Consider the following 44,951-nt stretch of genomic DNA (forward strand, 5'->3'; position numbering starts at 1 on the left):
GGCACACGGTGGACACCGGCCCCTGACAGGCGGTGGCCGTCCGCGTCGTACGGCCGCGCCTCACCCCGACCGGTGAGGCGCGGCCGGGCCACGGGCGCGCGGCAGTCAGCGGAGGCGGGCTCGTGCGAGCTGCCGGGACTGTGCGACCAGCCGGTCGGCGCTGTCCCACACCTCCGCGTCCTCCTCCAGGAAGCCCCCGGCGAGGTTGCGGGTGGTGATCGAGACCCGCAGCGGGCCGGGCGCGGGGCGGGACCGCACGTGCACGGTCAGCTCGACGGTCGGCACCCAGCCGGACAGCCCGATCTCGAAGGCCGTCGGCGGCAGCGCGTCGACCGCGAGGAGCAGCGACAGCGGGTCCGCGTCGCGGCCGTCGGCGAGTCCGAACCACGAGCGCATCTCGCCCTTCCCGGACGGCGCGCCGAGCGCCCAGCCCAGGGTCGCGGGGTCGAGCTTGAGGAACAGCCGGTCGGTGATCGCCGAGCTGCCGGGGATCGGGGCGGGCGCGTCCTGCGGACCGAAGCACTGGTCCATCGGCGGGATCGCGGGCGGCAGCGCGGTCGTCCGGACGTCGTCGGGCAGGGTGTCGAGATCGCCGTACGAGGCGAGCACGCGGATCCGCTCGATCTCGCGGCCCTCGTCGTCGTACTGGAAGAGGGACGCCTGTCCGGTCGACAGCGTCCGGCCCGTGCGTACGACGTCCGTGCGGATGACCGCGGGGCCCGGCTGGGACGCGGTCAGATAGTGCGCGGAGATCGTGAACGGATCGGAGTGCGGGAGGGCGTCGGCGAGCGCGCGGCCGAGGACGGCCAGCAGATAGCCGCCGTTGACGGCGCTGATGATCGTCCACCCGGCGGAGAGGTCGACGTCGTAGACGCCCGCCTCGCGCAGGGTGACGGCGGTGTCCCGGTCGAACTCGCTGTCGCCGATCGTGGCCCGTACGGCCTGTACCGAAGCTGCTTCTGGCATGCGTGAACGGTACAACAGGAAATTACTAAGCGGTAGCTTTTACTTGTTTCCGGCGCATGAACCCCCGCCGCCCCGCCCAACCGGGTGAGTATTCGGCCATTTCTCGTCAAGTGTCCGCAATCACCCGTGACCAATCGGTCCGACTTCTCCTCTGAAAGGACATGAGCCTCACCGGGACTCCGTTCCTCCTGACCGCGGTCGCGCTGTGTGCCGTCGCCCTCGTGCTGCCCCTGATCCTGTGGTCCCGGATCCCCGGGCCGGCGCCCGTACGCGGCGCGGCCCGGCTCCTGATGCTGCTGTTCGTCCAGGGCACGGCGATCAGCCTGGTCTTCGTCCTCGTGAACAACGCCAACAGCCTGTACGACGACTGGGCCGACCTCCTCGGGACCGGCGACCACGTCGAGCGGGCCGCCGACCTCGGGCCGGACGGCACCGGAGGGGTCGCGCCGGAGACCCTGCCCAAGGTGCGGCAGACCTTCCGGCAGGCCGACGGACGACGTATGCGGCAGGCCGGCGGAGTGCGCGTCACCGACCTGAGGGGGCGGGTGTCGGGGGTGCACGCCGAGGTCTACGTCTGGCTGCCGCCGCAGTACGACGAACCCGCCTACCGCCACCGGAGGTTCCCCGTGGTGGAACTGCTGCCGGGCTATCCGGGCTCCGCGAAGGCGTGGTTCGGATCGCTCAAGGTGCACGAGCAGCTGCTGCCGATGATGCGCGACGGGCGGGTCGCGCCGTTCATCCTGGTCGCGCCGCGCACCAACCTGCTGGCCCGGGCGGACACGGGCTGCGCGAACATCCCGGGCACGGTGAACGCCGAGAGCTGGCTCAGCATCGACGTGCCGAGGATGGTCACGGACAACTTCCGCGCCGAGGCCGCACCCGACGGCTGGGCGACGGCCGGATACTCGGCAGGGGCGCACTGCGCCACCAAGCTGGCCGTCGCCCACCCCGACCGCTACCGGGCCGCGGTGAGCATGTCCGGCTACAACGACCCGAAGGGCGAACGCAGTTCACTTGCCGGGCGGAGTGCCGAGCTGCGGGTACGGAACAATCCCCTACTGCTGCTCGCCGACCGCGTCCCGCCCCGTATCGCGCTCTACTTCTCCGGCGAGTCCGGCGACGGCTACGAGGCGGGCGCTCAGGTCCAGGCGATCGCGAAGCCGCCGACGAGCGTGGACGTGGTGCTGCTGCCGCGCACCGCGGGCGGCCACGACATGGGCTTGTGGCGGCCGCAGCTGCCGGAGGTGTTCCGCTGGCTGACACAGCGGTTCACCACGGACACCGGCACCGGCACGGACACCGGTGCCGACGCCGGCACCACGGTCGACCCGGACGAGACAGCAGGCCCGGCCGGCACCCCGGGAAAGTCCGGCCTGGTGGACACGGCAGACCCGTTCGGCACGGCCGACCGGGTCAGGGGGTCCCTTCCTCGCTCACGGTCGAGCGGCGGTTCCACGCGCGCGGAGCCCGCCAGTGGTACCGCATCGCGAACAGCCGCAGCACGAAGGCCGTGACCACGGCGAGGCCGCTGGTGAACGGCGTGAGCACGTCGTAGCGGATGCAGAGCACCACCATCGTGGCGCCGACGATCGCGGGCACCGCGTAGAGGTCGCGGTCCCAGCGCAGCAGCGAGGGCACCTCGTTGGCGAGGACGTCCCGCAGCACACCGCCGCCCACGGCCGTCGCGAGGCCGAGGGCGGCGGAAGCGGTCAGACCGAGCCCGTAGTCGTACGCCTTCACCGTGCCGGTGACACAGAACAGTCCGAGCCCGGCCGCGTCGAAGACGTTCACGCCGACCTGGATGCGCTCCACCTGAGGGTGCAGGAAGAACACGAGCAGGGCGGCGACGATCGGCGTGGTGAAGTACCCCAGATCCGTGAAGGCCGCCGGGGGTACCGCGCCGATGATGATGTCGCGCAGCAGCCCTCCGCCCAGCGCGGTGATCTCCGCGAGGACGGCGATGCCGAAGACGTCGAAGTTCTTGCGGACGGCCAGCAGAGCGCCGGAGATCGCGAAGACGAAAATGCCGATCAGATCGAGCGTGTGCTGGACGGAGGGGCTGAACAGATGCTGGAACACCCCCACATTCTCACCTGTCGCGGGGTGTGCGCCTTACGAAGCAAGGTCTAGACGACCGGCTTGCCTGTGGTGAACAGCCAGGTCTGGAAGAGGTCGTCGAGCTGGCGGCCGGAGATCCGCTCGGCGAGGGCGATGAAGTCGGCGGTACTGGCGTTGCCGTACCGGTGCAGCTTCGTCCAGGCGGGGAGCAGCTTGAAGAAGGCGGTGTCGCCGATGCGTTCGCGCAGCATCTGGAGGGTCATCGCGCCGCGCTGGTAGACGGCCGAGGCGAACATCGTGTCCCGCTGCGGATCGGCGACCGTGATCTGCCAGAAGGCGGAGTCCGCGGGCCGCGCGCTGTACCCGGCGACGAACGAGTCGTGCGCCGAGCGGATGCCCTTGTGCTCGGACCACAGCCACTGGGCGTAGGTCGCGAAGCCCTCGTTCAGCCAGATGTCCTTCCAGTGGTCCACCGAGACGGAGTCGCCGAACCACTGGTGGGCCAGCTCGTGCACGATGGTCGACTCCGAGCGCACCGCCGAGTAGGCGGGCTTCGACTGCACCTCCAGCGAGAAGCCGGCCTGCGGCATGTCGTCGACGATCGCACCGGTCTCCTCGAACGGGTACGGGCCGAAGACCTGCGACCAGTAGTCGGTGGCCTCGGCGGTGACGCCGTACACGTCGACGCTGTTGCTGTTGGCGAGCACCGGGTCGACGGCGACGTAGATCGGTGTCCCGGCGGGGGTCCTGCCGGTCTTCACGTCGAACTTCCCGATGGTCGCCGTGGCGAGGTAGGTGGCCATGGGCCTGCGCTCACGCCAGTGCGCGACCGTGCTGCCGCCCCTGTTCCGGGTCGATATCAGGCGTCCGTTGGAGACCGCGGTCAGGCCCTTGGGCGCCGTGATGCGGATGTCGTAGGTCGCCTTGTCGGACGGGTGGTCGCTGGAGGGGAACCAGGTGGAGGCGGCGTTGGGCTCGCAGGCGACGAAGACGCCGTCGGCGGTCTTCATCCACCCGTAGTCGGAGCCGAACACGATCGGGCCGCTCAGCGCTTCGGGGACTCCGCCGTAGGTGACGGTGACCGTGAAGGTCCTGCCCTTGGCCAGCACACCGCGCGGGGCGATGTGGATCTCGTCGCCCTCCCGCGTGAAGTGGGCTCGTCTGCCGTTCACTTCGACCCTCGTGACGTCCAGCTTCTGGAGGTCCAGGTCGAACGCGGAGAGGTTCTGGGTGGCGCGGGCGGTGAGGGTCGTACGGCCGTCGAGGCGGTCGGTGTCGGGGTTGTACGCCACGTCGAGGGCGTAGTGGCGGGCGTCGAAGCCGCCGTTGCCGAGCTGGGGGAAGTAGGCGTCGCCGATGCCGTCGGCGCCCGGGGTGGGGGCGGAGGAGGCGGCGATGAGGAGGAAGGAGGCAACCGCGGTCGCGAGAGCCCCTAAACGTGCCGAACGGGAGAGTGCCATCAGCGTCCCTTTCGTACGTGTGCCGATCATTTCCGATCAGACGGACACGGAGGACTCTGCACTCTCCCGTTCGAGCATGCTCATGACTTTGCCAAGTCGTCACGGCCTACTTGCCGGTTGACTCCTGACGATCGAATTCCGCGCCGTCGGCGGCCGGTCCGGAGCCTCGCGACCCGACCGGTCCGGAACCCGCCAAAACGTATGCCCCGGTGACCAGTTCCCTGGTCACCGGGGCATACGTACGGCACATTCGCGCCGTCTTCGATACGGCGTCCGACTACTTCTCGGGGTCGCTCGCCGATTCCTCCGACGCGCCCGGCTCGTCGGAACCGGCCGCGTTGGCGGGCTCCGCGGCCGCGACGTCCGTGGACTCGGCAGCGGTCTCGCCGGTCCGCAGGTCCGCGGCCACCGCCGCCGACGTCTCCGCGGACTCCGCCAGCACCTCGTCGGCCACGAGTTGGGCCGCCTGCTTCGCGACCGTCAGCAGCACGGTGTCCTGCGGTGCCTGGTCCGCGAAGTTCTCCGGGTGGTGACAGGCGACCTGCTGACCGGGCCTCAGCTCCAGGAGCGGCGGCTCGGTCGTCTTGCAGATCTCCGTCGCCTTCCAGCACCGCGTGTGGAAGCGGCAGCCGCTCGGCGGGGAGATCGGCGAGGGCACGTCGCCCTGGAGCAGGATGCGCTCGCTCTTCTCGTTCTTGCGCCGCGGGTCCGGGATCGGCACCGCCGACATCAGAGCCTTGGTGTACGGGTGCATCGGCGCCTTGTACAGCGACTCGCGGTCCGCCAGCTCGACGATCTTGCCGAGGTACATCACCGCGATCCGGTCCGAGACGTGCCGGACGACCGAGAGGTCGTGCGCGATGATCACGTACGTCAGGCCGAGCTCCTGCTGCAGGTCGTCCAGAAGGTTGACGACCTGAGCCTGGATCGAGACGTCCAGCGCGGAGACCGGCTCGTCCGCCACGACCAGCTTGGGGTTGAGCGCGAGCGCGCGGGCGATGCCGATGCGCTGGCGCTGACCGCCGGAGAACTCGTGCGGGTAGCGGTTGTAGTGCTCGGGGTTGAGCCCGACCACCGACAGCAGCCGCTGGACTTCCTTCTTGATACCGCCCTTGGGATCGACACCCTGGAGCTTGAAGGGAGCACCGACGATCGTGCCGATGGTGTGGCGCGGGTTCAGCGATGAGTAGGGGTCCTGGAAGATCATCTGCACGTCACGGCGCAGCGGTCGCATCCCGCCCACGCCGAGATGCGTGATGTCCTTGCCCTCGAACTCGATCTTGCCACCCGTCGGTTCGAGCAGCCGGGTGATCAGCCGGCCCATCGTCGACTTGCCACAGCCCGACTCGCCCACGACGCCGAGCGTCTCGCCGGCCTTGACCTCGAAGTCGATCCCGTCGACCGCGTGCACGGCGCCGACCTGCCGCTGGAGCAGGCCCTTGTGGATCGGGAAGTGCTTCTGCAGGCCGGTGACCTTCAGGAGCGTCTCACCGGGAGCGGCGTCCTTGGTGAGAGTCGCCGAGCGGTTGCTCTGTGCAGGGATGCTCACTGCTTTGTCCTCTGCGTTCTCACTCACAGCTTGGGCGCAATCTCTTCGATCCAGATCCGCTCCCGCTGCTCCTGCGTCATGTGGCAGGCGGCCCAGTGCTGGCTGCCGACCTCGGACAGCTCGGGGCGGACCGTGCGGGTGACGTTGTCCTTCGGGACGTCCGCGTACGGGCAGCGGGGGTTGAAGGCGCAGCCCGACGGGATGTTGATCAGCGAGGGCGGGGAGCCCTTGACCGGGATCAGGCGCTCGGTCTGGTCACGGTCCAGACGTGGCATGGAACCGAGCAGGCCCCACGTGTACGGGTGCCGCGGCTCGTAGAAGACCTTCTCGGCCGGGCCCCGCTCGATGCAGCGGCCGCCGTACATCACCAGGATGTCGTCGGAGAGTTCGGCGACGACGCCCAGGTCGTGGGTGATGACGATGACCGCGGAGCCGAACTCCTTCTGCAGGTCCCGGATGAGGTCGAGGATCTGCGCCTGGACAGTCACGTCCAGGGCGGTCGTCGGCTCGTCCGCGATCAGCAGCTCGGGGTTGTTGACCAGCGACATCGCGATCATCGCGCGCTGGCGCATACCGCCGGAGAACTCGTGCGGGTAGTTGTCGACCCGCTTGTCCGGCTGAGGGATCCCCACGCGGTCGAGCATCTCGATGGCACGCCTGCGCGCCACCTTCTTGTCGACCTTGTTGTGGATCCGGTAGGCCTCCACGATCTGCTGGCCGATCGTGTAGTACGGGTGCAGTGCCGACAGCGGGTCCTGGAAGATCATCGCCATCTCACGGCCACGCAGCTTGCGCACGTGGTCGGGGTCGGCGGAGAGCAGTTCCGTGCCGTCGAGCCAGATCTCGCCGGAGATCTGGGCCTTGCGCTTGCCGTACTGGCCGGCGGTGTGCAGGCCCATGATCCCGAGCGAGGTCACCGACTTGCCGGAGCCCGACTCGCCCACGATGCCGAGGGTCTTGCCCTTCTCCAGCGTGAAGCTGAGCCCGTCGACGGACTTGACGATGCCGTCGTCGGTCGGGAAGTGCACCTTCAGGTCGCGGACTTCGAGGAAGGAGGAAGGCGCGCGCGAGTCCTTCACGGGCTCGGTCATGGCCGCTCCGCTCTTGCTGAGTTCGGTCATGACAGCCTCACTCGGGGGTCGATCACGGCGTACAGGAGGTCGACGACCAGGTTGGCGAAGATCACCGCGAGCGAGGTGATCAGCGTGACGCCCAGGATGATCGGCAGGTCCTTGGTGTTGATCGCCGTCAGCACGGCCTGGCCGAGGCCCGGCAGGCTGAATGTGGTCTCGGTGAGGATCGCGCCGCCGATCAGGGCGCCGAGGTCCATACCGAACATGGTGAGGATCGGCGTCATGGTGGAACGCATCGCGTGCTTGCCGATGACGACCGGCTCGCGCAGGCCCTTGGCGCGGGCCGTGCGGATGTAGTCCTCACCGAGGATCTCCAGCATGGTGGCGCGGGTGATCCGGGCATACATGGCCGCGTAGAGGAAGGCGAGCGTGACCCAGGGGAGGATCATGCCGCCGAACCAGCCACTGACGCTCTCGTCGATGGGGACGTACTGCCCGTCCAGCCATCCGAGGCCGTAGCTGAAGACCGCCAGCGACAGCAGACCGGTGAAGTAGATCGGGAGCGAGACACCGCTGAGGGCGACGATCATCGCACCGCGGTCCCACAGGGAGCCGCGCTTGAGTGCGGAGAGCACACCCGCAGCGACACCGAAGATCAGCCACAGCACGGCGGCACCGAGCGCGAGAGCCAGGGTCACTGGGAAGCGGTCGGTGAGCACCGGCCAGATGGCCTGCTCGTTGCGGAAGGAGTATCCGAAACACGGGGCCGCGCAGTTCGTGACATCGCCGCCGGACGCGTACGTGCGTCCCACGAAGATGCCCTTGAAGAACTCCCAGACCTGAACGAAGATCGGCTCGCCCAGCCCGAGCTTCTGCCGAACGGCCTCGATCGCCGCGGGGTCGGCCTGCTTGCCCACGAACATCGTGGCCGGGTCCACGCCCGCCCAGCGGGGGACGAGGAAGAAGATGCCGAAGACCACCAGAATGATGACCACCAGCATCACTGCGGCGGCGAAGAGCCGCCTGATGAGGTAAGCGAGCACTGCTCTCGGCCCGGCGGCTGTGACCGCGGGCCACCGGAGGTCGTCCGGTGGCCCGCAGTCACGCCGCGCCGGCCTTCACCTGCCTTTCGTGCCGTATGGCGGGTGCGCCGGTCGGTATTACTTCTGCTTCAGAGCCAGGTTCACGAAGTCGTACTGACCGCTGTAGTTGTCGGTCGTGTAGACGTTCGCGAGGTTGCTGCCGCGCCAGTTGACGAACTTCTCGAAGACGAAGGGCAGGTAGTAACCGCCCTCCATGACCTTGTGGTTGATCTCCGTGGAGATCTCGGTCTTCTTCGCCTCGTCGAGCTCCTTGACGTAGCTGTCGAAGAGACCGTCGATCTTCTTGTCGTCGATCAGCGCGAAGTTGTTGTTGCCGCTCTCAAGGATGTACTTGCCGCTCCAGAGCGGCAGACCGAAGCCCTGGACGGTCGGGAAGTCCGGGCCCCAGCCCATGATGATGATGCCGTAGCCCTTCTTCTTCACGTTCGAGGGGCTACCGATGATGCCGCTGGTCTGCGCGCCGTCGTACTGGTCGATGTCGACGGTGATGCCGACCTTCTTCAGCGAGGCCTGGAGGGACTCGGCCGTGGCGACCTCGACCGGCTTGTTGTTGCGGACCGCGATGGTGGTCTTGAAACCGTCCGGCTTGCCGCAGGCCTTCAGCTCTTCCTTGGCCTTGGCGACGCTGCCGTTCTTGTTGGTCGTGGCCGACTCGTACGGGTCGTACTTCTGACCCTCGGCACCCGGGACGGACGGCGGCAGCATGTTGGTGCCGATGTCACCACCGGCGACCGGGCCACCGCGCGCGGTCTGCAGCGACTCGTGGTCGGCGCCGTAGATCACGGCCTTGCGGCAGTGCTCGTTGTCGAACGGCTTCACGCTCTGCGGGAAGACGGCGTAACGGACGTAGCCGGAGACCGGGTTGTCCAGGTTGGCCTTGTGCTTCTTCAGGGCGGTGGTGCGGCCCTGCGGCGACATGCCGGTCTGGTTGATGTCCAGGTCGTAGTCGCCGTTGATCAGACGCTGGTCCATGTCGTTGGCGTTGGTGAACAGCGTCAGCGATATCGCGTCCGGGTAGGCCTTGCGGATCGGGTCCGAGGACGCCTTCCACTCCGGGTTGCGGACCAGCTTGAGGCTCTTGTTCGGCGTGTACGAGTCGAACTTGTACGGGCCGGACGAGAACGGCTTCAGGCCGTACTTGGACTTGGTGTCCTTGTCCTGACGGACCGGCGCGGACGAGGCCAGCGCGAGGATGTCCTCGAAGTCCGAGTTGGCCTGCGGAAGCTTGAAGACGATGGTCTTGTCGTCCGGCGTCTCGATCGCCTTGAGGCCGAGCTTGTCCGCGGACTTGTCCTTGTAGGGACCCTTGTACTCGCCCTTGGGGTCGAGGATGTCCTTCAGGTAGACCGGACCGCCGGACAGAACGTCCTGCGCCCACTGGCGCTCGATGCCGTACTTGATGTCCTTGGAGGTGATCGGCTTGCCGTCCTCCCACGTCACGCCGTCACGCAGCGTGTACGTGTAGGTCTTGCCGTCGTCGGTGACCTTGCCCGTGCTGGTGGCGAGGTCCGGCGTGAGCTTGGCGCCGGCGGCACCGGGCTCGGCGTTACCGGTCACCAGGGTGCGGCTGTAGTACCGCATGAAGTTCCAGGCGAAGCCGTAGTAGCCGCGCGTGGTGTCCCACGAGTCGGCGTCCTGGACGCCCGCGAACTTCAGCGTGCCGCCCTTCTTCGCGAGGGAGGCCTGAGCGACCTTGTTGTTCGCAGCGTCGAAGCCGGGCGCGCCGTTCTTCGAGCCACCGCCCTCGTTGTCGTCGCCGCCGCCGCACGCCGCCGTGGACAGCAGTGCAGCGACCACCGCTGCGGCGGCCACGGCCTGCTTGCGCCGCCCTGTGGTGCGTTGGGTAATCACTCGGATCCTCCGTGTGTGTAGCGGCCCGTCCGATAGGTGACGGGCCCGGGGGTACGGCAGTTCAGCGGGAACCCTTCGGGTCGAGCGCATCGCGTACGCCGTCGCCGAAGAGGTTGAAGGAGAGCACGGTGATGAAGATCGCTACACCCGGAATGACCATGTACATCGGGTCCGAGTCGTAGTAATCGATCGCGGAGGAGAGCATCTGTCCCCAAGAGGCCGAGGGCGGCTTGACGCCCACGCCCAGGAAGCTGAGCGCCGCCTCGGTGAGGATGTTGGTCGGGATCATCATCGTCGTGTACACGATGATCGGCGCGACCAGGTTGGGCAGCAGCTCCTTGAACAGGATGTAGAACCGCCCGGCGCCGAGACTGCGCGCGGCCTCGACGTACTCGCGCTCACGCATGGAGAGCGTCTGACCCCGCACCACGCGTCCGACGTAGGGCCAGCCGAAGAAGCCGATCACCAGGATCATGACGAACAGGCGGACGCCCGTACCCGTCAGGCCCAGCATCTCGTTCGGCATGACCGACACGAGCGCGATGATGAAGAGCAGCTGCGGGAAGGCCAGCAGACCGTCCATCACGCGGCTGATGAGCGCGTCCAGCCAGCCGCCGAAGTAGCCGGCGAGCACGCCGAGGATGGTGCCGAGCACCACTGCGACCAGGGCCGACAGGAAGCCGACCAGGAGTGAGACCTGGGCGCCGTAGACGATCCGGGCGAAGATGTCGCGACCGCTGACCGGTTCGACACCGAGCAGATGGTCACCGCTGATCCCGCCGTAGGACCCGACGGGGGTCGAGAAGAGCGGGTCGATCAGGTTTTCGTGGTGGGTCTCGGGGTCCTGCCCGACCAGGCTCGTGATCAACGGCGCGAAGATCGCGACCAGGATCAGCACGAGCACCACGAGGCCGCCCGTCAGGGCCAGCTTGTCCCGCTTCAGGCGCTCCCAGGCGATGCGGCCGAGGGAACGTCCTTGTACCGCCTTCGCCTCGGCGGAGCCGGTAAGTGCCGCCTCCTCGGCCGCGCTCGGCGCGACTTCAGCCGTCGGCTCGTGCAATGGTGCCGTCATCTGGCAGGGACCCCTCTCAACCGGCGGTAGCCGGCCCACACTTGCCGCTGTAGCGGCGTGATCAGTCCGTAGTACTCAGGGGTTAAACCCCTGGAGCCGGAAGTCTTCAATGATTGGGCGATCTGTTGCCAGACTTGACGGTGAATGGATGCGCAAACGTGATGCCATCAGGGAGGTTCCGTTATCCGGACGGCGGATATCAAGGATCGAACTGCCGCAATCGGGACATACCGGTGCAGAGTTGGGCAATATCGCTCACGTTTGCACCAAATCACCACACGGCCTGTTCCGGCCGTCCATGGATCAGGATTGGCCACGCTTCGCCATCCAAGAAACCTTCGACGCCATAAGGAGACGTAAGTCATGGCAAGGATTGGCATGAGCACGCGATAGCGCAGCAGCTCGGCCCTGCAGAAACGGCCACGGAGCAGGTCCGTCGTCTGCCGTGTGGCGCCGGCAGACAGGCGCCGCCCCCACCCATGTCGAGGAGGGGCGGCGTTCCTGCTCCGACGTCAGGCCGATCGCGTCGAGGGATTCTTCGGCGCGTGGTCCGGTCAGTAAGCGGCGCCGCGCGGCGACGGGCCACCGTACCCGCGGACCGGAGCCGCGTGCGCCTCACGGTCGTAGAACGGCCGGGCGTTGGCACGCAGCCACATCGCGACCGGGTCGAACTCGTCCGACATCGCGACGGTGGAGACGGGCAGGCCGTCCGGGACCGCGCCGATGGACTGCTGCATCATCGCCCGCACCGAGTCGACGGCGGGCGGTGAAGTGTCGTACACGTCAAGGCCGATGGCGAGATACGGGGCCCCGAGCGTGGGCTGGACCCAGGCACGGCGCAACGAGCGTACGGCCGGGGTGAGATGGGCGTTCTGGGTGAGCAGGGCGTAGAACTGCGGGATCTCGATGCCGGGTTCGGAGAGCCGGAGCGGGCCGGCGGGCTGCCGCTCCAGGCCCGTGGCGATCCGGCGCAGATCCAGCCAGGGGATGCCCAGGCCGCCGCCGGGGGCGTGCGGGTTGAGCCAGAGGCCGAAGTGGTCGGCGTACAGGGTGCGGGCGACATCCAGCCCGTCCACCACCTCGTACGAGCGGTTCCAGCCGCTGGCCGAGAGTTCCTGGGCGGAGGTGACGCAAGGCGCGTACCCGAAGCCGTCCACCTGCATGTTCCCGTACTGGGCGTCCGGGGAGCCGGCCTGGCCGTGCCACAGGAGCATCCATACCTGGCCGGACGACGGCGTCGCGAGCGCGCGAAGGAGCGCCTCGTAGGCGTCGTAACGCCCGGGCGTCACCTGGCGCAGCATGTGCTCGACCTGCCCGGCCGCGGCCGTGCCCGACGCGCTCACCTCAACCGCCCCTTCGCGAACAATTCACGACCAACTCATCCAATACACCCGAGGCACCGGTTACGAACGTGCGTCAACACCTCGACCGGGCCATGAAACCAGCTTATGCGGGGATCGCGCTCCGCCGGGGGAAGCAGCCGAGAGCCGAGACGCACCGCGCGGGGGAGGCCGCGGGCCGTCGGCGGCCGGGCGCACGGTCCCCCGCGCACCCTCGGGACCGCGTCGTTCAGTGACCGTGCTGGTAGAAGGGGCGCACCTGGGCCCGCATCCAGTCGCCCACCGGGTCCTGCGTCACGTCGAGGAGAACCAGGTTCACCGGAATGTTCATCGGAACGCGGCCGAGGGCACGGCCGAGGGCGTCGAGGGGAAGCGTGCGGGCCTCGCCCTCCCACAGCGAGAGTTCGACGCCGATGAACATGACCGGATCGTCACCCTCGATGCTGGCCAGGCAGCGACGGGCGCTCAGGACGACGCCGGTCCCGGCGAACTCGGCCGAGGCCGCCGCCAGGAAGTCCACCGGGTCCTCCTGCCAGTCGGGCTCGAAGAGCCGCACCCGGCCACCGCTGGCCGGCCCGTCGAGCGGGGTCCGCCCGGCCCGGCACAGTTCGGCGACGGCCATCGGCGGCAGCGGTACGCCGACCACGCCGTCCGGGTTGACCGCGATGCCGACCTGCGGTGGAAGTCCGCGGGCGAACTCCACGGCGGGCGCGATCGTGTACGACATGTGTCCGCCGGTGACCTGGCGGAACTGCTCCTCGGAGCTGAAGACGGGGACGTACACCTGGCCCTCGAGCTCCATCGTGGGCAGATCGAGCGGGCCGCTCTGCGGGCCGCCGCCGTTGGGCAGCGGCACCCAGACGAAGCTGCGGCCGAGCACCTCGACGATGCGGGCGCCCGACGAGGGCCCCGCGGGTACGCCGAGGGAGGCGGACAGCACCTCCTCCAGCTCGTTGCCGGGCCAACCGCCGTGCGGGTGGGGGTGCGCCTGTGCCGGGAAGTCCATCTGTCTACCGCCTGCTTCGAACCACTGTTCCGGCAAAAGGTTAATGGGCCACCGCGACCGGTCAGTGGCCGAAGTCGATCCTGCGCAGCACGTCCGCCGCGTCCCGGTCGATGAGCACCGCCGAACCGCAGCCCTCGGGCAGGCCGCCCTTCTCGACGGAACGCAGCAGCCGGGTGATCGCGCCGCGATGGCGCGCGAAGGCATAGCGCGAGACGCCCCGGCCGCGCTCGCGCTGGCCGTCCAGCGCGGTGTCCGGCGTGACGTCGAGCAGCAGCAGGTGCAGTGCGCCGCCCCGGCGCCGGGCCTCGCGGGCGAGCCAGCGGCGCACCCAGGCCTGCGTGCCGCAGTCGTGCACGACGACTCCGCCGCCGCCGCGCAGCGCGCGGCGCAGGCCGGCGTAGTGCGAGAGGCGGACGAGGGGGCGGTAGACCGCGTAGGGCAGCAGGCGGGCCATCCGGCCGTCCCAGCGGTCGCGGGTGTCCTGCGAGTCGACGCGCGCGCCCTTCACGGCCCGCCGCATCAGCGTCGACTTGCCGCTGCCGGGCAGTCCCGTGACCACGACGAGGTCGCCCGCCCCGAAGCGGAGACCGTGCGGGCTGTGGCCCGCCCGGTCGCGGAGGTCGCGGACGACGACCGCCGGAAGCGGGCCGCGCGCCTCCCTGGCCGTCGCGCCGGGCTGCTCCGGCAGCGCGAGACCCGAGGTCGTCGCGTACGCCCTGGTCCTGTTCACCGTGACCGTCCTCCCCATGGATGTGGAGTCCCATCCCCGTCGAGTGTAAAGAGAGGGCAATGCCCGGCGCTTCCTGTTTCGGTGCGCGGACTGCCACAGGCCGGTTACAGATGGCGGACTGCCGGGATCGGACAGCGCGTGCAATGATGGCCGCGCCAACTGCATACCGGCCGCTTGAATCCGCGCGGGAGAGTCCTGGGTACGTGTACCCGGGCGCCGAAGGAGCAAGTCCCTCCCTTGAATCTCTCAGGCCCCGTTACCGCGCGGGCGAGGCACATCTGAAAAGCGGGCCGCTGACCAGTGGCTCCACCCAAGGTGCAAGTCAGGACCACCATTTCGTGGGGTACTGATGAACCTCTCAGGTTCCGATGACAGATGGGGAGGAACGACCTCGCCGTCATGCCTTGGGAGCCAGACCGATGAGCAGCAACGCACCCCGTCACACCGCGCTCGATGCCCTGCATCGCTCGCTCGGCGCGACGATGACCGACTTCGCGGGCTGGGACATGCCCCTGCGCTACGCCTCCGAGCGCGACGAGCACGTCGCCGTCCGTACGAAGGCAGGCCTCTTCGATCTCTCCCACATGGGCGAGATCACCGTCACCGGCCCGCAGGCGGCGGATCTCCTGAACCACGCGCTGGTCGGCAACATCGCCACCGTCGGCGTCGGCCGCGCCCGCTACACGATGATCTGCCAGGAGGACGGCGGCATCCTGGACGACCTGATCGTCTACCGGCTCGCCGAGCACGAGGCCGGGTCTTCTCACTACATGGTCGTCGCCAACGCCTCCAACGCCCAGGTGGTGCTGGACGCGCTGACCGGGCGCGCCGCCGGTTTCGACGCGGTCGTGCGCGACGACCGTGACGCCTACGCGCTGATCGCCGTGCAGGGGCCCGAGTCCCCCGGCATCCTCAAGGCGGTCACCGACGCGGACCTCGACGGTCTGAAGTACTACGCGGGCCTGCCGGGCACGGTGGCCGGAGTTCCGGCCCTGATCGCCCGCACCGGCTACACCGGCGAGGACGGCTTCGAGCTGTTCGTGGCGCCCGCCGACGCCGAGAAGGTGTGGCAGGCGCTGACCGACGCGGGCACCCCGGCCGGGCTGGTCCCCTGCGGTCTGTCGTGCCGCGACACGCTGCGCCTGGAGGCGGGCATGCCGCTGTACGGGCACGAGCTGACCACCGCGCTGACCCCCTTCGACGCCGGCCTCGGGCGGGTCGTGAAGTTCGAGAAGGAAGGCGACTTCGTGGGGCGCGAGGCCCTGACCGAAGCCGCCGAGCGTGCCGCTTCCGAGCCGCCGCGCGTGCTGGTCGGGCTGATCGCCGAGGGCCGTCGTGTGCCGCGCGCCGGGTATCCCGTCGTCGCCGACGGCAAGGTGATCGGTGAGATCACCTCCGGCGCCCCCTCCCCCACGCTGGGCAAGCCGATCGCGATGGCGTACGTCGACGCCGCGCACGCGGCGCCGGGCACCGCCGGTGTCGGCGTGGACATCCGGGGCAGTCACGAACCGTACGAGGTCGTGGCGCTGCCGTTCTACAAGCGCCAGAAGTGACACTGGTCCGCAAAGGCCGGACATGACACGGACGCCCGTCAGGCGCCGGCCGTGACCGTCGGCCCCGTCGCGCGCCCGAAGTGACCCTGCGCACATCCGCCCGGGTCACCCACGCTTCCCTTCATCAGCACTCCACCGCGTACAGGAGAATTCAGGCCATGAGCAACCCCCAGCAGCTGCGCTACAGCAAGGAGCACGAGTGGCTGTCCGTCGCCGAGGACGGCGTCGCGACGGTCGGCATCACCGAGTTCGCGGCCAACGCGCTCGGCGATGTCGTCTACGCCCAGCTCCCGGAGGTCGGTGACACGGTCACCGCGGGCGAGTCCTGCGGCGAGCTGGAGTCGACCAAGTCGGTCAGCGACCTGTACTCCCCGGTCAATGGCGAGGTCGTCGAGGCCAACCAGGACGTGGTGGACGACCCGTCGCTGGTGAACTCCGCGCCCTTCGAGGGCGGCTGGCTGTTCAAGGTCCGCGTCGCGGACCAGCCCGAGGACCTGATGTCCGCCGACGAGTACACCGCCTTCACCGCCGGCTGAGGAGTCACCGCATGTCGATTCTGAACACCCCGCTTCACGAGCTGGACCCGGACGTCGCCGCCGCCGTCGACGCCGAGCTGCACCGCCAGCAGTCCACCCTGGAGATGATCGCCTCGGAGAACTTCGCTCCGGTCGCGGTCATGGAGGCCCAGGGCTCGGTCCTGACCAACAAGTACGCCGAGGGCTACCCGGGCCGCCGCTACTACGGCGGCTGCGAGCACGTCGACGTGATCGAGCAGATCGCCATCGACCGCGTCAAGGCGCTGTTCGGCGCCGAGCACGCCAACGTGCAGCCGCACTCGGGCGCCCAGGCCAACGCGGCCGCGATGTTCGCGCTGCTCAAGCCGGGCGACACGATCATGGGTCTGAACCTCGCGCACGGCGGGCACCTCACCCACGGCATGAAGATCAACTTCTCCGGCAAGCTCTACAACGTGGTCGCGTACCACGTGAGCGACGAGACCGGTCAGGTCGACATGGCCGAGGTCGAGCGCCTCGCCAAGGAGTCCCGGCCGAAGCTGATCGTGGCCGGCTGGTCCGCCTACCCACGGCAGCTGGACTTCGCCGAGTTCCGCCGGATCGCCGACGAGGTCGGCGCGTACCTCATGGTCGACATGGCGCACTTCGCCGGCCTGGTGGCCGCGGGGCTGCACCCGAACCCGGTGCCGCACGCCCACGTCGTCACGACGACCACCCACAAGACCCTCGGCGGTCCCCGCGGTGGCGTGATCCTCTCGACGGCCGAGCTGGCCAAGAAGATCAACTCCGCGGTCTTCCCGGGTCAGCAGGGCGGTCCGCTGGAGCACGTGATCGCCGCCAAGGCCGTCTCCTTCAAGGTCGCCGCCTCCGACGACTTCAAGGAGCGCCAGCAGCGCACGCTGGACGGCGCGCGCATCCTGGCCGAGCGCCTGGTCCAGGACGACGTGAAGGCCGTGGGCGTGGACGTCCTGTCCGGCGGCACGGACGTGCACCTGGTCCTGGTCGACCTGCGCAACTCCGCGCTGGACGGGCAGCAGGCCGAGGACCGTCTCCACGAGGTCGGCATCACGGTCAACCGCAACGCCATCCCGAACGACCCCCGCCCGCCGATGGTCACCTCCGGCCTGCGCATCGGCACGCCCGCCCTCGCCACCCGCGGCTTCACGGCCGAGGACTTCACCGAGGTCGCGGACATCATCGCCGAGGCGCTGAAGCCGTCGTACGACGAGGAGTCCCTGAAGAGCCGGGTGTCCGCTCTGGCCGACAAGCACCCGTTGTACCCCGGCCTGAAGTAGTTTCGTACGCTATTTGTCGTACGTTTTCGTTCGTACGGTATTTTTCGTACAGACGTCCGGGGCACCGCGCACACTGGAAGCAGCGCGCGGTGCCCCGTTCCATGCAGTCCCGCACCACCTCCGTCGGACAACGGCGTCCGGCGAAACCAGCAAGGAGTTCCCGTGGCCATCTCGGTCTTCGACCTGTTCTCGATCGGCATCGGCCCGTCCAGCTCCCACACGGTGGGCCCGATGCGCGCCGCGCGCATGTTCGCCCGGCGGCTGCGCAACGAAGAACTGCTGACCCCGGTCACGGCGATACGCGCCGAGCTGTACGGCTCCCTGGGCGCGACCGGCCACGGTCACGGCACCCCCAAGGCGGTGCTGCTCGGCCTGGAGGGCGCCTCGCCCCGCACGGTCGACGTGGAGGGCGCGGACGACCGCGTGGAGCAGATCAAGTCGTCCGGCCGGATCAACCTGCTCGGCGAGCACGAGATCGACTTCTCCTTCGACGACGACCTGGTCCTGCACCGCCGCAAGACCCTGCCGTACCACGCGAACGGCATGACGATCTTCGCGTACGACGCCTCGGGCGAGCTCGTCCTGGAGAAGACGTACTACTCGGTCGGCGGCGGCTTCGTGGTCGACGAGGACGCGGTCGGCGAGGACCGCATCAAGCTCGACGACACGGTCCTGAAGTACCCGTTCCGCACGGGCGACGAGCTGCTGCGGCTCACGAAGGAGACCGGCCTGTCGATCTCCGCCCTGATGCTGGAGAACGAGCGGGCCTGGCGCACCGAGGAGGAGATCCGCGAAGGGCTCCTCGGCATCTGGCGCGTGATGCAGGCGTGCGTCTCGCGCGGTATGGCTCGCGAGGGCATCCTGCCGGGCGGCCTCAGGGTCCGCCGCCGCGCCGCCCACTCGGCCCGCCAGCTGCGCGCCGAGGGCGACCCGCTGGCCCACGCGATGGAGTGGATCACCCTCTACGCGATGGCGGTCAACGAGGAGAACGCGGCGGGCGGACGGGTGGTCACCGCCCCTACCAACGGCGCGGCGGGCATCATCCCGGCGGTCCTGCACTACTACATCAACTTCGTGCCGGGCGCCGACGAGGAGGGTGTCGTACGGTTCCTGCTCGCGGCCGGAGCCATCGGCATGCTCTTCAAGGAGAACGCCTCCATCTCGGGCGCCGAGGTCGGCTGCCAGGGCGAGGTCGGCTCGGCCTGCTCGATGGCGGCCGGCGCGCTCGCCGAGGTGCTCGGCGGAAGCCCCGAGCAGGTCGAGAACGCCGCCGAGATCGGCATGGAGCACAACCTCGGCCTGACCTGCGACCCGGTCGGCGGCCTGGTCCAGATCCCCTGCATCGAGCGCAACGGCATGGCCGCGGTGAAGGCCGTCACGGCGGCCAGGATGTCCATGCGCGGCGACGGCTCCCACATGGTCTCCCTCGACAAGGTCATCAAGACCATGAAGGAGACCGGCGCCGACATGAGCGTGAAGTACAAGGAGACGGCCCGGGGCGGGCTGGCGGTCAACATCATCGAGTGCTGACGACCAGGCCCTGACCCGGCCCGCAGGGTGCCGGCCGCCGCCTCGGCGGCCCGGCCCCGGGAGGCGCGGGGCGTGCGCGCCGGACAGCCGTGCGAGGGTGGAGCGGGCGAAGTGCGGGCAGTTGAAAGGTGGTTGTTCCCCCACGAACACCGGCCGTCACCCCACACGGCCCGTCCCCCACGCACGGAGGCTCCATCCATGCTGCGAGGCATCGACGTCAGCGCCTACCAGTCGTCCGCGTACAGCACCGCCGGCCTCTCCTTCGTCTTCGTCAAGGCGACGGAAGGCCGCTCGTACGTCAACCCGAAGCTCACCGCGCAGGTGAAGACGGCCCGTGACGCGGGCTGTGTGGTGGGCTTCTACCACTTCCTGTGGCCGGGCAACATCACCGCCCAGGCCGCGTACTTCCTGAGCAAGGCCCCCGAGAAGGCGGGCGACCTGCTCGCCGTCGACTGGGAGACCACGGGCGACGGAACCCACGCGAGCAACGCGGAGAAGGACCGCTTCATCCGCAAGGTGAAGGAGCTCCGACCGGACCACCGCGTGCTGCTCTACGCCAACCGGAACTTCTGGCTGAACGTCGACACCACCGCGTACGCCGGCGACGGCCTCTGGATCGCCGACTACGTCACCGCCGGCGAACCCCGCGTCAAGGCGAAGTGGCGATTCCACCAGCACACCGACGAGCCGGTGGACAAGGACGTCGCGAACTTCGCGAGCAAGGCCGCGCTGCGCGCGTGGGCCGGCAGCGCCTAGAGATCGTCGACGCGGAGGCCACGGGAGCGCCCCGCGCCCCGGTCCCGGGGACCGGCGGACCCGTCGGTCCCGGACGGACGCCGGGCGATCCGCGGCCGGAACCGGAGTACCGTGGCCGTACCGAGCGCACCTCGCACGCCGTCATCCATTTCGGCGTCGCCCTCGGGGAACGGCAAGGCCGGAGCACATCGCGTCCGGCCAGAGATGAGCCGCCCCACATGAGTCTGATGAGTCTCGGAGTACTCGCCTCCTCCCGCAAGGAGAACGAGTTCCGCCTGCCGCTGCACCCTCGCCACCTCGACCGGATAGCCCCGGACGTCCGTGAGAAGATCTTCCTCGAACACGGCTACGGCGAACGGTTCGGCGTCGCCGACGACGCGCTGCGACCACTCGTGGCCGGCCTGCGCACCCGCGAGCAGCTCGTCGCCGAGTGCGACATCATGCTGCTGCCCAAGCCCCTGCACGACGACATCGCCGAGCTGCGCGAGGGTCAGGTGCTGTGGGGATGGCCGCACTGTGTGCAGGACGAGAAGATGACGCAGATCGGCATCGACCGGCGGCTGACCCTGATCGCCTGGGAAGCCATGAACCACTGGACCTCCACGGGCGCCTTCAGCGTCCATGTGTTCCACAAGAACAATGAGCTCGCGGGCTACTGCTCGGTGCTGCACGCCCTGCAGCTCGGCGGGCTGACCGGCAGCTACGGACGCCGCCTGCGCGCGGCGGTCATCAGCTTCGGCGCCACGGCGCGTGGAGCGGTCACGGGTCTGGGCGCCATGGGCGTCTCCGACGTCACGGTGCTCACCCAGCGGGCCGCCGCGGCGGTGGCCTCGCCGATGCCCTCGGTCGTGATGGGGCACTTCCAGGAGCAGGAGGACGATCCGTCGCGCCTGCAGGCGGTCACCGCGGCCGGTTCCGTGCCGCTGGCGGAGTACCTGGCCGGGTTCGACATCATCGTCAACTGCATTCTCCAGGACACCGACGCTCCGCTCACGTTCGTCACCGACGAGGAACTCGCCCTGTTCCGGCCGGGGACCTTCTTCATCGACGTCGCCTGCGACGAGGGCATGGGCTTCGCGTGGGCCCGCCCGACCACCTTCGGCGACCCCATGCCCATGGTGGGCTCGGGCTGCCACTACTACGCGGTGGATCACAGCCCGTCCCACCTGTGGAACTCCGCCACCTGGGAGATCAGCGAGGCGCTGCTTCCCTATCTGCGCAAGGTCATGAGCGGCCCCGCGGCATGGGACGCCGACGTCACGGTCGCCAAGGCCATCGAGATCCGCGACGGGGTCGTCCAGAACCCGAAGATCCTCTCCTTCCAGCACCGGTCGGCCGCCTACCCCCACGCTCCCGAGATCCCGGCGGCCAAGGCGGTCTCAGCGGCCTAGGCACCATCGGGACCGCCCCCCGTCCCCGCTCCCGCGACGGACAGGCTTACGATTCCGCTGGTCACCGGGGCGACCAGCGGCCGGACGAACGGGGAGCGATCACATGGGTGGGACGGTCACGGCGGTCAGCAGCAGCGGGACGTACTCGTTCACCAAGCCGAACCGGGAGAGCGTCACCCTGCTCGCCGGGCTCGGCGTGGAGGGGGACGTGCACGCCGGGACGACGGTCAAGCACCGCTTCCGGATGGAGAAGGACCCGTCACAGGTGAACCTGCGGCAGGTGCACCTCATCCACGAGGAGCTGTTCGCCGAGGTGCGGGAGGCCGGTTTCGAGGTCGCGGCCGGTCAGCTCGGGGAGAACGTCACCACCCGGGGGATAGACCTGCTGGGGCTGCCCACGGGGACGCGGCTGCGCCTCGGGGGGGTGGCCGTCGTCGAGGTGACCGGGCTGCGGAACCCCTGCGCCCAGATCGACACCTTCGAGAAGGGGCTCCTGAAGCAGGTCGTCGGGCGGGGAGAGGACGGGAAGGCCCGGTTCAGGTCCGGGATCATGAGTGTCGTCCTCGTCGGCGGAGTGGTGCGGCCCGGCGACGGCGTGGCGATGGAACTTCCGGACGGGCCGCACCGGCCCCTGGAGATCGTCTGACCTCCCCACGGCTGCCGGCCGGTGTACGCGGTCGGCAGCCGTACGGCCGCAGCGGTTATCCGCGGAAGGCCGGCGTGCGCTCCGGGGATGCCTCCGCCAGCGCCTTCGTCACCGCGTCGATGCCTTCCTGGAGACCGTAGACGGGGGTGTCGGGCTGCTGGCGCCAGGAGTCGTCCAGGCCGCCGGCGTCGACGGTGTCGAAGCCGATCTCGTCGATCAGGTCGCGCACGCGCCGCTTCGCCGCCTCGTCGTCGCCGGCCACCGGGAGGGCCATGCGGTCGGGGGCACCGGCCGGACGGGCACGGTCCAGAATGTCCTGGGCGTAGGTGCCGTTGAAGGCCTTGACGACCGTGTGGCCGAGCTGCCGGGCGGTCCAGCGGCTCTCGGTGAGGCCGTCGTCCTCGATCCCGGCGATCCTGCCGTCGCGCTGCTGGGGGTAGTAGTTGCCGGTGTCGATGACGGCGGCGCCCTCGGCGGCCCCGTCCAGGACGCCGTCCGGCAGGTCCGGCACGGCCTTGAGCGGGATCGTGACGATCACGACGTCGGCGCCCCGTGCCGCCTCCTCGACCGTGACGGGGGTCGCCCCGGTCTCTTCGGCGAGCTCGGTGAGCGTGTGGGGGCCGCGGGAGTTGGCGACGGAGACGTCGTGACCGACGGCGGTGAGCCGCCGGGTGAGGTTGCCGCCGATGTTGCCCGCGCCGATGATGCCGATCTTCATGAGAGACAGACCCTTCCGGGGTGGATGCTCCTGATGGGCATCACCAACCCCGGAGGCGGATGCCCTATTCCAGGACGTGCCGTATTCGGGTGACCGTCACCGGATCACCGGATCACCGGACCGCGGTCACCGGGCCCGGACCGCCGGGCTTCCGGGCCCGCCGATGGGTTCCGGCACGCTGAAGGGGCGCCCGCCGGAAGACCGGTGGACGCCCCTTCGGCAGACGTCACTTGTTCAGGTGGGCCCAGAACTCGTCGAACGAGAGGAGCTTGTCGCCGTTGAGGTCGCGGCTGGCGATGAGGGCCTCCGCCACCGACTCGGTGACGTTCCAGTCGCCGCCCTGGGCGAGAGCGGACTTGAACTCGGCTGCGGTGATGAACCCGTCACCGTCCGTATCGATCCGCTCGAACTGCTTGCGTGCTTCCTCGATGTCGGCCACCGATCCGCCCCTTCGTCGTGCATCACTGCGTGCGTTGCTGCCTTGTGTACGGAGGTCACATTAACGGTCCGCGCGAGCGCGCAGTGCGGCGACCACCCAGGCGAACTCCTCGCGGTACGCCGAGAGCGGGTCCATGCCGCGTACCAGCGCGCTCAGCTCCCGGAAGCGGGCCATCTCGGCGTGTGCCGCGGACTCCATGCGCGCCAGTACGGCGGCCCGGTCGGCGTCGCCGAGGAGCCCGCTCAGCACCGTGTCCGCCTCCGGCGACGCGGGGTCGACGCCCCGCTCCAGCGCCTCGCCCGCCAGTTGCACCAGCCGGCTCATGAACCACAGGGACGTGCCCGGCGCCACGTCCGGCCCCCGGTCCGCCGCGTTGAACTCGATCATCTCGCGCATCCGGGCGCGGAAGCCCCGGTCCTGGATCAGCTCGGCCAGTTCCACCCAGGCGTCCACCTGCTCGGGGGCCGGGTCGTCCGGAAGATCGCCGATGCTGAACCGCATCCGGGTACGGATGTCGGGGTCCGCGGTGTCCAGGCCTCCGAAGGTCTCCTCCATGAAGTCGTCGATGATGCGCCCGCGTTCGGCGGCCGAGAGCCGCGCCAACTTGTTCATGAGTGTCATCTCCTCCGCGGTCGAGCCGCGTCGCGCCACGGTCGACAGCACCGCCCGGGTCACCTTCAGCGACCTGATCTGCGCGTCCAGCGCGGCCACGTGCGCGGCCGCCACCTCCGCCACCGTCGTCTCGCCCGCCAGCACCCGGCGCACGTCGTCGAGCCCCAGCCCGAGCTCGCGCAGGGTGCGGATCAGCTCCAGGCGGGCCACGGACCCGGCGTCGTACAGGCGGTAGCCGCCCGCGGACCGGGCCACCGGGGGCAGCGCGCCCTCGTCCGACCAGTAGCGGATGGTGCGGACGGACAGGCCGGTGCTGCGGGCCAGGCGCCCGATGGTGAAAAGGCCGGTGCCGTCTTCGATCATGTCTGCGAGTCTGGGCCTTCCAGTCGGTGGAGACTCAAGCGGTGGGGGACGGTCATGCCCGGCGCTCTGCGCGACATTCTGGACGCGGCGGCCCGTGGCTTCTTCCCGCCGCCCGACGGCGCCACCACCGTCGTACCCCCGCACTCCCCCCTCGACGCCGGGGTCCTCGCCTTCACCGCGCACTCCGTCGTCTTCACCGACGAGGACGACGGGTGGGTGCGCGCGGCGCTGGAGGCCGTCCCGTGCGACGCGCTCGCCACGACCATGAATCCCCGGTTCCTCGCCGCGTTCATGGAGCGGACGGGGCGGCCCAACGACACGATCGACCTGCTGTCCGTCGGCACTCCCCTTCCCGGCCCCCCGGCCCTCGCGCTCACGGAGCTGGCCGACCCCGGTCATCCCCGGGTCGCCGGGTCCCGCAAGCGGCGCGACGGCGTGCGGGCGTGGGCCGCGGACGGCGGGGTCCTCGTCCTCGGGCGCGGGATCGGGGCCGCCTGGAGATCGCGGTCGGGGTGGACGAGGACGTACGGCACCGGGGCTGGGCCGGGCGCTCGCGTCGGCGGCGCTCCACCTCGCCGACGAGCCGGTCTGGGCGCGGGTGGCGCCGGGGAACGCCCGCGGTCTGCGGGCGTTCCCGTCGGCCGGTCACCGTCCCGTCGGAGCGGAGGCGCCGCTCAGCGCGTCCCGACCTCGGAACGCGGCGACGGCCTCGTGCCCGTGCCGGACCGTCAGTGCCAGGGCTCGTAGTGCGGGTTGCTCACGCAGTCGCTCATGATCTCGGTCCTGGTCCTCGTGTCGACCGGACAGACGCCGATGACGTACTGGCGCGCGATCCCGCCGGGGAACGCGACCTCGACCTGGCCCGCCCTGCGGTGCGTGTCACCGATGGTCTTGTTGACGTCCACACCGCCGGGAGCGTCGATGTAGTAGTGGAAGCCGGATTTGTCCGAGGTCTTGTAGAGGTCGTGGTCGTACGTCGTCGACACGTACGGCGAGGGCTGGTCGACCAGGACGTGGTTCTCGATGTCGTACTGCCCGGCGACGACGTCCTTCGGGTAGAAGCCCTGCTCGAAGACGGTCGCCGGGCCGCGGGTGTCGGTGCGGTACAGGGTGTCGCAGGTCTTGCGCCAGACCGGTTGCGGCGTGATGCGGTCGACGTCCACGCGACGGTCGGCGGCGGCCTTGAGCGGGTCGGTGAACTGAGGGCAGACGGGCGCGGCCGCCCTGGCGGCGGGAGCGGCGGGCGTCGCGGCGGTCGTCGCGAGCACGGCCGTGAGGGACAGGGCGACGGCAGCGGCCCGCCGCCGCGGGCGAGTTGTGATCATGGGGAGCACGATCGCGGTTCCGCGGCGACGGGCCATGGACCATCACCCGTACGACGGCGTGTCAGACGTGGCATTCAACAGGCGCCGTCCTAACGGAAGATGCCGGTGTGGCCGAGCGAGTAGCGGCCGGGCTGGGGATACACCGCGAGGCCGTGGGGACCGCTGCCGACGGGGATCCGGGCGAGCTGGACGCCGGTGCGGGTGTCGATGGCGTACACCTCCGCGTTGTAGCGGCCGGAGAGCCACAGGACCTTGCCGTCCGCCGAGACGCCGCCCATGTCGGGGCTGCCCCCGGCGGGCAGGCGCCACTTCTTGGTGAGACGGTCCTGGGTGAAGTCGAAGATGGAGATGGTGCCTTCGCCGCGGTTGGAGATGTACATCTCGCGCGAGTCCCGGCTGACGTACAGGCCGTGGCAGCCCTTGCCCGTGTGCAGCAGGGTCGGCCGGGTGAACTTGTCGCCGTCCAGGACCCACACGCCGTCGGCCATCATGTCGGCGATGTAGAACTTCTTGCCGTCCGGGGAGATCTTCACGTCCTGCGGCATCGCTCCGTGGTACGGCAGCTTCTGCTGGCCGATCACCTTCATCCGCTCGGTGTCGACCTTGAGGAGTTCGCCGCTGAACTCGCAGGACACGATGAAGTAGCGGCCGTCCGGGGAGAAGTCGGCATGGTTGACGCCGTAGCAGCTCACCGGTTCCGTCTTGACGCGCTTCATGGTGTGCGCGTCGCGGAAGACCAGTTCGCGGTCGAGGGATGCCATCACGACGGCGTACTTGCCGTTGGGTGTGAAGTAGAGGTTGTACGGGTCGTGCACGTCGACCGGCTTGCCCGCCCTGCCGGTCTTCGGGTCGATCGGCGTGAGCGTGTTGCCCTTGTCGTTGTTGACCCACAGGGTCTTCATGTCCCAGGAGGGGACGACGTGTTGGGGCTGGGCGCCGACCGGGATCGTCTCGATGACCCGATATGTCTTCGGGTCGATCACCGAGACCGTGTTGGAGTTGGTGTTGGGCACATAGACGCGGGACGGGAAGTCCTTGACCACCGGGGAGAGCCGGTTCGGCCGGTCGGCGGCGTAGACGTCCGTCGGGTCCAGCAACGGGGGCATGCCGGGCAGGCCCTGGACCGTCTTCTTCTTCGCCGGGGCGGGCTGGACGGCGGCCTTGCTGCCGAGGGCTTCGTCGGCGTGGTCCCGGGAGGGGCCGCCGCAGCCCGCGAGGACGGCGAGCGTGGTGAGGGCGGCGCCGGCGGTCAGGACGCGGTGCAGGGGGGAGGGTGGCGTCAGCATCAGCTCAGCAGCTCCGTGGTGGTGACCGCGCGCAGGCCGCGGCGGTCGAGTTCGTGCAGGAGGGCGGGGAGGGCGGCGACCGTGTCGGCGTAACCGAAGTGCAGGCTCACGATGGAGCCGGGGCCGACTCCGGCCAGGACGTTGCGGGTGACGGCTGCGGCTCCCGGCGAGGTGTAGTCGAGCGAGTCGACTTCGTAGGAGAGCGTGTGCGGGTAGCCCGCTTCGCGGGCGAGGCGCGCGACCAGCGGGGACGCCCGGGGGCTGCGGGAGGGCCGGAACCAGGTGCCGATCGAGCCGGTGAGCCGCTTGAGGCGGTCCGCGCAGCCCTGGATCTCCGCCGCCGCGTCCGTCCGCGACATGGCGTTGATGTCGAGATGGCGGAGGGTGTGATTGCCGAGGTCGTGGCCGCCGTCGAGGATGCGGCGGGCGAGGCCCGGGTGCTCGTCCAGCCAGGTGCCGACGGCGAGGACGGTGACCCGGGCGCCGGCCTTCTCGGCCTCGCCGAGAAGCGAGTTGGCGACGGCGGGATCGCCCTGACCGTGGAAGGTGAGGGCGACTCTGGACGGTCGGGTGCGGGAGCCGTGGGTGATGTCGGCGGGCCGGTCGGGGTAGCGGCGCGGGGCGGGGGCGAGTGCGGGGGCTCCGCGGGTCGCGGCGGCGGAGGGTGCGCTGGGTGCGGCCGGGGGTGGGCTGAGGGGGCGGGCGTGGGTGGCTCGGGGAGTGGAGCAGCCTGCGGTGACTCCGGCGGTGAGCGTTCCTGCGGTGAGCGCGAGTCCCGTGAGCAGGGCCGCGCGCCGGGGCGGGGCGGGGGCTGCGTGGTCTTCGGCGGGCGTGGTCACCGGACCATTTAAGGGCGAATCGGGCGAAAACCCGGCGATTGGTCCGGCCGGGTGGTGGTGCGGGTCGCATTGCACCCTCGGGCGCGGGGGCGCGCGAGTCCGGGCGGAGCCCGCGAGGGGAGCAAGATCCCCCGCTTTTGGGTCAGTCGGCCCGGTCTGCGATGGCCGACGACGCCACCTCCACCCATCGCCCCGGGCCCTGGTTGTCGCCGGTGGCGCGATTCACTCCCCCCTTCGTTCCGCGACACCCCGGAAGCCACGGCGGCCACGCGGCCCGAGATTCCGCGTACGGCGAGAGTGTTCAGCGGTCGGTGAGAGGGTTCAGCGGTCGGCGACGCGCATTTCGAACCAGGTGGTCTTGCCGCGGGGCAGCAGGTCGACGCCCCAGCGGTCGGAGAGCTTGTCGACGAGGAAGAGGCCCCGGCCGCTCAGGTCCATCTCATGGACCGGCATGAGACAGGGAAGGCCGCGGGAGGGGTCACGGACCTCGATACGGATCCAGCCGCGGCGGCGGCGCATACGGAGTCCGAAGACGCGGGCGCCGGTATGACGTACGGCGTTGCCGACGAGTTCGGAGACGAGTAAGACCGCGTCCTCCGTCATCTTCGGGGACAGGCCCCAGTTCCGCAGCACCACGACCTGGGTGAGCCGCCGCGCGGTGGCCGCCGACTCCGGACGGGACGGCAGCGGCACCTCTCCCTCGGCGGGATTGCCGAACAACTCCAGTGCCTTGAGCGCCCGTTCGTCCTCGACCGCAGGCGTCCAGCGCGCCGCGGTCGCACTTCCGTGCCGCCGCGGCTGTTCGATACCCTCCAGCCCCGCCATGCCCCCCATCATGGCCGCCGAGAGCCCGCTTCGGGGCCGTTCCGGAGGAATACGCCCCCCGGAACACGACATTCCGACCCATCTGATCGGCATATGCCGGAGGCATTTCGGAGTCGGCGAGAGCCTTTCCGACCTGCCGGAACAGGTCGGTCGAGGGCAATCGCCAACGCCCCCCGACAAGGTGCGCTTAAGGCCGACTTAAGGCTGGCATAAACCGCCCCATCGGGGGACGCCGCGTAAGACATCGCGTCAACTGCAAGTGGATCAGCGGAATGACGAGGGTGACGTCCGCCGGATCGGCAGCCGTCGACCGGCCCCGGGGGCCGGGAGGCCGTGCCCCTCACCGGCGCGGCGCAACGGTCAGAGGAACTTCGCCTTCCCCGGCCCCTCCTCCACGAAGCTCCGCATGCCCCGCTCCCGGTCCTCCGTCGCGAACAGGCCCGCGAACCAGTTCCGCTCGATGGTCAGTCCGGTCTCGATGTCCGTCTCCAGGCCCGCGTCGATCGATTCCTTCGCGGCGCGCAGCGCGATCGCCGGGCCCTGCGCGAGCCGGGCGGCCCAGGCGTGCGCGGCGGTGTACACCTCGGCGGCGGGGACGACCCGGTCGACCAGGCCGAGCGTGAGGGCCTCGTCGGCCTTGACCATACGGCCGGTGAAGATGAGGTCCTTGGCCTTGGAGGGGCCGACCAGCCGGGACAGCCGCTGGGTGCCGCCCGCACCGGGGATGAGGCCGAGCAGGATCTCCGGCTGGCCCAGCTTGGCGTTGTCCGCCGCGATGCGGAAGTCGGCGCAGAGGGCCAGTTCGCAGCCTCCGCCGAGCGCGTATCCGGTGACGGCGGCGACGACCGGCTTGGGGATGCGGGCGACGGCGGTGAAGGACTCCTGCAGGGCCCGGGACCGCACGACCATCGCCGCGTGGTCCATGGCCTGCATCTCCTTGATGTCCGCGCCCGCCGCGAACACCTTCTCCCCGCCGTACAGCACCACGGCGCGGACGTCCGGCCGGGCCGTGGCCTCCTCGGCGAGCTCCTTGAGCCGGTCCTGCGTCGCGACGTCCAGGGCGTTCATGGGAGGGCGGTCCAGGCGGATGGTTCCCACGCCTTCGGCCACTTCGAGATGCACAGTCATGGGAGCAGGTTAGTGGCCGTTAACGCCAACGGGCCGGGTGTGCTGAGTCACAGCACACCCCGCCCGCCGAGGACCGTCGCGAAGCGCGGTTACTTGGTCCAGTCCGACCAGGACATGTTCCAGCCGTTGAGGCCGTTGTCCGGGGCGACCGTCTTGTCGTTGGAGTTCTTCACGACCACCACGTCGCCGATCATCGAGTTGTCGAAGAACCAGGCCGACGGCACCTTGCCGTCGTAGCCGCCGCGCACATCGCGCAGGCCGATGCAGCCGTGGCTGGCGTTGTAGTTGCCGAAGGCGCCGCCACCCCAGTAGTTGCCGTGGATGAACGTTCCCGAGTTGGTCAGGCGCTGGGCGTGCGGCACGTCCTTGATGTCGTACTCGCCGCCGTAGCCGACCGTCTCGCCGTTCATGCGGGTCACCTTGAGGCGCTCGCTGATGACCATCTGGCCGTTCCAGGTGTCGTAGCCCGGCTTGCCCGTGGTGATCGGGATGGTCTTGAGGACCTTGCCGTCACGCTTGACGACCATCTTGTGCTTCTTGGCGTCGACGGTGCTGACCTGGCTGCGGCCGATCGTGAACTTCACCGTCCTGACCTGCTTGCCGTAGACGCCCGGACGGCCCTCGACGCCGTCGAGGTTGAAGGAGACGGTGACCTTCGTGCCGGCCGCCCAGTACTCCTCGGGGCGGAAGTCGAGGCGGTCGTTGCCGAACCAGTGGCCCTGGACGTCGACCGCCGGCTCGGTCTTGAAGGTGATGGCCTTCTCGACGTCCTCGGGGTGCGTGATGCCCCGGGTGAAGTGGATCGAGAACGGCATCCCGACACCGACCTTGGAACCGTCCTCGGGCGTGTAGATGCCGGCGAAGGTGTTCTTCGGGGTCAGCGTGGTGAACGCGGACTCCTCGGCCGCCTCACGACCGCCGGAGTCCTTGGCCACCGCGTGGACCTTGTACTTGGTGGCCGCGGCCAGATGGGTCGACGGCGTCCAGGTGGCGCCCCCGTCCGTGATGCTGCCCTCGACCGCGTTGCCCTTGGTGTCCTCGACCTCGACCTCGGTCAGCTTCCCCTTGGCCGCGGTGACCTTGAGGGCGCCGCTGGTCTTCACGTCGGCGGCGCCGTCCTTCGGGGCGATGGTCACCACGGCCTGCGAGGACTTGGTGTCCGCCGTTGCGCTGGAGCCCTTGCCCTTGCCGTCACCCGAGCCGGACTCCTGGTCCGAACTGCCTCCCCCGCCGCAGGCGGTCACGGCGACAAGCAGAACTCCCAGCATCAGTGCCGGGATTCCCTTGCTCCTGTGTGTCCGCGCGCCAACCGACGCCCCCGATATCGGTCGCCCGTTCAAAGTCGTTCTCCCCTCGCACGGCCTGATCAGGCCCGCACTCCAGCGCGTCCCACGCGCGTATCGCGCTAATTAATCACACGACCTGGAGCGATGGATCCCTGGGAAGGTCACCGTTCAGTCCCAACTTCGGCCGTACGGGGCGCGGCTGGAGTCCATAGTGCGCATACCCGTATATCGGGTTACTTCACCGCCCCACCCGCTTTCCATGCTTTCCAGCCCATGTTCCAGCCGCCGAGTCCATTGTCGGCGGCGACCTTCTTGTCCTTGCTGTGGACGACCTCGATGACGTCCCCGATGAGGCTGCGGTCGAAGAACCAGCCGGCCGGGGTGGCCGAGCTGCCGCCCTTCACGTCCCGCAGACCCACGCAGCCGTGGCTCACATTGGTGTTGCCGAAGGCGTCCGGCGCCCAGTAGTTGCCGTGCAGGAAGGTTCCGGAGTCGGTCAGGCGCATCGCGTGCGGCACGTCCGGGATGTTGTACTCGCCGCCGAAACCGACCGTGCGGCTGTTCATCCGGGTCATCTCGAGCATCTCCGTGACGACCATCTTCCCGTTGTACGTCGTCGTCTTGGGCGCCCCGGCCGTGATCGGCACCGTGGCGAGGAGGTTGCCGTCGCGGCGTACCTCCATGGTGTGCGCGCGGGCGTCGACGAGGGAGTGCTGGTTGCGGCCGACCGTGAAGGAGAAGGTCTTGGACTGGAGTCCGTACACGCCCGGTGCCGCTTCGACGTCACGCAGCCGCAGCGCCACGGTGACCTTCGTGCCCGGCTTCCAGTACGCCTCGGGACGGAAGTCGACGCGGCCGTTGCCGAACCAGTGCGCGCGGATCGCGACCGCCGGCCGGGCCCGGACGTGGATGGCGCGCTCGACGGCGGCCCGGTTCTCGATCTCGCGGTTGAACTCCAGGGAGACGATCATGCCGGTGCCGACGGTGGACCGATTCTCCGGCGTGACGTAGCCGATGAACCGCTCGTCGGGGACGGCCGTGGTGAACGTGGTGTGCCGTGCCGAGCGCCGCCCCTGCCCGTCCAGGGCCACCGCGTCGACCGTGTACTTGGCGGCCAGCGCCAGCCGCGCGTCGTCCGGCTTCCACGTCAGCCCGTCGGCGGTGATGTGCCCCGGCACCGGGGACTCCTGCGCGTCCTGGGACTTGACGACCTTCACGGACTCCAGGCGCCCGCTGGGCACCCGTACCCGCATCGTCTCCTGCGGGCGTACGCCCTTGGTCTTGTCGTCGGGCGAGACGTGGATGACGTCGTCGGGCGACCGTGGTTTGCCGAACGCCTCACCGATCCCTTTCGAGATCCCGTCGGAGGTACAGCCGGAGGCTCCGGCCAGCAGGCCGGCCCAGGTCAGTACGGCGGCCAGCGCGGCCCCTGCGCGCCGCGCGCGCGTCTGTACGTGCTTCACAAGGGACCCAACGACGCCGCCCCTCCGGGGAAACGTGAGTGCGAGCCACGCTCTGGGCAGAACAGTGGGGAGGACGACGCGACAAGCAGCTGCGGCCGGGACGCCGTGCACCCTTTTTCCTGTCGTTCCACGAGCCGTGGGAGGCTGACCGGTGTCGAGCGCACCCGAGCAGGAGGCGGTCCACGAGGGACGCGCCGCGGGCGGCGGGCTGCCCGCGCAGACCGCCATGGACCCGGTGGGGCAGTCCGCCGCCGCACCGCCGGCCACGGAGCCGGCGGCGCAGCCGGCCGCTCCCGCGCTGAACGGCGCACGGCGCCCGGCGGCGCCCCCCGTCTCCGCGTGGCCGGGTGCCCCGACTCCGCTCGGAGCACGCTTCCGGGTCGGGCCCGACGGCACCACGGGCACCAACTTCGCGCTGTGGGCGGGCGGCGCGGAGGCCGTCGACCTGTGCCTCTTCGACGAGGGAGGCGCCGAGACGCGCGTCCCGCTCACCGAGCTCACCCACGAGATCTGGCACGGCTTCGTCCCCGGAGTGCTCCCCGGCCGCCGCTACGGCTTCCGGGTGCACGGCCGCTGGGACCCGTGGACCGGCGCCCGCTGGAACCCGGCGAAGCTGCTCCTCGACCCGTACGCCCGTGCCGTGGACGGCGACTTCGGTCTGCCGCCGGAGGTGTACGGACACGTCCGGGACTGGCCCCAGCAGCAGGTCGCCGACACCGTGCGCGACGACCGCGACTCGGCGCCCTTCGTCCCCAAGGGCGTCGTCGTCCAGGACGACGACGACTGGTCGGACGACCACCGCCCGAAGACCCCTTGGGCGGACTCGGTGATCTACGAACTGCACGTCCGAGGATTCACCCGTCTGCACCCCGGGATTCCCGAGGACCTGCGCGGCACGTACGCGGGCCTTGCGCACCCGGCCGCGGTCGAGCACCTGGTGAACCTCGGGGTGACGGCGGTGGAGCTGCTGCCGGTGCACCAGTTCGCCCACGAGGACCATCTGCTGCGCCGGGGCCTGAAGAACTACTGGGGCTACAACTCGATCGGCTATTTCGCCCCGCACGCCGGTTACGCCGCCTCCGGCACGACCGGTCAGCAGGTCGGCGAGTTCAAACGGATGGTGCGCGCGCTGCACGCCGCCGGGATCGAGGTCATCCTCGACGTGGTCTACAACCACACCGCGGAGGCGGGCGAGCTGGGCCCGATGCTGTCGCTGCGCGGCATCGACAACCGGGGGTACTACCGGCTCCAGTCGGACGCCCGCCGCTACGCGGACTACACGGGGTGCGGCAACACCCTGCACGTCGTGCAGCCGCAGGTGCTCCGGCTGATCACGGACTCGCTGCGGTACTGGGTGACCGAGATGGGCGTCGACGGCTTCCGCTTCGACCTGGCCGCCGCCCTGGCCCGGTCCATGCACGACGTCGACATGCTCTCGCCGTTCCTCGCCGTCATCGCCCAGGATCCGGTGCTGCGCCGGGTCAAGCTGATCGCCGAACCGTGGGACGTGGGCTCCGGCGGCTACCAGGTGGGCGCCTTCCCGCCCCTGTGGACCGAGTGGAACGACCGCTACCGCAACGCCGTCCGGGACTTCTGGCGCGGTGCGCTGCCCGACGTACGGGATCTCGGCTACCGCCTGTCGGGGTCGAGCGACCTGTACGCCTGGGGCGGACGGCGTCCGTACGCCTCCGTCAACTTCGTGACCGCGCACGACGGCTTCACCCTGCGGGACCTCGTGTCCTACGAGCGCAAGCACAACGAGGCGAACGGCGAGGGCAACCGGGACGGCACCGACGACAACCGGGCGTGGAACGGCGGGACGGAGGGCGAGAGCGAGGACGAGCGCGTACAGGCTCTGCGGCGGCGCCAGCTGAGGAATCTGCTGACCACGCTGCTGCTGTCGACCGGGGTGCCGATGCTGGTCGCCGGGGACGAGTTCGGGCGGACCCAGCGGGGCAACAACAACGCCTACTGCCAGGACAACGAGATCAGCTGGGTCGACTGGTCCCAGCTGGACGACCCGGGATGGCGGGCGCTGTTCGAGCTGACGTCGCGCCTGATCGCGCTGCGGCACGAGCATCCCGTGCTGCGCCGCCGGGCGTTCTTCTCCGGACGGGCCCATTCCGCCGACGGACTGCGGGACCTGGCCTGGTTCACCGCGCGGGGCACCGAGATGACGGAACGGGACTGGTACGCGCCCGCCGCGACCCTCGGCATGTATCTGTCGGGCCGGGACATCCCCGGCCGGGACGCGCGGGGTACACCGGTCGTCGACGACAGTTTCCTCGCCGTGCTGCACGCCGGGGACCGGCCGGCCTCCTTCGACCTGCCGGGCGCTCCCTGGGCCGCGCGCTACGAGGTGGTCGTGGACACCTCGCGGGAGGAGCAGTCCGAGGCACCCGGGGTCGTGCACCGGGCGGGGACGGCGATCACGGTGCCGCCACGGTCCGTGCTGCTGCTGAAGGTCTGCTGAGGGCGGTCCGGTCGGATCCCCGAACGCCCGGCCCGGTGCCGGCCGCGGGCCGGCCGCGGGCCGGTCGCACGGCCGGTCGCACGGCCGGTCGCGGGCCCTCGGACGACGCAGGTACGCCGAAAACTCGGTGGGCACTGTCAGTGGTGAAACGTAGGCTCGCCCCTGATGCCCACACCACCAGTAGCAGCCGCCCAGAACCACCCCGACCGTTCGACCGTACGCAGCCTGCTGCGCCTGTGGCCGTATGTACGGCCGGTGCGGGCGCGGTTGTTCGGCGCGGCGTTCGTCGCGGTGGTCGCGTCCTGCATGGCGCTCGTGTTCCCGCTGATCCTGAAGTGGATGGTGGACGGTCCGGTCGCCGGGCACGATCCGGCGGGCGTATGTCTCGGGGCGCTGTATCTGCTGCTGCTCGGCATCGCCGAGGCCGGTCTGTTCGGGCTGCGCCGGTGGCTGGTGGCACGGCCGCTGGCCGGCGTCGAGGCGGCGATGCGGGCCGATCTGTACCGGCATCTGCAACGCCTGCCGGTCGCCTTCCACGACCGCTGGGCGTCGGGCCAGCTGCTGTCCCGGGGAACCACCGATCTGATGCTGGTCCGCATGTTCCTGGCGTTCCCGCTGACCTTCCTGCTGGTGAACGCCGTGACGATCTCCGCGGGCATCGCCATCATGCTGGCCCAGGAATGGACCCTCGGGCTGGTGCTGCTCGCCCCGGCCATCCCCATCATGATCGTCTGCTGGCTCTTCGAGCGGCGCTACTCGGAAGTGGCGCGGCAGGCGCAGGACCAGGTCGGTGACCTCACGACGGTGGTCGAAGAGAGCGTGCTCGGCATCCGGATCATCAAGGGGTTCGGGCGCCATCGCAGCCAGGCGCTCGCCTTCCGCGACCTGTCCCGGACGCTGCGCGGCACGGAGCTCGCCAAGGCCCGACTGCTCGCCTCCATCTGGGCCGTGATCGTCACGCTGCCCGAACTCGCCATCGGGGCCGCCCTCGTCCTCGGCACGGTCCAGGTCGCCGACGGCCACCTCTCCGCCGGCACGCTGGTCGCGTTCCTGTCGACCGCGCTCGCCCTGCGCTGGCCCGTCGACTCCATCGGCTTCCTCCTCGCGATGAGCCAGGAGGCGGCGACGGCCACGGAGCGGTACTTCGAGGTCATGGACGCCGCACCGGAGTCGGCCGAGGTGACGACACCCGGCCCGGACCCGGCGCCTGCCGCCGTGAACACACCCACCCCGGACCCGGCGCCTGCCGGCACCGCCGGACCGGCACACGAACCGGCATCGGCACCGGCCGTCGTCGGCGGACCCGCCCCGGAGTCGACGCGGGCCGCGACCGCCACGCCGGCCGAGGACCCTGTCCCGGCGAAGGCGTTCGCGATCGCGCGGCCGGCCGGAGCGGTGTCCGCCGACGGCCGCGGCGGGCCGGAGGCCGACGGCGGACTGCGGTTCCACGGCGTCGAGTTCCGCTACCCGGACGCCCCCGCGGACACGCCGCCCGTCCTGGTCCACATCGATCTGCACATCCGCCCCGGCGAGAGCATGGCCCTCGTCGGCGCCACCGGCACCGGGAAGACCACGCTCACCGCGCTCGTCCCACGCCTCCACGAGGTGACGTCCGGCCGGATCACCCTGGACGGCCGGGACATCACCGGGATGCCGCGCGAGGAACTGCGCGAGCTCGTCGCCGTCGCCTTCGAGGAGCCCACCCTCTTCTCGGCCACCGTCGGCGAGAACGTCCTCATGGGCGCGGCGGAGACCGCCGGCCGGGCGGAGCTGGACCGTGCCCTCGCCGTCGCGCAGGCCGACTTCGCGCACGCGCTGCCCCAGGGCACCCGGACCCAGGTCGGCGAGCAGGGTCTCAGCCTCTCCGGCGGGCAGCGGCAGCGGCTCGCGCTGGCCCGCGCGGTGGTCGGGCGGCCCCGCTTCCTGGTGCTCGACGACCCGCTGTCGGCGCTGGACGTGCACACCGAGGCGGCGGTCGAGGCCGCCCTGCGCCGGGTGCTGGCGGAGACGACCGCGCTGATCGTGGCGCACCGCCCGTCCACCGTCCTGCTGGCCGACCGTGTGGCCCTGCTCTCCGGCGGCCGTGTCGCGGCGGTCGGCACCCACCACGAACTGCTGCGCACACACGCCGAGTACGCCCATCTGATGTCGGGTGCAGAGGAGGACGGCCGATGACGGCGGCGCCCACGACAACCGCGCCGGGCAAGGACCCGAACGAGGAACCGTACGGGGGATCGACCAGGGGATCGACCGGGAGAGGGGACGAGCGCCCGGAGGAGGAACCGGGCGGCGGGCGGGGGAAGGACCGGGCGGCCGGTGAACCCGAGCCGCACCAGGACCCCTTCGACCGCGACGCCCTCCCCACTCCCCCGGGCGCGACCGCGACACTGCTGCGCTCGCTGCTCGCCCCGCTCAGGGCCCGAGTGACCGTGACCACCGTCCTGCTGCTGCTCCAGCAGGCCGCGGTGCAGGCGGGCCCGCTGCTGGTGGCGTACGCCATCGACCGGGCCGTGCCCGCGTTCCGGCAGGACGACCACGGGCCGCTGATCGCCGTCGGCGTCGCCTATCTGCTGTGCTCGGCGGCCTCGGGCGGCCTTCAGTACGCGTTCATCATCGCCTCGGCCCGGGTCAACCAGGACGTGCTGCTCGACCTGCGCGGCCGGATCTTCCGGCACGCCCAGGCGCTCAGCATCGACTTCCACGAGCGCTACACCTCGGGCCGGCTCATCTCCCGCTCCACGACGGACGTCGAGTCGCTGCGCGAACTGCTCAGCGAGGGCCTCCAGGAACTCGTCACGGTCATCCTGTCCTTCGTCTACATCTCGGCGATGCTGCTCTGGCTCGACGCCGGCCTGGGCGCGGTCGCGGTGGTCTCCTTCGTGCCGCTGTATCTGCTCATCCGCCGCTACCAGCACCGGGCGGGCCGGATCTTCGCCGTCCGCTCGACGACGATCGCCGCGGTGATCGTGAAGTTCGCGGAGACGATGAACGGCATCCGGCCGGTGCGCGCGTTCCGCCGGGAAGCCGCCAACGAAGCGGACTTCCGGGTGCTCAACCGGCGGCACGAGAAGACGAACGGCGACGCCCTGCTGGAGATGGCCCGCTATGTCGTCGGCTCCCGTCTCGTCGCCAACACGGCGGTCGCGGGCATGGTGCTGTGGGGCTCCTACCGGGTGGCCTCGGGTTCGCTGGCGCTCGGAGTGCTCGCGGCGGCGGTTCTCTATCTGCGCCGGCTCTACGACCCGATCGACCGTCTCGGCATGTTCCTGAACTCGTACCAGTCCGCGGCGGCCTCGCTGGAGAAGATCGCCGGTCTGCTGGCCCAGACGCCGACCGTGCCGGAGCCTTCCGTGCCGCGGCAGCTGCCGGCGCTCGCCTCCGAACACCCGGGCCGCGAGGTCGTCTTCGACGAGGTCCGCTTCGCGTACCGCACCGGCGGGGAGGTCCTGCCGGCCTTCTCGCTCACGCTGCCCGCCGGACAGACGGTGGCCGTGGTCGGCTCGACCGGCGCCGGCAAGTCGACGCTGGCCAAGCTCCTCGCCCGGTTCTACGACCCCTCCGACGGACGGGTCCTGCTGGACGGCGTCGATCTGCGCGAACTGTCGGTGCCCGAGCTGCGGCGCGGGGTGGTGATGGTGACCCAGGAGGCCTTCCTGTTCTCGGGCACGGTCGCCGAGAACATCGCGATCGGCCGTCCCGAGGCGTCCCGTGACGAGATCGAGCAGGCCGCGAAGGCGATCGGCGCGCACGACTTCATCACCGCCCTGCCCGACGGCTACGACACGGACGTCCGCAAGCGCGGCGGCCGGATCTCCGCGGGTCAGCGCCAACTGGTCGCCTTCGCACGGGCGTTGCTGGCCGACCCGGCCGTCCTGATCCTCGACGAGGCGACCAGTTCGCTGGACATCCCGGGTGAACGGGCCGTGCAGCGCGCGATGTCGACGGCGCTGCGGGGCCGTACGGCGGTGGTCATCGCGCACCGGCTGTCGACGGTGGAGATCGCCGACCGGGTGCTGGTGATGGAGCACGGGCGGATCGTCGAGGACGGCACGCCCGCCGAACTCGTCGCGGGCACCGGGCGGTTCGCGGACCTGCACCGGGCATGGCGCGACAGCCTCGTATGACGGCGGACCGGCTGAACGGCGGTCCGGCAGGCGAAGGGGACGAATGATCGACGCGTACGCGGATCCGGGAACACCGGACCGCCGGGGCGGATGGCGGTTTCTGTGGTGGCTGGTCACCCGGCAGGCGGGCCGCTCGCTGACGGGCGCGGTGGTCGCCACCGTGTGGATGGGGCTCACGGCGCTGACGCCGTATCTGCTGTCCCGGGCGATCGACGACGGCCTGGAGCCGGGCGACGGGACGGCGCTGGCCGGCTGGACGGCCGCCGTACTGGGTGTGGGCGCGTTCAACGCCTGGCTCGGCGTCGTACGGCACCGCACGATGACCAAGGTCCGGATGGACGCCAACTTCCGTACGGTCAAGGTCGTGGTCGAGCACGCGGCCCGGCTCGGCGCGGCGCTCTCCCGGCAGATCGGGGCCGGGGAGGTCATCACGGTCGGCGTCGGCGACGTGCAGACGATCAGCACGTCGCTGACCGTCGTCGGGCCCGGTCTGGCCGCGGTCGTCACCTACGCCGTGGTCGCCGCGCTGCTGCTGCCGGTCTCGGTGACGCTGTCCCTGGTGATCCTGCTCGGGGTGCCGTTGATCGCCGTTCTCGTCGGGCCGCTGATGGGCCGGCTCCAGGGGACCGAGACGGGGTACCGCGAACGGCAGGCCGTGCTGACGGCACGGATCGGCGATCTTGCGGGCGGCCTGCGCGTCCTGAACGGGCTCGGCGGCAAAGGGCTGTTCGCGGACGCGTTTCGCCGCGACTCGCAGGAGCTGCGGGAACAGGGGTACCGCGTCGGCGCGGTCACCAGCTGGATCCAGTCGCTGGGCATGGGACTGCCGACCCTCTTCCTGGCCGTGGTGACCTGGATCGCGGCCCGGCTGGCCGCTCAAGGAGCCATCTCCATCGGTGAGTTGGTCTCCGTGTACGGCTATGTCGCGGTCCTCGTCCTGCCGGTGTACTTCTTCATCGACTGCGCCTACGAACTCTCCCGGGCAGTGGTCGCTGCCCGGCGCGTCGTACGGTTCCTGTCGCTGGAGCCCGTCACCGGACCGTCCGAGGCGCTGGACGGCCCGGGGTTCCCGGCCGTGCTGCACGATCCGGAGTCCGGGGTCCGGGTGGTCCCGGGGAAGCTGACCGCGCTGGCCGGGGCCCGCCCCGCGGAGTCCGAGGCCGTGGTCGACCGCCTCGGCCGGTACGCCGCGTCGGACGTGACCTGGGGCGGCGTACGCCTGGACGAGGTCGCCCTGCCCCAGGTGCGCGAGCGGATCCTGGTCGCCGACAACGAGGCCGACCTGTTCGCGGGCACCCTGCGCGAGCTGGTCGGAGGACGCCGGGACCCCGACGAGGAGACGCTCGCCCGGGCCGTGCGCACGGCCGCCGCCGACGACATCGTCCTCGGCCTGCCGGGCGGTCTCGACTCCCCCGTCGACGCGCAGGGCCGCAGCCTGTCCGGCGGGCAGCGGCAGCGGGTGCGGCTCGTGCGCGCGCTTCTCGCCGACCCGGAGGTGCTGCTCGCCCTCGAACCGACCTCCGCGCTCGACGCCCACACCGAGGCGGCCGTCGCGACCCGGCTGCGCGCCGCGCGTGCGGGCCGTACGACCGTCGTGACCAGCACGTCGCCGCTCTTGCTGGACCGCGCGGACACCGTCTGCTTCCTGGTCGACGGCAAGACCGCGGCCACGGGCACCCACCGCGAACTCCTCAGAACAGAGCCGGGCTACCGGGCCCTGGTGGCCCGTGACATGGAGCCGGACACCGACGCGGGTCCGGCGGCGGACGCGGACGAGGAGGTCATGTCGTGAGCGGCCGTCTGCCGGTCGCCGGGCGCGCCGATGTGCGGCGGGCGGCGGTTCGACTGATCCGGGCGGACGGGCGGGTGTTCGCCGCCGTGCTCGGTCTCAACGCGCTGGCCGCCGCGGCCGGTCTGGTCGGCCCCTGGCTGCTCGGCCGGATGATCGACGACGTACGGAGCGGCGCCGGGGTGGAGGCGGTGGACGGACCCGCGCTCGTCATCCTCGTGGCCGCGGTGGCCCAGCTGCTGCTGGCACGCTGGGCCCGTTACGTGGGGCACCGGTTCGGGGAGCGGACGCTCGCGCGGGTGCGGGAGGAGTTCGTCGAACGGACGCTGACGCTGCCCGCGTCGATCGTGGAGCGGGCGGGCACCGGCGATCTGACGGCGCGCGGCACCGCGGACGTCACGGTCGTGGGCAACATGCTGCGCGACGCGGGCCCCCAGCTGATGATCTCCGGCGCGCAGGCCCTGTTCGTCCTCGTCGCCGTCTTCGCCATCGACCCGCTGCTCGGATGCTGCGGGGTGCTGGGCCTGGCCGGTATCGGGTTCGCGCTGCGCTGGTATCTGCGCCGGGCGCGCACCGCCTATCTCGCCGAGGGCGCCGCCACTTCGGAGGTCGCCGAGATCCTCGCGGCCACCGCGTCCGGCGCCCGCACGGTGGAGGCGTTCGGGCTGGGCGGGCGCCGGATCGGGGCGAGCCGGGACGCGCTGGAGGTCTCCCGGGTGAGCCGGATGCGGACCCTGTTCCTGCGCAGTGTGTTCTTCCCGGCCGTGGACATCTCGTACGTCGTCCCGGTGGTCGCCGTGCTCCTGGTGGGCGGCGCGCTGCACGCCCGGGGCGCGCTGAGCCTCGGCACGGTGGTCGCCGCGACGCTCTATCTGCACCGGCTCGCCGAGCCGCTCGACCAGATCCTGAACCAGGTCGAGCAACTGCAGAGCAGCGGTGCCTCGTTCGCCCGCGTGGAGGGCCTGGCCCGCGCACCGCGCGCCGTCCCGGCCGGTTCGCCCGCGCCGGTGGACGACCGCATCGACGTCACCGGCGTCCGGTACGCGTACGACCGCGGCGGCGAGGTGCTGCGCGGGGTCGACCTGACGGTGCGGCCCGGGGAGCGACTGGCCGTCGTGGGGCCCTCCGGCGCCGGGAAGACCACCCTGAGCAGACTGCTGGCGGGGGTCGACGCGCCGGGCAGCGGAACGGTGACGGTCGGGCGGGTGCCGGTCGTCGACCTCGACCCCGAGCAGTTGCGCCGGCAGGTCGTCCTCGTCACCCAGGAGCACCATGTGTTCCTCGGCACGGTCCGCGACAACCTGCTCATCGCCGAACCCGCCGCCGGGGACGCCGAGTTGTGGGCCGCGCTCGCGGCGGTCGGCGCCGACGACTGGGCGGCGGAGCTCCCGGACGGGCTGGACACCGAGCTGGGTCCCGAGGCCCTCCGTGTCGACGGCTCACGCGCCCAGCAACTGGCGCTGGCCCGGGTGGTGCTGGCGGACCCGCACACCCTGATCCTCGACGAGGCGACGGCGCTCCTCGACCCGACGACCGCCCGGCATACGGAGCGCGCCCTGGCCGCCGTCCTCGAAGGCCGCACCGTCATCGCCATCGCCCACCGGCTGCACACCGCGCACGACGCCGACCGGGTGGCGGTGATGGAGGACGGCCGTCTGACCGAACTGGGCACGCACGAGGACCTGGTGGCGGCCGACGGCGCCTACGCGGCGCTGTGGCACTCGTGGCACGGGGAGCGACGGCCCACCGAGGACTGAACGGGGAACGGGGGACGTGCCCCTAGGGCTTGTCCCCGATTCCCGTGAACCGGGTGCCCGGCTAGCCTCGCAAGCAGTGGCGCTCCTCCGGCCAGCCGATCAACTTCCGCACCTCAGGGGTGCTTTACGGAGTTCCGATGAAAGCGATCGCCCAGGACCGGTACGGCTCTCCCGACGTGTTGGAGCTGCGGGAGTTCGACAGGCCCGTCCCGACCGGGAACCAGGTGCTGGTGCGGGTGGAGGCGGTCTCCCTCAACGCGTTCGACTGGCATCACCTGCGCGGCGATCCGTACATGGCCCGGCTGACCTTCGGTGTCCGCCGGCCCAGGCAGCGGATCCCGGGGCGGGACTTCGCGGGGCGGGTCGAGGCGGTCGGCGCCGACGTGAAGCGGCTGCGTCCCGGGGACGAGGTGTTCGGCGAGGCCGACGGGGCGTTCGCCGAGTACGTGTGCGCGCCGGAGGACGTGGTGGAGACGAAGCCGGCGGGTCTGACCTTCGAGCAGGCCGCCGCGCTGCCGCTGGCGGGGAACACCGCTCTCGTCGGCCTGCGCGACGTGGCTCCGCTGCGGCCCGGGCTGCGGGTGCTCGTCAACGGCGCGTCGGGCGGCGTCGGCACCTTCGCCGTGCAGATCGCCACGGCGTACGGCGCGGAGGTGACCGGCGTGTGCAGCGCGCGGAACGCGGACCTGGTGCGGTCGCTGGGCGCGGACCGCGTCATCGACTACGCCACGGTGGACTTCACCCGTGAGGGGCAGCGTTACGACGTCGTGTTCGACCTGGTGGGCAACCGCTCCCTGACCGCGTTCCGGCGCGCGCTGACACCCGCGGGGACGCTCGTGCTGTCCGGCGGCGGGGTGTTCGAGGGCGGCAGCCTCTTCGGGCCGATGGGGCTCATCCTGAGGGGCCCGGCGCTGTCGCGCTTCGTCGGCCAGCGGATTCTCACCTTCTCCGCGACGCAGTCCGGGGAGAACCTCTCAACCCTGCGGGAACTGGTCGAATCCGGAAAGGTCGCCCCGGTCGTCGACCGGACGTACGCGTCCCTGGCCGAGGTGCCGGAAGCGATCCGCTACCTGGAAGTGGAGCACGCCCGGGCGAAGGTCGTCGTCACGGTGTGAGCCCTGTCGGCGGCCGGGCGGCCGGCGCGGTACGCGCGCCACCGGTCCTCGACTCCCCGCAGGTCGGCGGGGATCCGGCCCCCTCGCGGACTTCCTCCGCGAGGGGTCCGACCGTTGCGGCGCGGTTCCCGGCGCGTGTCCGAGGACCGAATTCCTCCTCACACCCGGCGGAAGATCGGCACACCGCCCGGAGGACAGTTCGTTTACCGAACATGGCGCCCCGGTCAACGAACCGTTTCCGGCCAATGTACTGACGCGGTCCTGACAGAAAGCGTCATCTCCTGCCACTCTTCCCTCGGCTACTTCACAGCAACCTCACAGCTACGTCCGCTGTGTCGTGCCGAACGACCCCATGCACCTGGTTCCGCGTACGCCCAGTTCTGCCCGGACGAGTCACCCATCGTCCGGTCTCCCCTGGCCGCGCGACCCGCGGCCATGCAGAAGGAGTCAGTGTTGAGCAGCAGTTCTCCCCACAGACGCACCTCCCACATCACCAAGCGCCGCATCGCCGGTGTCGCCCTCGTCGGCGTCTCCGCCCTGCTGGCCGCGGCCGTCCAGTCGGGCGCCGCGAGCGCCGCCCCGGAGCAGGCTCCCCGGGCGGGCAGGATCAACCCGGGCGCCGTCGCCATGAAGCTCACCGCCTCGCAGCGCGCCGAGCTGATACGCGACGCCGACACGGCCAAGGCGGCCACCGCCAAGGACCTGGGCCTCGCCGCCGGCGAGAGCCTCGTCGCCCGTGACGTCATCAAGGACCACGACGGCACCGTCCACACCCGCTATGAGCGGACGTACGAAGGACTGCCGGTCCTCGGCGGCGACCTGGTGGTCGACACCGCCAAGTCCGGGAAGACCGGGCACGTCTACAAGGCCACCAAGGCCGCCCTCAAGGTCGCCACCCTCAAGCCGACGGTCGCCGCCACCACGGCGGAGAAGCAGGCCCTGTCCGCCGCCAAGGCCGCCGGTTCGAAGAGCACCGACGCCGACCGCGCGCCCCGCAAGGTGATCTGGGCGGCGAGCGGCAAGCCGACCCTCGCCTACGAGACCGTCGTGGGCGGCTTCCAGGACGACGGCACCCCGAACGAGCTGCACGTCATCACCGACGCCGTCACCGGCAAGAAGCTCTACTCGTGGCAGGGCGTCAAGAACGGCATCGGCAACACCCAGTACAGCGGCCAGGTGACCCTGACGACCACGCAGTCGGGCTCCACCTACACGCTGAACGACGGGGCCCGCGGCGCCCACAAGACGTACAACCTGAACCGCGGCACGTCGGGCACCGGCACGCTGTTCTCGCAGACGAGCGACACCTGGGGCAACGGCACCACGTCGAACGCCGCGACGGCCGGCGCCGACGCCCACTACGGCGCCGCGGAGACCTGGGACTTCTACAAGAACACCTTCGGCCGCAGCGGCATCAAGAACAACGGCGTGGGAGCGTACTCGCGCGTCCACTACGGCAACGCGTACGTCAACGCGTTCTGGGACGACAGCTGCTTCTGCATGACGTACGGCCTG

At 70.5% G+C, this 44,951-nt stretch carries 35 protein-coding genes, 2 pseudogenes and 1 riboswitch; of the genes and pseudogenes, 16 read left to right on the forward strand and 21 right to left on the reverse strand.

All coding sequences use genetic code 11. The features are described from left to right. Positions 1 to 105: 105 nt before the first annotated feature. On the reverse strand, positions 106 to 966 hold the full coding sequence (locus tag ACFWBT_RS15835) for a thioesterase family protein (RefSeq protein ID WP_351541784.1): 861 nt from the start codon (positions 964 to 966) through the stop codon (positions 106 to 108). A 161-nt stretch (positions 967 to 1,127) separates the two neighbouring features. Here ACFWBT_RS15835 and ACFWBT_RS15840 point away from each other — a divergent pair, with 161 nt between their 5' ends. Then, positions 1,128 to 2,480 carry an alpha/beta hydrolase gene (locus ACFWBT_RS15840; protein WP_385700254.1) on the forward strand — a complete coding sequence of 451 codons (1,353 nt, stop codon included), beginning with the start codon at positions 1,128 to 1,130 and terminating at the stop codon, positions 2,478 to 2,480. Here ACFWBT_RS15840 and ACFWBT_RS15845 read toward each other — a convergent pair. From ACFWBT_RS15845 to ACFWBT_RS15890, 10 genes are all read right to left on the reverse strand, one after another. After that, positions 2,380 to 3,045 (reverse strand): trimeric intracellular cation channel family protein, encoded by a 666-nt coding sequence (locus ACFWBT_RS15845; protein WP_351541785.1) that lies wholly within the window; start codon positions 3,043 to 3,045, stop codon positions 2,380 to 2,382. The genes ACFWBT_RS15840 and ACFWBT_RS15845 overlap by 101 nt on opposite strands. A gap of 47 nt (positions 3,046 to 3,092) precedes the next feature. After that, positions 3,093 to 4,484: a M1 family metallopeptidase gene (locus ACFWBT_RS15850; RefSeq protein ID WP_385700257.1), complete on the reverse strand. Its 1,392-nt coding sequence runs from the start codon at positions 4,482 to 4,484 to the stop codon at positions 3,093 to 3,095. Between the two features lie 277 nt (positions 4,485 to 4,761). Beyond that, complete coding sequence (locus ACFWBT_RS15855) at positions 4,762 to 6,033, reverse strand: ABC transporter ATP-binding protein (protein WP_385700260.1); 1,272 nt, start codon at positions 6,031 to 6,033, stop codon at positions 4,762 to 4,764. Positions 6,034 to 6,056: 23 nt separating this feature from the next. Continuing rightward, positions 6,057 to 7,154 carry an ABC transporter ATP-binding protein gene (locus tag ACFWBT_RS15860; protein ID WP_385700263.1) on the reverse strand — a complete coding sequence of 366 codons (1,098 nt, stop codon included), beginning with the start codon at positions 7,152 to 7,154 and terminating at the stop codon, positions 6,057 to 6,059. Further along, complete coding sequence (locus ACFWBT_RS15865; protein WP_385700266.1) at positions 7,151 to 8,149, reverse strand: ABC transporter permease; 999 nt, start codon at positions 8,147 to 8,149, stop codon at positions 7,151 to 7,153. Before ACFWBT_RS15865 ends, ACFWBT_RS15860 begins: the two co-directional genes overlap by 4 nt. Before the next feature lie 117 nt (positions 8,150 to 8,266). Then, entirely contained in the window at positions 8,267 to 10,060 is a 1,794-nt protein-coding gene (locus ACFWBT_RS15870; protein ID WP_385700269.1) for an ABC transporter substrate-binding protein, read from the reverse strand. A gap of 61 nt (positions 10,061 to 10,121) precedes the next feature. Then, positions 10,122 to 11,132 (reverse strand): ABC transporter permease, encoded by a 1,011-nt coding sequence (locus tag ACFWBT_RS15875; RefSeq protein ID WP_385700271.1) that lies wholly within the window; start codon positions 11,130 to 11,132, stop codon positions 10,122 to 10,124. A 554-nt stretch (positions 11,133 to 11,686) separates the two neighbouring features. Beyond that, entirely contained in the window at positions 11,687 to 12,475 is a 789-nt protein-coding gene (locus ACFWBT_RS15880; RefSeq protein WP_385700274.1) for an enhanced serine sensitivity protein SseB C-terminal domain-containing protein, read from the reverse strand. Positions 12,476 to 12,701: 226 nt separating this feature from the next. Further along, positions 12,702 to 13,478 carry an enhanced serine sensitivity protein SseB gene (locus ACFWBT_RS15885; protein ID WP_385700275.1) on the reverse strand — a complete coding sequence of 259 codons (777 nt, stop codon included), beginning with the start codon at positions 13,476 to 13,478 and terminating at the stop codon, positions 12,702 to 12,704. Positions 13,479 to 13,539: 61 nt separating this feature from the next. Then, a complete protein-coding gene (locus ACFWBT_RS15890; RefSeq protein ID WP_385700278.1) occupies positions 13,540 to 14,208 on the reverse strand; it encodes an AAA family ATPase in 669 nt (222 codons plus the stop codon). Positions 14,209 to 14,383: 175 nt separating this feature from the next. After that, positions 14,384 to 14,480: riboswitch (glycine riboswitch) on the forward strand. A 147-nt stretch (positions 14,481 to 14,627) separates the two neighbouring features. Between ACFWBT_RS15890 and gcvT the strand changes: the two genes are divergently transcribed. The 7 genes from gcvT to ACFWBT_RS15925 all read left to right on the forward strand — a co-directional run bounded on the left by gcvT (position 14,628) and on the right by ACFWBT_RS15925 (position 21,894). Continuing rightward, a complete protein-coding gene (gene gcvT, locus ACFWBT_RS15895) occupies positions 14,628 to 15,761 on the forward strand; it encodes a glycine cleavage system aminomethyltransferase GcvT (RefSeq protein ID WP_385700281.1) in 1,134 nt (377 codons plus the stop codon). Positions 15,762 to 15,919: 158 nt separating this feature from the next. Beyond that, entirely contained in the window at positions 15,920 to 16,297 is a 378-nt protein-coding gene (gene gcvH, locus ACFWBT_RS15900) for a glycine cleavage system protein GcvH (protein WP_266762993.1), read from the forward strand. A gap of 11 nt (positions 16,298 to 16,308) precedes the next feature. Continuing rightward, positions 16,309 to 17,571, forward strand: coding sequence for a serine hydroxymethyltransferase (glyA, locus tag ACFWBT_RS15905; RefSeq protein WP_385700284.1), 1,263 nt, complete (start codon positions 16,309 to 16,311; stop codon positions 17,569 to 17,571). A gap of 162 nt (positions 17,572 to 17,733) precedes the next feature. Further along, a complete protein-coding gene (locus ACFWBT_RS15910; protein ID WP_385700285.1) occupies positions 17,734 to 19,101 on the forward strand; it encodes an L-serine ammonia-lyase in 1,368 nt (455 codons plus the stop codon). Positions 19,102 to 19,299: 198 nt separating this feature from the next. Further along, positions 19,300 to 19,857, forward strand: coding sequence for a glycoside hydrolase family 25 protein (locus tag ACFWBT_RS15915; RefSeq protein WP_385700288.1), 558 nt, complete (start codon positions 19,300 to 19,302; stop codon positions 19,855 to 19,857). 218 nt (positions 19,858 to 20,075) lie between these two features. Next, positions 20,076 to 21,248, forward strand: coding sequence for a N(5)-(carboxyethyl)ornithine synthase (locus ACFWBT_RS15920; RefSeq protein ID WP_385700289.1), 1,173 nt, complete (start codon positions 20,076 to 20,078; stop codon positions 21,246 to 21,248). A gap of 103 nt (positions 21,249 to 21,351) precedes the next feature. Continuing rightward, positions 21,352 to 21,894, forward strand: a complete 543-nt coding sequence (locus tag ACFWBT_RS15925) for an MOSC domain-containing protein (RefSeq protein ID WP_385700292.1) — start codon at positions 21,352 to 21,354, stop codon at positions 21,892 to 21,894. A 55-nt stretch (positions 21,895 to 21,949) separates the two neighbouring features. Here ACFWBT_RS15925 and ACFWBT_RS15930 read toward each other — a convergent pair. From ACFWBT_RS15930 to ACFWBT_RS15940, 3 genes and pseudogenes are all read right to left on the reverse strand, one after another. After that, positions 21,950 to 22,639, reverse strand: a pseudogene (locus ACFWBT_RS15930) (NADPH-dependent F420 reductase); the annotation flags it as partial. 199 nt (positions 22,640 to 22,838) lie between these two features. Then, positions 22,839 to 23,051: an EF-hand domain-containing protein gene (locus ACFWBT_RS15935; RefSeq protein ID WP_385700294.1), complete on the reverse strand. Its 213-nt coding sequence runs from the start codon at positions 23,049 to 23,051 to the stop codon at positions 22,839 to 22,841. Positions 23,052 to 23,111: 60 nt separating this feature from the next. Next, positions 23,112 to 24,026 carry a MerR family transcriptional regulator gene (locus ACFWBT_RS15940; protein WP_385700297.1) on the reverse strand — a complete coding sequence of 305 codons (915 nt, stop codon included), beginning with the start codon at positions 24,024 to 24,026 and terminating at the stop codon, positions 23,112 to 23,114. A gap of 54 nt (positions 24,027 to 24,080) precedes the next feature. Here ACFWBT_RS15940 and ACFWBT_RS15945 point away from each other — a divergent pair. Continuing rightward, positions 24,081 to 24,801: pseudogene (locus tag ACFWBT_RS15945) on the forward strand (GNAT family N-acetyltransferase). Here the strand turns inward: ACFWBT_RS15945 and ACFWBT_RS15950 are convergent. The 7 genes from ACFWBT_RS15950 to ACFWBT_RS15980 form a co-directional block, all read right to left on the reverse strand. Then, positions 24,755 to 25,351, reverse strand: a complete 597-nt coding sequence (locus ACFWBT_RS15950; RefSeq protein ID WP_385700299.1) for an ADP-ribosyltransferase — start codon at positions 25,349 to 25,351, stop codon at positions 24,755 to 24,757. The pseudogene ACFWBT_RS15945 and the gene ACFWBT_RS15950 overlap by 47 nt on opposite strands. 89 nt (positions 25,352 to 25,440) lie before the next feature. Next, positions 25,441 to 26,637, reverse strand: coding sequence for a YncE family protein (locus ACFWBT_RS15955; RefSeq protein ID WP_385700300.1), 1,197 nt, complete (start codon positions 26,635 to 26,637; stop codon positions 25,441 to 25,443). Continuing rightward, positions 26,637 to 27,476, reverse strand: a complete 840-nt coding sequence (locus ACFWBT_RS15960; protein WP_385700302.1) for a polysaccharide deacetylase family protein — start codon at positions 27,474 to 27,476, stop codon at positions 26,637 to 26,639. Before ACFWBT_RS15960 ends, ACFWBT_RS15955 begins: the two co-directional genes overlap by 1 nt. A 321-nt stretch (positions 27,477 to 27,797) precedes the next feature. After that, a complete protein-coding gene (locus ACFWBT_RS15965) occupies positions 27,798 to 28,301 on the reverse strand; it encodes an ATP-binding protein (RefSeq protein ID WP_385700305.1) in 504 nt (167 codons plus the stop codon). 360 nt (positions 28,302 to 28,661) lie between these two features. Next, positions 28,662 to 29,429 carry an enoyl-CoA hydratase/isomerase family protein gene (locus ACFWBT_RS15970; protein ID WP_266762969.1) on the reverse strand — a complete coding sequence of 256 codons (768 nt, stop codon included), beginning with the start codon at positions 29,427 to 29,429 and terminating at the stop codon, positions 28,662 to 28,664. Between the two features lie 89 nt (positions 29,430 to 29,518). Continuing rightward, positions 29,519 to 30,769, reverse strand: a complete 1,251-nt coding sequence (locus tag ACFWBT_RS15975) for an Ig-like domain-containing protein (protein WP_385700308.1) — start codon at positions 30,767 to 30,769, stop codon at positions 29,519 to 29,521. A 179-nt stretch (positions 30,770 to 30,948) separates the two neighbouring features. Next, positions 30,949 to 32,178: an Ig-like domain-containing protein gene (locus ACFWBT_RS15980; RefSeq protein ID WP_385700310.1), complete on the reverse strand. Its 1,230-nt coding sequence runs from the start codon at positions 32,176 to 32,178 to the stop codon at positions 30,949 to 30,951. Between the two features lie 151 nt (positions 32,179 to 32,329). Between ACFWBT_RS15980 and glgX the strand changes: the two genes are divergently transcribed. The 7 genes from glgX to ACFWBT_RS16015 all read left to right on the forward strand — a co-directional run. Next, the gene (gene glgX / locus ACFWBT_RS15985; protein WP_385700313.1) at positions 32,330 to 34,651 is read left to right on the forward strand and encodes a glycogen debranching protein GlgX; all 2,322 of its coding nucleotides are present in this window, start codon (positions 32,330 to 32,332) and stop codon (positions 34,649 to 34,651) included. Between the two features lie 165 nt (positions 34,652 to 34,816). Next, on the forward strand, positions 34,817 to 36,826 hold the full coding sequence (locus ACFWBT_RS15990) for an ABC transporter transmembrane domain-containing protein (RefSeq protein ID WP_385700315.1): 2,010 nt from the start codon (positions 34,817 to 34,819) through the stop codon (positions 36,824 to 36,826). Then, positions 36,823 to 38,775, forward strand: coding sequence for an ABC transporter ATP-binding protein (locus ACFWBT_RS15995; protein ID WP_385700316.1), 1,953 nt, complete (start codon positions 36,823 to 36,825; stop codon positions 38,773 to 38,775). The genes ACFWBT_RS15990 and ACFWBT_RS15995 overlap by 4 nt, the downstream gene beginning before the upstream one ends. A 43-nt stretch (positions 38,776 to 38,818) precedes the next feature. Beyond that, entirely contained in the window at positions 38,819 to 40,567 is a 1,749-nt protein-coding gene (locus tag ACFWBT_RS16000; RefSeq protein WP_385700319.1) for an ABC transporter ATP-binding protein, read from the forward strand. Further along, positions 40,564 to 42,321, forward strand: a complete 1,758-nt coding sequence (locus ACFWBT_RS16005) for an ABC transporter ATP-binding protein (protein WP_385700321.1) — start codon at positions 40,564 to 40,566, stop codon at positions 42,319 to 42,321. Before ACFWBT_RS16000 ends, ACFWBT_RS16005 begins: the two co-directional genes overlap by 4 nt. A 137-nt stretch (positions 42,322 to 42,458) precedes the next feature. Beyond that, the gene (locus ACFWBT_RS16010) at positions 42,459 to 43,436 is read left to right on the forward strand and encodes an NAD(P)-dependent alcohol dehydrogenase (RefSeq protein WP_385700323.1); all 978 of its coding nucleotides are present in this window, start codon (positions 42,459 to 42,461) and stop codon (positions 43,434 to 43,436) included. Between the two features lie 435 nt (positions 43,437 to 43,871). After that, the coding region (locus ACFWBT_RS16015) for a M4 family metallopeptidase (protein ID WP_385700326.1) at positions 43,872 to 44,951 on the forward strand (1,080 nt) is incomplete at its 3' end.

Origin of the sequence: Streptomyces sp. NPDC060027 (assembly GCF_042737005.1) — a bacterium.
Classification (GTDB): domain Bacteria; phylum Actinomycetota; class Actinomycetes; order Streptomycetales; family Streptomycetaceae; genus Streptomyces.

What these genes read in the sequence shown, in the direction of transcription:
- ACFWBT_RS15835 (WP_351541784.1), bottom strand. Translation starts at nt 966, where the DNA reads ATGCCAGAAGCAGCTTCGGTACAGGCCGTACGGGCCACGATCGGCGAC.
- ACFWBT_RS15840 (WP_385700254.1), top strand. Translation starts at nt 1,128, where the DNA reads ATGAGCCTCACCGGGACTCCGTTCCTCCTGACCGCGGTCGCGCTGTGT.
- ACFWBT_RS15850 (WP_385700257.1), bottom strand. Translation starts at nt 4,484, where the DNA reads ATGGCACTCTCCCGTTCGGCACGTTTAGGGGCTCTCGCGACCGCGGTT.
- ACFWBT_RS15860 (WP_385700263.1), bottom strand. Translation starts at nt 7,154, where the DNA reads ATGACCGAACTCAGCAAGAGCGGAGCGGCCATGACCGAGCCCGTGAAG.
- ACFWBT_RS15875 (WP_385700271.1), bottom strand. Translation starts at nt 11,132, where the DNA reads ATGACGGCACCATTGCACGAGCCGACGGCTGAAGTCGCGCCGAGCGCG.
- ACFWBT_RS15885 (WP_385700275.1), bottom strand. Translation starts at nt 13,478, where the DNA reads ATGGACTTCCCGGCACAGGCGCACCCCCACCCGCACGGCGGTTGGCCC.
- gcvT (WP_385700281.1), top strand. Translation starts at nt 14,628, where the DNA reads ATGAGCAGCAACGCACCCCGTCACACCGCGCTCGATGCCCTGCATCGC.
- gcvH (WP_266762993.1), top strand. Translation starts at nt 15,920, where the DNA reads ATGAGCAACCCCCAGCAGCTGCGCTACAGCAAGGAGCACGAGTGGCTG.
- glyA (WP_385700284.1), top strand. Translation starts at nt 16,309, where the DNA reads ATGTCGATTCTGAACACCCCGCTTCACGAGCTGGACCCGGACGTCGCC.
- ACFWBT_RS15915 (WP_385700288.1), top strand. Translation starts at nt 19,300, where the DNA reads ATGCTGCGAGGCATCGACGTCAGCGCCTACCAGTCGTCCGCGTACAGC.
- ACFWBT_RS15920 (WP_385700289.1), top strand. Translation starts at nt 20,076, where the DNA reads ATGAGTCTGATGAGTCTCGGAGTACTCGCCTCCTCCCGCAAGGAGAAC.
- ACFWBT_RS15925 (WP_385700292.1), top strand. Translation starts at nt 21,352, where the DNA reads ATGGGTGGGACGGTCACGGCGGTCAGCAGCAGCGGGACGTACTCGTTC.
- ACFWBT_RS15940 (WP_385700297.1), bottom strand. Translation starts at nt 24,026, where the DNA reads ATGATCGAAGACGGCACCGGCCTTTTCACCATCGGGCGCCTGGCCCGC.
- ACFWBT_RS15950 (WP_385700299.1), bottom strand. Translation starts at nt 25,351, where the DNA reads ATGATCACAACTCGCCCGCGGCGGCGGGCCGCTGCCGTCGCCCTGTCC.
- ACFWBT_RS15955 (WP_385700300.1), bottom strand. Translation starts at nt 26,637, where the DNA reads ATGCTGACGCCACCCTCCCCCCTGCACCGCGTCCTGACCGCCGGCGCC.
- ACFWBT_RS15965 (WP_385700305.1), bottom strand. Translation starts at nt 28,301, where the DNA reads ATGGCGGGGCTGGAGGGTATCGAACAGCCGCGGCGGCACGGAAGTGCG.
- ACFWBT_RS15970 (WP_266762969.1), bottom strand. Translation starts at nt 29,429, where the DNA reads ATGACTGTGCATCTCGAAGTGGCCGAAGGCGTGGGAACCATCCGCCTG.
- ACFWBT_RS15990 (WP_385700315.1), top strand. Translation starts at nt 34,817, where the DNA reads ATGCCCACACCACCAGTAGCAGCCGCCCAGAACCACCCCGACCGTTCG.
- ACFWBT_RS15995 (WP_385700316.1), top strand. Translation starts at nt 36,823, where the DNA reads ATGACGGCGGCGCCCACGACAACCGCGCCGGGCAAGGACCCGAACGAG.
- ACFWBT_RS16000 (WP_385700319.1), top strand. Translation starts at nt 38,819, where the DNA reads ATGATCGACGCGTACGCGGATCCGGGAACACCGGACCGCCGGGGCGGA.
- ACFWBT_RS16010 (WP_385700323.1), top strand. Translation starts at nt 42,459, where the DNA reads ATGAAAGCGATCGCCCAGGACCGGTACGGCTCTCCCGACGTGTTGGAG.